The sequence below is a fragment of the Ferruginibacter sp. genome (assembly GCF_028288465.1).
Taxonomy (GTDB): Bacteria; Bacteroidota; Bacteroidia; order Chitinophagales; family Chitinophagaceae; genus Ferruginibacter.
Window position 1 is genome coordinate 115,344 of sequence record NZ_JAQBNR010000011.1, and the last position, 57,671, is coordinate 173,014.

At 41.9% G+C, this 57,671-nt stretch carries 55 protein-coding genes and 1 pseudogene (2 of these 56 cut by a window edge); 29 read left to right on the forward strand and 27 right to left on the reverse strand.

What is annotated here, in order from left to right:
• The 11 genes from JWR61_RS04335 to JWR61_RS04385 form a co-directional block, all read left to right on the forward strand.
• Nucleotides 1-9 carry the final stretch of a hypothetical protein gene (locus tag JWR61_RS04335; protein WP_301926623.1) on the forward strand. 393 nt of this gene lie to the left of the window's left edge, so the window shows 9 of its 402 coding nt (coding positions 394-402); the start codon falls outside the window, past its left edge; its stop codon occupies nt 7-9.
• Between the two features lie 10 nt (nt 10-19).
• Nucleotides 20-949 (forward strand): DUF5777 family beta-barrel protein, encoded by a 930-nt coding sequence (locus JWR61_RS04340; RefSeq protein ID WP_301926624.1) that lies wholly within the window; start codon nt 20-22, stop codon nt 947-949.
• A gap of 297 nt (nt 950-1,246) precedes the next feature.
• Nucleotides 1,247-1,654, forward strand: coding sequence for a cytochrome c (locus JWR61_RS04345; RefSeq protein WP_290340533.1), 408 nt, complete (start codon nt 1,247-1,249; stop codon nt 1,652-1,654).
• Nucleotides 1,655-1,915: 261 nt separating this feature from the next.
• On the forward strand, nt 1,916-2,146 hold the full coding sequence (locus JWR61_RS04350) for a hypothetical protein (protein WP_301926625.1): 231 nt from the start codon (nt 1,916-1,918) through the stop codon (nt 2,144-2,146).
• A 28-nt stretch (nt 2,147-2,174) separates the two neighbouring features.
• Nucleotides 2,175-3,101, forward strand: coding sequence for a 4Fe-4S dicluster domain-containing protein (locus tag JWR61_RS04355; RefSeq protein WP_301926626.1), 927 nt, complete (start codon nt 2,175-2,177; stop codon nt 3,099-3,101).
• 9 nt (nt 3,102-3,110) lie between these two features.
• On the forward strand, nt 3,111-4,427 hold the full coding sequence (gene nrfD / locus JWR61_RS04360) for an NrfD/PsrC family molybdoenzyme membrane anchor subunit (protein ID WP_301926627.1): 1,317 nt from the start codon (nt 3,111-3,113) through the stop codon (nt 4,425-4,427).
• A complete protein-coding gene (locus JWR61_RS04365) occupies nt 4,405-5,322 on the forward strand; it encodes a hypothetical protein (protein ID WP_301926628.1) in 918 nt (305 codons plus the stop codon). Before nrfD ends, JWR61_RS04365 begins: the two co-directional genes overlap by 23 nt.
• Nucleotides 5,323-5,497: 175 nt before the next feature.
• Nucleotides 5,498-6,976, forward strand: a complete 1,479-nt coding sequence (locus JWR61_RS04370) for a cobalamin-dependent protein (RefSeq protein ID WP_301926629.1) — start codon at nt 5,498-5,500, stop codon at nt 6,974-6,976.
• A gap of 96 nt (nt 6,977-7,072) precedes the next feature.
• Nucleotides 7,073-9,061 (forward strand): methylmalonyl-CoA mutase family protein, encoded by a 1,989-nt coding sequence (locus tag JWR61_RS04375; RefSeq protein ID WP_301926630.1) that lies wholly within the window; start codon nt 7,073-7,075, stop codon nt 9,059-9,061.
• Between the two features lie 129 nt (nt 9,062-9,190).
• Nucleotides 9,191-10,057: an aldose 1-epimerase family protein gene (locus JWR61_RS04380; RefSeq protein WP_301926631.1), complete on the forward strand. Its 867-nt coding sequence runs from the start codon at nt 9,191-9,193 to the stop codon at nt 10,055-10,057.
• Nucleotides 10,058-10,269: 212 nt separating this feature from the next.
• On the forward strand, nt 10,270-10,623 hold the full coding sequence (locus tag JWR61_RS04385; protein ID WP_301926632.1) for a DUF2695 domain-containing protein: 354 nt from the start codon (nt 10,270-10,272) through the stop codon (nt 10,621-10,623).
• A 16-nt stretch (nt 10,624-10,639) separates the two neighbouring features.
• On the opposite strand, the gene JWR61_RS04390 is transcribed toward JWR61_RS04385, so the two are convergent.
• The 4 genes from JWR61_RS04390 to JWR61_RS04405 form a co-directional block, all read right to left on the reverse strand.
• The gene (locus JWR61_RS04390; protein WP_301926633.1) at nt 10,640-10,852 is read right to left on the reverse strand and encodes a hypothetical protein; all 213 of its coding nucleotides are present in this window, start codon (nt 10,850-10,852) and stop codon (nt 10,640-10,642) included.
• Nucleotides 10,853-10,944: 92 nt separating this feature from the next.
• Complete coding sequence (locus JWR61_RS04395; RefSeq protein WP_301926634.1) at nt 10,945-11,301, reverse strand: hypothetical protein; 357 nt, start codon at nt 11,299-11,301, stop codon at nt 10,945-10,947.
• A gap of 62 nt (nt 11,302-11,363) precedes the next feature.
• On the reverse strand, nt 11,364-11,915 hold the full coding sequence (locus tag JWR61_RS04400; protein ID WP_301926635.1) for an RNA polymerase sigma factor: 552 nt from the start codon (nt 11,913-11,915) through the stop codon (nt 11,364-11,366).
• Between the two features lie 233 nt (nt 11,916-12,148).
• Nucleotides 12,149-12,886, reverse strand: a complete 738-nt coding sequence (locus JWR61_RS04405) for an endonuclease (RefSeq protein WP_301926636.1) — start codon at nt 12,884-12,886, stop codon at nt 12,149-12,151.
• A gap of 544 nt (nt 12,887-13,430) precedes the next feature.
• Here JWR61_RS04405 and JWR61_RS04410 point away from each other — a divergent pair.
• Both JWR61_RS04410 and JWR61_RS04415 read left to right on the forward strand, forming a co-directional pair.
• Entirely contained in the window at nt 13,431-14,018 is a 588-nt protein-coding gene (locus JWR61_RS04410; RefSeq protein ID WP_301926637.1) for a type 1 glutamine amidotransferase domain-containing protein, read from the forward strand.
• Nucleotides 14,019-14,041: 23 nt separating this feature from the next.
• Nucleotides 14,042-14,257 (forward strand): DUF6496 domain-containing protein, encoded by a 216-nt coding sequence (locus JWR61_RS04415; protein WP_301926638.1) that lies wholly within the window; start codon nt 14,042-14,044, stop codon nt 14,255-14,257.
• A gap of 143 nt (nt 14,258-14,400) precedes the next feature.
• On the opposite strand, the gene JWR61_RS04420 is transcribed toward JWR61_RS04415, so the two are convergent.
• Both JWR61_RS04420 and JWR61_RS04425 read right to left on the reverse strand, forming a co-directional pair.
• The gene (locus JWR61_RS04420) at nt 14,401-14,745 is read right to left on the reverse strand and encodes a hypothetical protein (RefSeq protein ID WP_290340512.1); all 345 of its coding nucleotides are present in this window, start codon (nt 14,743-14,745) and stop codon (nt 14,401-14,403) included.
• A gap of 364 nt (nt 14,746-15,109) precedes the next feature.
• On the reverse strand, nt 15,110-15,418 hold the full coding sequence (locus JWR61_RS04425; protein WP_301926639.1) for a hypothetical protein: 309 nt from the start codon (nt 15,416-15,418) through the stop codon (nt 15,110-15,112).
• A gap of 158 nt (nt 15,419-15,576) precedes the next feature.
• Between JWR61_RS04425 and JWR61_RS04430 the strand changes: the two genes are divergently transcribed.
• Complete coding sequence (locus JWR61_RS04430) at nt 15,577-16,377, forward strand: carbohydrate-binding family 9-like protein (RefSeq protein WP_301926640.1); 801 nt, start codon at nt 15,577-15,579, stop codon at nt 16,375-16,377.
• Between the two features lie 49 nt (nt 16,378-16,426).
• Here JWR61_RS04430 and JWR61_RS04435 read toward each other — a convergent pair whose 3' ends face one another.
• Nucleotides 16,427-16,621 (reverse strand): hypothetical protein, encoded by a 195-nt coding sequence (locus tag JWR61_RS04435; RefSeq protein ID WP_301926641.1) that lies wholly within the window; start codon nt 16,619-16,621, stop codon nt 16,427-16,429.
• A 291-nt stretch (nt 16,622-16,912) separates the two neighbouring features.
• The gene (locus tag JWR61_RS04440) at nt 16,913-18,199 is read right to left on the reverse strand and encodes an amidohydrolase family protein (protein ID WP_301926642.1); all 1,287 of its coding nucleotides are present in this window, start codon (nt 18,197-18,199) and stop codon (nt 16,913-16,915) included.
• 220 nt (nt 18,200-18,419) lie between these two features.
• Here JWR61_RS04440 and JWR61_RS04445 point away from each other — a divergent pair, with 220 nt between their 5' ends.
• From JWR61_RS04445 to map, 3 genes are all read left to right on the forward strand, one after another.
• Nucleotides 18,420-20,828 (forward strand): bifunctional YncE family protein/alkaline phosphatase family protein, encoded by a 2,409-nt coding sequence (locus JWR61_RS04445; RefSeq protein ID WP_301926643.1) that lies wholly within the window; start codon nt 18,420-18,422, stop codon nt 20,826-20,828.
• Between the two features lie 264 nt (nt 20,829-21,092).
• Entirely contained in the window at nt 21,093-23,771 is a 2,679-nt protein-coding gene (locus JWR61_RS04450) for a glucosidase (protein WP_301926644.1), read from the forward strand.
• Between the two features lie 39 nt (nt 23,772-23,810).
• On the forward strand, nt 23,811-24,575 hold the full coding sequence (gene map / locus JWR61_RS04455; protein WP_301926645.1) for a type I methionyl aminopeptidase: 765 nt from the start codon (nt 23,811-23,813) through the stop codon (nt 24,573-24,575).
• Between the two features lie 53 nt (nt 24,576-24,628).
• Here map and JWR61_RS04460 read toward each other — a convergent pair whose 3' ends face one another.
• Nucleotides 24,629-25,696 (reverse strand): NADH:flavin oxidoreductase/NADH oxidase, encoded by a 1,068-nt coding sequence (locus JWR61_RS04460; RefSeq protein WP_301926646.1) that lies wholly within the window; start codon nt 25,694-25,696, stop codon nt 24,629-24,631.
• Between the two features lie 691 nt (nt 25,697-26,387).
• Between JWR61_RS04460 and JWR61_RS04465 the strand changes: the two genes are divergently transcribed.
• The 8 genes from JWR61_RS04465 (at nt 26,388) to JWR61_RS04500 (ending at nt 38,150) form a co-directional block, all read left to right on the forward strand.
• Entirely contained in the window at nt 26,388-29,594 is a 3,207-nt protein-coding gene (locus JWR61_RS04465) for a TonB-dependent receptor (RefSeq protein WP_301926647.1), read from the forward strand.
• A gap of 19 nt (nt 29,595-29,613) precedes the next feature.
• Nucleotides 29,614-31,200: a RagB/SusD family nutrient uptake outer membrane protein gene (locus JWR61_RS04470; protein WP_301926648.1), complete on the forward strand. Its 1,587-nt coding sequence runs from the start codon at nt 29,614-29,616 to the stop codon at nt 31,198-31,200.
• Between the two features lie 134 nt (nt 31,201-31,334).
• On the forward strand, nt 31,335-33,179 hold the full coding sequence (locus tag JWR61_RS04475) for an arylsulfatase (protein ID WP_301926649.1): 1,845 nt from the start codon (nt 31,335-31,337) through the stop codon (nt 33,177-33,179).
• A gap of 24 nt (nt 33,180-33,203) precedes the next feature.
• Nucleotides 33,204-33,326 carry a hypothetical protein gene (locus JWR61_RS04480; RefSeq protein ID WP_301926650.1) on the forward strand — a complete coding sequence of 41 codons (123 nt, stop codon included), beginning with the start codon at nt 33,204-33,206 and terminating at the stop codon, nt 33,324-33,326.
• Nucleotides 33,327-33,337: 11 nt separating this feature from the next.
• Nucleotides 33,338-34,438, forward strand: a complete 1,101-nt coding sequence (locus JWR61_RS04485; RefSeq protein WP_301926651.1) for a sterol desaturase family protein — start codon at nt 33,338-33,340, stop codon at nt 34,436-34,438.
• Between the two features lie 80 nt (nt 34,439-34,518).
• Nucleotides 34,519-35,493, forward strand: a complete 975-nt coding sequence (locus tag JWR61_RS04490; protein WP_301926652.1) for a hypothetical protein — start codon at nt 34,519-34,521, stop codon at nt 35,491-35,493.
• A gap of 84 nt (nt 35,494-35,577) precedes the next feature.
• A complete protein-coding gene (locus tag JWR61_RS04495; protein ID WP_301926653.1) occupies nt 35,578-37,020 on the forward strand; it encodes an arylsulfatase in 1,443 nt (480 codons plus the stop codon).
• Between the two features lie 2 nt (nt 37,021-37,022).
• Nucleotides 37,023-38,150: a formylglycine-generating enzyme family protein gene (locus JWR61_RS04500; protein WP_301926654.1), complete on the forward strand. Its 1,128-nt coding sequence runs from the start codon at nt 37,023-37,025 to the stop codon at nt 38,148-38,150.
• Nucleotides 38,151-38,158: 8 nt separating this feature from the next.
• Here JWR61_RS04500 and mmuM read toward each other — a convergent pair whose 3' ends face one another.
• The 11 genes from mmuM to JWR61_RS04555 all read right to left on the reverse strand — a co-directional run bounded on the left by mmuM (nt 38,159) and on the right by JWR61_RS04555 (nt 49,121).
• Nucleotides 38,159-39,088: a homocysteine S-methyltransferase gene (gene mmuM, locus JWR61_RS04505; protein ID WP_301926655.1), complete on the reverse strand. Its 930-nt coding sequence runs from the start codon at nt 39,086-39,088 to the stop codon at nt 38,159-38,161.
• Between the two features lie 27 nt (nt 39,089-39,115).
• Nucleotides 39,116-39,355 (reverse strand): Fe-Mn family superoxide dismutase, encoded by a 240-nt coding sequence (locus tag JWR61_RS04510; protein WP_301926656.1) that lies wholly within the window; start codon nt 39,353-39,355, stop codon nt 39,116-39,118.
• Nucleotides 39,318-39,839, reverse strand: coding sequence for a superoxide dismutase (locus tag JWR61_RS04515; protein WP_301926657.1), 522 nt, complete (start codon nt 39,837-39,839; stop codon nt 39,318-39,320). Before JWR61_RS04515 ends, JWR61_RS04510 begins: the two co-directional genes overlap by 38 nt.
• Nucleotides 39,836-41,008 (reverse strand): chromate transporter, encoded by a 1,173-nt coding sequence (locus tag JWR61_RS04520; RefSeq protein WP_301926658.1) that lies wholly within the window; start codon nt 41,006-41,008, stop codon nt 39,836-39,838. The genes JWR61_RS04515 and JWR61_RS04520 overlap by 4 nt, the downstream gene beginning before the upstream one ends.
• Nucleotides 41,009-41,151: 143 nt before the next feature.
• Nucleotides 41,152-41,613, reverse strand: coding sequence for a DUF4395 domain-containing protein (locus JWR61_RS04525; RefSeq protein WP_301926659.1), 462 nt, complete (start codon nt 41,611-41,613; stop codon nt 41,152-41,154).
• A gap of 28 nt (nt 41,614-41,641) precedes the next feature.
• On the reverse strand, nt 41,642-42,853 hold the full coding sequence (locus tag JWR61_RS04530; protein ID WP_301926660.1) for a peroxiredoxin: 1,212 nt from the start codon (nt 42,851-42,853) through the stop codon (nt 41,642-41,644).
• 21 nt (nt 42,854-42,874) lie between these two features.
• A complete protein-coding gene (locus JWR61_RS04535) occupies nt 42,875-43,267 on the reverse strand; it encodes a carboxypeptidase-like regulatory domain-containing protein (RefSeq protein WP_301926661.1) in 393 nt (130 codons plus the stop codon).
• Between the two features lie 269 nt (nt 43,268-43,536).
• On the reverse strand, nt 43,537-44,604 hold the full coding sequence (metX, locus tag JWR61_RS04540) for a homoserine O-acetyltransferase (protein WP_301926662.1): 1,068 nt from the start codon (nt 44,602-44,604) through the stop codon (nt 43,537-43,539).
• Nucleotides 44,605-44,662: 58 nt separating this feature from the next.
• Nucleotides 44,663-45,988, reverse strand: a complete 1,326-nt coding sequence (locus JWR61_RS04545; RefSeq protein ID WP_301926663.1) for an O-acetylhomoserine aminocarboxypropyltransferase/cysteine synthase family protein — start codon at nt 45,986-45,988, stop codon at nt 44,663-44,665.
• 374 nt (nt 45,989-46,362) lie between these two features.
• On the reverse strand, nt 46,363-47,379 hold the full coding sequence (locus tag JWR61_RS04550) for a metallophosphoesterase (protein WP_301926664.1): 1,017 nt from the start codon (nt 47,377-47,379) through the stop codon (nt 46,363-46,365).
• Nucleotides 47,380-47,612: 233 nt separating this feature from the next.
• On the reverse strand, nt 47,613-49,121 hold the full coding sequence (locus JWR61_RS04555; RefSeq protein WP_301926665.1) for an oligosaccharide flippase family protein: 1,509 nt from the start codon (nt 49,119-49,121) through the stop codon (nt 47,613-47,615).
• Between the two features lie 188 nt (nt 49,122-49,309).
• Between JWR61_RS04555 and JWR61_RS04560 the strand changes: the two genes are divergently transcribed.
• Together JWR61_RS04560 and JWR61_RS04565 are read left to right on the forward strand one after the other, a co-directional pair.
• Nucleotides 49,310-49,948, forward strand: coding sequence for a hypothetical protein (locus JWR61_RS04560; RefSeq protein ID WP_301926666.1), 639 nt, complete (start codon nt 49,310-49,312; stop codon nt 49,946-49,948).
• A 76-nt stretch (nt 49,949-50,024) separates the two neighbouring features.
• Complete coding sequence (locus JWR61_RS04565) at nt 50,025-50,357, forward strand: hypothetical protein (protein WP_301926667.1); 333 nt, start codon at nt 50,025-50,027, stop codon at nt 50,355-50,357.
• On the opposite strand, the gene JWR61_RS04570 is transcribed toward JWR61_RS04565, so the two are convergent.
• From JWR61_RS04570 to arfB, 3 genes and pseudogenes are all read right to left on the reverse strand, one after another.
• Complete coding sequence (locus JWR61_RS04570) at nt 50,354-51,388, reverse strand: cytochrome-c peroxidase (RefSeq protein WP_301926668.1); 1,035 nt, start codon at nt 51,386-51,388, stop codon at nt 50,354-50,356. The genes JWR61_RS04565 and JWR61_RS04570 overlap by 4 nt on opposite strands.
• 16 nt (nt 51,389-51,404) lie before the next feature.
• Entirely contained in the window at nt 51,405-52,157 is a 753-nt protein-coding gene (locus JWR61_RS04575; protein ID WP_301926669.1) for an MbnP family protein, read from the reverse strand.
• Nucleotides 52,158-52,562: pseudogene (arfB, locus tag JWR61_RS04580) on the reverse strand (alternative ribosome rescue aminoacyl-tRNA hydrolase ArfB); the annotation flags it as partial.
• Nucleotides 52,563-52,583: 21 nt separating this feature from the next.
• Between arfB and JWR61_RS04585 the strand changes: the two are divergent.
• Nucleotides 52,584-53,435 carry a geranylgeranylglyceryl/heptaprenylglyceryl phosphate synthase gene (locus JWR61_RS04585; protein WP_301926670.1) on the forward strand — a complete coding sequence of 284 codons (852 nt, stop codon included), beginning with the start codon at nt 52,584-52,586 and terminating at the stop codon, nt 53,433-53,435.
• Between the two features lie 16 nt (nt 53,436-53,451).
• Here the strand turns inward: JWR61_RS04585 and JWR61_RS04590 are convergent, their stop codons facing one another.
• Both JWR61_RS04590 and JWR61_RS04595 read right to left on the reverse strand, forming a co-directional pair.
• Nucleotides 53,452-54,180: a LytTR family DNA-binding domain-containing protein gene (locus tag JWR61_RS04590; RefSeq protein ID WP_290340471.1), complete on the reverse strand. Its 729-nt coding sequence runs from the start codon at nt 54,178-54,180 to the stop codon at nt 53,452-53,454.
• A gap of 13 nt (nt 54,181-54,193) precedes the next feature.
• Entirely contained in the window at nt 54,194-55,255 is a 1,062-nt protein-coding gene (locus JWR61_RS04595; RefSeq protein WP_290340470.1) for a sensor histidine kinase, read from the reverse strand.
• 180 nt (nt 55,256-55,435) lie between these two features.
• Between JWR61_RS04595 and JWR61_RS04600 the strand changes: the two genes are divergently transcribed.
• Nucleotides 55,436-56,710, forward strand: coding sequence for an OmpA family protein (locus JWR61_RS04600; RefSeq protein WP_301926671.1), 1,275 nt, complete (start codon nt 55,436-55,438; stop codon nt 56,708-56,710).
• Between the two features lie 55 nt (nt 56,711-56,765).
• Here JWR61_RS04600 and JWR61_RS04605 read toward each other — a convergent pair whose 3' ends face one another.
• Entirely contained in the window at nt 56,766-57,413 is a 648-nt protein-coding gene (locus JWR61_RS04605; RefSeq protein WP_301926672.1) for an NADPH-dependent F420 reductase, read from the reverse strand.
• Between the two features lie 80 nt (nt 57,414-57,493).
• Nucleotides 57,494-57,671, reverse strand: the final stretch of a protein-coding gene (locus JWR61_RS04610; protein WP_301926673.1) for an NAD(P)H-binding protein. It continues 713 nt past the right edge of the window; 178 of the gene's 891 nt are visible here — the last part of the coding sequence; its start codon lies beyond the right edge, outside the window; its stop codon occupies nt 57,494-57,496.

The following is a 57,671-nucleotide window of genomic DNA, read 5'->3' on the forward strand; positions in this document are numbered from 1 at the left end:
AACAATTAAAAATTAATTTATGAAAAAGCAAAATAATTATTTTCTGTTGGCAATCAGCAGTATGGCGCTCTGTTTGTTGCTGATTTGTGGCCTTGAGGTTACAGCCCAGGACACAACTTCAGACAGTACTGCGCCGGTTGTAGCCGTTAAAAAGAAATCTTTTGCAAAAAATACATTTGAAGGGAATTATCTGATAGATAACCAATCGGTGATGGTACCGGTAAAAGGTACTTTTGAATTCGATATTCAGCACAGATTTGCCACCTGGGAAAATGGCTTCACAGATTTGTTTGGCCTGTTCAATGGCGCAACCATGCGGCTGGGATTCAGTTATGTTCCAATAAAAAATCTGCAGGTAGGATTTGGTGCCTCCAACGACAAAATGTTGCTTAACGCCAATGTAAAATATGCGTTACTGCGACAAACAAAAGACGGTTCTATGCCAATCAGTGTTACTTATTTTGGCGATGTAATGGCAGATCCACGCAAAAAAGATAACACGACGTTATTTGTAACCACATCAGACAGGTTTAGCTACTTTAACCAAATTATTATCGCAAGAAAAATCACAGAGAAACTATCAGTTCAGGTTAGCCCAAGTTTAACCCATTTTAATAACCTGGAAGGTTATATTGATGCCTCAGGAAAAGTAATGCCCAAAATGAAAAGCGATCATTTTGCTATAGCTTTTTCCGGCAGGTACAAAATAAGGCCTAAAACTTCCCTGCTGGTAAATTATGATCAGCCACTTACGCAGCACCCGATGGATAATCCACATCCCAATATAAGTTTTGGATTGGAGATGGCCACCAGCGGTCACCAGTTCCAGCTGTTTGCTGGCAATTACGGCGCCATATTACCGGAGAACAACAATATGTTTAACCAAAATGATTTTACCAAAAATCAGTTTTTGATTGGTTTTAATATCACCCGGTTATGGAACTTTTAATTGCTTACCCATTATAATTTTAAGGGATAGTGTTTTAGAATCCATCCTTTCATTTACAGCAAATGGCGAAAATGAAAACGGGTGCTGCGACATAACTACGCAAAGCGGCAACGTGTAATTATTACCAATTGCTCACGGTACAAACCGCTGGCATTGTTGAACAACGCATATGATTGATATCATATCGGGATAAAGCCGGTGTCAACAGAAAGTATTTTAATTAAACCTACCTTGAACTCTGATTAAAAAGAGAATTCTTTTTTCTTACAATCTTTCAAAATCTAAAAAAAAATAATTATGAAAAAAAATCTTGTAGCATTGATTGTGTTTTCAGGCTTAGCCGGGCTTAGTTTTACAGCATCTGACAACCAGCAAAAAAAGCCCTGGCCCGTGCCAGATGCAGCTAAAAATGCGAAAAGTGCAGTAGCTTCCAGCGCAGCTTCTATTGCTGAGGGAAAAACATTATATGCAACACATTGCAAATCCTGCCATGGAGCTAAAGGCCTTGGTGATGGATCAAAAGCAGCACAATTAAAAACGGAACCCGGTGATTTTTCTTCTGCCACTTTCCAATCTCAAACTGACGGTGCAATCTTTTACAAAACCTCCGAAGGTCGTGATGACATGCCAAGCTTTAAAAAGAAATTACCGGATGCCGAAGACCGCTGGAACCTGGTGAATTACGTGAGATCTTTAAAAAAATAAATTTGCTATATCTGCATGATTAATAGAAAGACCCGGTATCTGCCGGGTCTTTTTTATGCTGCGGTTTTTAAGCCGCATCATCGTATTTAGTTTACACTACCAGTTCTGCAGGAGTGTGCATCCTTTGCCAGTTGCATTTTTAAATGTGATGTCACTCACATTTCTTACTGACCCACATCACAAATTATAAAGTTTCATCCAGGTACCTTGTGTCAATAAAACTAAAACTTTATTAACATTCATCTTCAATTATTCAATCTCATGGTTACAGAAAATAAAAAGGAAAGCCGCCGCAAATTTTTGGGCTGGGGCCTGGCAACCGCCGCCGTTTTATCGATGGCGAAATTTGTATTGCCTTCCCGGAAAGAAAATAAGAAAACCGTTAAAATGCTTACACAGGATGGTAAATTAGTAGAAGTAGACATAGCTGCGCTTCCGCCACAAAAGAAAAAAATCACCAATCAGGAATTACAGAACTGGATAGGAAAATAATAGATCCTGATACACAAACCAATTTACAATGAGTATAGAAAAATCACGCAGGGAATTTATAGCCGCAGGCTTGCTAACCACCATGGCTGCCGTTGCCTGTAATTCAAAAAAATCACCGTTTGCTCCGGAGGAAGATGTACAGCCTTCCGGGGAAAAAGTAAAACTGCTTTCAGTTGATGGTGAAATCATAGAAGTTGATAAAGCCTATCTAAAGCCGGTGCCGCATATGCCTTCCGTTAGCAACGAAGAAATCCGGAAAGGAATTCCGGGTAAAAAATTTGCGATGGTAATTGATTTGTCCAGGTGTAAAAACCTGAAGAAATGCCAGTCGGCGTGTAATCATATGCATCATGTACACTCCGAACAAAACTGGATAAAAGTTTACCAGATGCAGGATGCTGAAATGACCGCTCCTTACTTTCAACCCACAACTTGTATGCATTGCGATGAACCGCCTTGCGTAAAAGTTTGTCCGGTAGATGCCACTTTTAAACGCCAGGATGGTATTGTATTAATTGACAGTGACCGCTGTATCGGTTGTCGTTTTTGTATGGCCGCCTGTCCTTATTCAACCAGGGTGTTCAATTGGGAAGAGCCTGAATTGGCAGCAGATGTTGCTGCACAAACGTACAGCGCCGAAACAAGTGTTCCACAAAAAAGAGGAACGGTGGGCAAGTGCGATTTTTGTCCCGATATGACACGTATGGGCATGCTGCCACATTGCGTTTCCGCTTGTCCCAATGGTGTGTTTTTCTTTGGTGATATTAACGAAGATTCCGTTACCAATGGTTCAGAAACCTTCCGTTTCAGCGACCTTGTAAAAGATAAATCCGGTTACCGTTTAATGGAAGATTTGGGAACCAAACCAAGCGTATACTATTTGCCTCCTGTAAACCGCAATTTCAAATTTGAAGAGGGCCTCAAAAATGATGAGCCCGCTGCAAAAAAAGCCTAAACTAATAACGTGGAAAATCCTCAAAAATTCTCGCCCGAAAAAATAACCAGTGATTTGCTGCCACAACCATTTGGCCGCAGGGGCAAGCTATGGACAGCAGCATTACTGCTGGTAGCATTGATTGGCGCATTTGCCTACATTCAGCAATTAAGAAAAGGATTGGTGGTAACCAATATGGGAGATTACGTGTCGTGGGGTATTTATATTTCAAATTTTGTGTTTTTTGTTGCTATCAGCCTGGTGGGTTCATTAATCACCGCTATCTTTCGGCTGGCTGATGTTCCCTGGCGAACGCCCCTTACCAGGATATCAGAAATCATTGCAGTATCTGCTATCACGTTTGCTGCCCTGATCATCATTGTAGACATGGGGCGCCCTGAAAGAATGTTGTATTTATTCTTACACGGCCGTTTGCAATCGCCCATTATGTGGGATGTGATTGTGATCAGCACTTATTTCTGCACCAGCCTGTTGTTATTGTATATCACTTTGTTGCCTGATATAAAAATCATGATAGCTGCCCGGGAAAAACTCGGGACACCTTTTGCAAAATTCTATCGCTGGCTTGGATCTTTCTGGAAAGGAACCGAAGCCCAGGAGAAGATGAGAGACAAATCAATTACCCTTATTTGTATTGTCATTATTCCGGTGGCTTTCTGTATCCATACAGTCACTTCCTGGTTGTTTGCAACCACTTACCGGCCGGGTTGGGATAGTACCAACTTCGGTGCCTATTTTGTTTCGGGCGCTTTCCTGGTAGGAGCTGGCGGTGTGGTCGTTGCCATGTATGTTTTCCGCAGGGTGTATAAACTGGAGCACTACATTACTGAAAGACATTTTGATAAAATGGGCAAAATATTGGTTATGCTGGCACTGCTGTATTTATATTTTAACGTGAATGAATATCTGGTGCCCGCCTTTAAAATGAAAAAAGATGAAGAAGCGCACTTACAGGCACTTTTTACCGGCGACTTTGCACCCTTGTTTTGGTTTGCAATAATTGTCGGGATGATCATTCCTATATTCATCCTGGTGTTTCCAAAAGGGCGAAAACCAAATGCCATGTTTGCCGCAGGTGTAATGGTGGTAGTAGGAGCCTGGTTTAAAAGATATTTGATTGTAACACCTACTTTACTCCATCCCTTTTTGCCAAAATTTGATGCACCTGCCAGGTATAGCCATTACTTCCCAAGCTGGCAGGAATGGGCCATCACATCAGGTTCTCTTGCAGGTGTATTGTTGATCATTACTTTTTTTGCAAGGGTTTTTCCCATCATCTCTATTTATAAAACCATAACTGACCATGACAGCGAACTACCATCATAAAATTATTATTCTTGCATCGCTGCTTTTAGCAACGGCAACTACAAAACTTACCGCACAAGATTCTGCAGCCGCTGTAACGACATTGAGCGTACGTTATTTTTTACCAGAAAATAAACTGCCCTACATTGAAGTGAATACCAAAAAGAAAGTGGGCAGAAAATTTGACCCCGTAACATCCGTTCCGGTAAATATTTATTTTAACGAGCCCGCACCCGCCAATTTATTGGGCAAAGTAATTACAGGAAAAGATGGATTGGCGAGGGTTTTTATACCGGCTTCCTTTAAGTCTGCCTGGGATTCACTAAGTGAAATAAAATTTATAGCTGAATCAGATTCAATAAAAGGGGAACCTGCATTGAGTGGTGATGTAACTGTAAGGAAAGCAATCCTGGTAATTGATACCACCAATGCAGACGGCGTAAGAGGTGTTACCGCTCAGCTAAAAGAAAGGAAAGGAGCTGATTGGGTGGCAATAAAAGACATTGAAATGAAATTAGGTGTTAAAAGAATGCTTGGTAACTTATCCGTGGGAGAAGCAGACACCTATACGGCCGATTCGACTGGCCTGGCAAGTGCTGAATTTAAAAGAGATTCCCTGGCCGGAGATTCGAAGGGCAACCTGGTGCTGGTTGCAAGGGTAGAAGATAATGATACCTATGGCAACCTGGTTGTTGAAAAATCTGTACCCTGGGGTAAGGGGGTAATTGCCGACACCCATTTCTGGCATCGCTCGCTTTGGTCAACCGGAAACAGGGTGCCTGTATGGCTGCTGTTCCTGGCAATCTCCATCATAGCAGGTGTTTGGGGTGTAATTATTTATTTAATCAGGCAGGTAATTAAAATGAAAAAAATGGGAAAGGATTTTGACGCGGCTTTACTTTCCAGAACCACCTGAGAATAGATTTTAGAGACAATTGTATAGTCCTCCTGCATATCCCGCTTTAAAATGTTCATCATCCACGTGTTGATGAACATTTTTGTTTGCAGCTGTATCCTCCCGACACACGAAAAAAGAAAGCTGTATTTTTGTTACACGTGATTGCCTTTTACAAAAACAATTTATAGTCCCGATGCCAGCTACAATCCATAATAAAATTCGCATAGTAACCGCCGCAGCATTGTTTGACGGGCATGATGCCGCAATCAATATTATGCGCCGCATATTACAGGCAAAGGGTGCGGAGATTATCCACCTGGGCCATAACAGAAGTGTACATGAAATTGTAGAGTGTGCCATTGAAGAAGATGCGAATGCCATTGCCATTACAAGTTACCAGGGTGGGCACCTGGAGTTTTTTAAATACATGAAAGACCTGTTGGATGAAAGCGGCTGCGGCCATATCAAAATTTTTGGCGGTGGTGGAGGAACAATATTACCTGCTGAAATAGAAGAATTGCAACGGTACGGCATCACAAGAATTTACAGTCCGGATGACGGGAGGATGATGGGTTTGGAGGGTATGATTGAGGATGTTATAAATAAAGCTGATCAAGCCCCCCCAACCATCCAAGGTGGCATCCTGGAGTCTGCTGAAAGGATGCCTTTTCCTTTGGGGGAAGTTTATGATATCAGGTTAATCGCCCGGGCAATTACTTTGGCAGAACAGGGTGAAAATTATTCGCATTTGGTTCACCGGTTAAAAGCAAATGCTTCCAAACAATTGAAGTCTGAGATCCCCCATTCGACGGGTGGGGGTGCCTCTGACGAGGTTGCCATCCTTGGCATCACCGGTACCGGCGGCGCCGGAAAATCATCGGTTACAGATGAAATTGTACGCCGTTTTTTAAACAGCTATTCAGATAAAACCATCGCTGTAATTTCTGTTGATCCATCCAAGAAAAAAACAGGCGGTGCATTGCTTGGGGACAGGATCAGGATGAATGCCATCTCATCTTCAAGGGCTTATATGCGCAGCCTTGCTACCAGGCAGAGTGATTTTGCTTTAAGTAAATATGTACAGGACGCCATTGATATCTGCAAAGCGGCAGGCTATGATTTTATTATTGTAGAAAGTGCAGGCGTAGGGCAAAGTGATGCTTCGATACTGGATTATGTTGACGTTAGCATGTATGTTATGACGCCGGAATATGGAGCACCTTCTCAACTGGAAAAAATAAATATGCTGGATTATGCAGACGTAATCTGCATCAATAAATTTGATAAAGCTGGTGCGTTGGATGCCTTACACGATGTACGCAAACAATACAAACGTAACCATGAATTATGGGATGCGAAAGATGATGAGTTACCAGTTGTAGGAACTATTGCGGCGCAGTTCAATGATGCGGGCATCAATGAATTATTTGAAAGGCTGATGGAAACAGTGGCTAAAAAAACCGGGGTAAATTTTAATGGTGAAATTGAACACCATGCGCATCTAAAAGATACTACAGATAACTCAACTATTATACCGCCCAGGCGTGTAAGATATTTATCAGAAATAGCTGAAACTATTTCAGGGTACAACACGTGGGCAGAGGAACAAGCCGCTATTGCTACCAAATTATATCAACTCGTTGGCGTAATAAAAATGCTGGATGAGAAATAAATAAACCATGTTGTAAACGGCTGTTGATTTGTGTAACAGCTTGTTGCACAAATCAACAAAATGACCATCTGATAAAATAAAATAATTGACTGGTATATGCAAACCGATGAACTGAAAAAAAAATACGATGAATTAAAAATGCAGTTGCATCCGGATGTATGGAAATTAATGGAGCAATGGTCTGGGCTGTTAAAAGAATACGAAAGTGATTTTTTTGAATTTGATGTAAGGGGTAAAAAAATAAAACAAGATTTAGTTTACCGATCGCTCAGCGGTACAAGAATAAGTAAAGTATATCTACCCAAATACAAAGACTGGGGCGATATTTTAAAGTGGCAGTTGCAGGAAAATGTTCCCGGCGAGTTTCCATTTACGGCAGGCGTGTTTCCGTTAAAAAGAGAAGGCGAGGATCCTACAAGAATGTTTGCTGGCGAAGGAAGCCCGGAGCGAACCAACCGGCGTTTTCATTATGTCAGTGTTGGTCAGCCTGCAAAGCGCCTCAGTACTGCGTTTGATAGTGTGACTTTGTACGGAGAAGATCCGGCACCCCGGCCGGATATTTATGGCAAGGTGGGCAACAGCGGGGTAAGCATTGCCACGGTAGATGATGCAAAAAAACTCTACAGTGGTTTTGATTTGTGCGATGCCAAAACATCGGTAAGCATGACGATCAATGGCCCGGCGCCGATGCTGCTTGCATTTTTTATGAATGCGGCTATTGACCAGCAGTGTGAAAAATACATCATTGAAAATGGTTTAAGCGAAGCGGTTAATAAGGCGATAGAAAGTAAATGGGACATTGAATCTTTGCCGAAATACACAGGTGAATATGGTAAAAAAATCAACCCCGTGAAAGGGAATTTCGACGGGCATTTACCTGGGGGAAACAATGGTCTTGGATTACGTTTGCTTGGGCTTAGCGGACGGGATGTTTTACCAGCAGAGGTGTATAAAAAAATAAAGGCTCACGCATTGGCCACCGTCCGGGGGACAGTGCAGGCGGATATTTTGAAAGAAGACCAGGCGCAAAATACCTGCATTTTTTCGACCGAATTTGCGCTGAAATTAATGGGCGATGTGCAGGAATATTTTATCAAAAATAAAGTGCAGAATTTTTACAGTGTAAGCATTAGCGGCTACCACATTGCAGAAGCTGGCGCCAATCCAATTACACAGCTTGCCTTTACTTTGGCAAATGGATTTACTTACGTGGAATACTATTTAAGCCGCGGAATGAACATTGATGATTTTGCTCCCAATCTTTCTTTCTTTTTCAGTAATGGAATGGATCCGGAGTACAGTGTAATCGGAAGAGTGGCCAGGAAGATTTGGGCTAAGGCCATGAAATATAAATACAAAGGCAATGAGCGGTCGCAGAAATTAAAGTACCATATTCAGACTTCAGGCAGGTCACTGCATGCACAGGAAATTGATTTTAATGATATCCGCACAACGCTGCAGGCTTTGTATGCGATTTATGATAATTGTAGTTCACTGCACACGAATGCATACGATGAAGCAATTACCACACCAACAGAAGAAAGTGTACGCAGGGCGATGGCCATTCAACTGATCATCAACCGCGAGCTGGGTACCGCAAAAAATGAGAACCCCAACCAGGGTGCGTTTTTAATAGAAGAGCTGACTGACCTGGTAGAAGCCGCTGTGCTGGCTGAGTTTGAACGGTTATCTGAAAGAGGCGGCGTACTGGGCGCCATGGAACGCATGTACCAGCGCAATAAAATCCAGGAAGAAAGTTTGTATTACGAGACGCTGAAGCATACCGGTGAATACCCCATCATTGGCGTGAATACTTTTTTAAATAAGAAGGGCAGCCCGACCATTTTGCCATCAGAAGTTATACGGAGTACTACAGCGGAAAAAGATAACCAGATTGAAGCGGTTACTTTATTTCAGCAACGGCATAAAGATAGAGCGGCAGACATGTTACAACGTTTACAGCAGGTAGCAGTATCAAACGGCAACCTTTTTGAAGAACTGATGGAAACGGTACAACACTGCACGCTGGGGCAAATTACCAATGCGCTTTACAATGTAGGTGGGAAGTATCGGAGGAATATGTAGTAGTTTAAAATTAAAAATTCAAAAGTAAAAAGTAAAAAACATTTGTTGCATACCGGCATAAGTTATGTGCAACATTCCTTCTCATAACTTACAGCTTATAACCTATAACTTAAACTCATAATTAACTCCATGGTTACCATCGAAAACAGCAAATTGAAAGCGGTTATATCTCCAAAAGGTGCAGAGCTGCAGAGTCTTGTTAATAAAGAAGCCGGTATTGAATATATGTGGGGTGGTGATGCCGCTTACTGGAGCAAACACAGTCCTGTGCTGTTTCCTATTGTAGGCACGTTAAAAAACGATACCTATTTTTATAAAGACGAAGTATACCATCTTCCCCGCCATGGGTTTGCAAGGGAAAGGGTTTTTTTAAAAGACCAGGTAAGCATGGAAGAAGCCGTGTTTACGTTAACGCAGGATGCTGATACGCTGGCTGTATATCCGTTTGCCTTTATCCTGAAGCTCCGCTATCAATTGGCAGATGATAAATTAACCGTAACGTATGAAGTGAGCAACAGCGGCTATGATGAGTTGCTGTTTTCTGTCGGGGCCCATCCTGCATTTGCGGTGCCGATGGTGGAAGGCACTGATTACGCCGATTATTTTCTTCAATTTAATGCAATCGAATCATTGAACAGGTGGAAATTAGAGGATGGTTTGATTGCCAACTATGCAGAACCATTGCCGGCAGAAAATGGCAGGCTTCCTTTACAACATGATTTGTTTTACGAAGACGCTATTGTGTTAAAAAATATGCGGAGTAACCACATTACAATTGGTTGCACAAAGCATGCACATGGTATTCATTTTCATTTTAAAGATTTTCCTTTCTTCGGAATATGGGCTGCTAAGGATGCTGATTTTGTTTGTCTTGAACCCTGGTGCGGTATTGCAGATGGCGTTGACCACAACCAGCAACTGAAAGATAAGGAAGGGATAATTAACCTGCCGGCAAATACTAACTGGCAGCGAAGCTGGACGGTGGAATGTTTTTAATCCAAATGAAAAAATGACTAACACCGAAATTGAAGCCAGCTTATATAGGTTTATCAGGCCGAAGTACCCTGATGTTGAAATTAAGGTGCTGAATAGTGATGAAAACATTCGCCAGGTATTTTTTACTGCAAGCCCCCTTTAAAGACTTATATCCACAACAACGGTATCACTATTTGATTCATTCAATTCCTGGTGATTTCTTCGAAAAAAATTTGACTAATACAGAATGGCTTGAATTGGCGCCGGGAGAAGATCCTGATGAACTTGACTATCATGACGATGAAACGCTTAAAGAAATAACTGAGTCTGTGTTGAGTGTTTTACAGTACAAAGTTGATTTTGTTTCCATACTGGACAGACTATTTATGAAAGAGGATGCAGCATGTTGCGGAGACTTCTCGCATTCAAAAAAAATATTGAAACAGCTGGATTTTCCGGCAGCGGCACAATTTGATATTTTTCATGTTTTGATGAAGAAGGGAGGATATTGTGATTGCGAGATTTTATTCAATGTATTTCGCGAAAGTGAGTATGCTCAAAAGTATTGGAGCAGCAGGTCCTGGTAGTTTTAGCCCCCGATTTTTATTCCAGCTCTTCACAAAAATAGCCTGCTTCAGTCAACAGGTTTTCTACTTCTTTGCCGGGAATATCGTTGGCTACCACCCGTAAAATTTTGTCGCAATCATGCAGGTCTACATTCCATTTATAAATATCGGGGTGTATGTTTAAACTGCTTTCTACGGCGTTGATATGATTAACATCTGTGAGGTTGGTTTTAAATACGAGTATCTGCATACAACACATTTTAGTTACACAATATCTTTACGAATTTTATTTTAAAATGTACAGGCATACACCTTTTGATGTATGCCTGCAGCGGCTTTTGCTTATTGTTTTGTATCCACCTGTTCATGTTCCTGCATTCCCCACCGGCCGCCACAGCGATTTCTCCATTCTGCTTTAAATTTTTCCTTTTCTTCCGGCGTCATGTGCCCCATCTTTTCCTGTAGCCTTGCTTTCCATTGCTGTCTGCCCGAACCACAGGGCCCGCCTTTAAAGCCACCAAACAATATTTTACTCAATAATAGAATACCGAGGGCTTGCACAAACGTAATTGTTTTTACCCCTAAAACTGCCGGCAGTATGGCATTCCACAAGCCCATTACTATAAAGCCTGCCAGCAGTAACACGGCGACGAAGAAGGTGAAAAACATTAATCCTTTTTTTATCCAGTGCTTTTTCATTTTTATATTTTTTGTAAATCGGCAGTCATTGCTATGGCAATTGTTTTAGCTGCTTCTCTGATTTAATAATTTAGTAACTCATCTTTTAAAATCTGCAATCTTTCTCTTAAATGCAATACCGCATAGCGTTTCCGGCTGATGAGTGTGGCCACACTTACACCTGTTGCTGCTTCAATGTCTTTAAAGGAAACGCCATTCATTTCATGTTCTATAAATACGTCCCGCTGTTCGGCAGGCAGTTCGTTGAGTGCCAGTTGCAATTCGTCCCAGAAGATGTTGCGCAGGTATTCTGTTTCGGGATTGGTATCGGTTTGCAGTAAGATTTCTTTCCAGTCAAAACTGTCTTCTTCTGTTGAAGATGAAGTGAAAATATCATCTGCCAGTGGCAATTTCTTTTTGCGGTAGCTGTCGGTTATTTTATTGGTAGCCACCTTAAACAGCCAGCTGCTGGCCTGGTTAATCGGTTCGGTACTTCCGGCAAACTGGTAAAAAACATCCTGCAGGATGTCTTCCGCATCTTCCGGACTTGCCACCCTTTTTTTAATAAAGCCAAGCAAGCGCTTGCTCATACTTTTTATAATATGGGTGATATTTGTATCTCGGTCGGCACTCATTGCAGGTGATATAGTCAGCACATCTTCCATGTATACCTGTCAGACGGATAATGTTGCGCGATATTTTAAAGTTGTTAAATTATTTTTGCAAGTTCCTTGTTTTACGCAAAAAACCGGTTGGTTTTATTGATGGGTGGTTAAAACGCCACTTATTTGGAAGATGCCATAACAGGGAATGTACAAGCGTGCGACGCCAATGCAGTACCAAATAGCTTCTTAGCCCGGCCAAAAAATTATTTGTATAAAACCTGGCAATTGCCACAATAGAAACTGCTGCGGTGTTTTTTGCCGGTGTCTTCTTTTATGATGGGCAGGTTGCAACGGGTGCAGATTTTTTTATGGTAGGCCAGCCAGTGCTTTTTTAATTGATTGGCTTTTTTCCATTCTAAAAAATCGAAGCTGTAATTGCGGGCTTCTTTTACCAGCTGTTTTAAAACCGGTGCCGGTAATTTCCCGGTGATACTTTTTGGATGCAGCTTTATGCGGTACAGTACTTCGTTTTTGATGATATTGCCAACGCCGGAAAATATCTCCTGGTCCAGCAATACATCGCAAACCATTTCATCCGGTAAAGCTTTTAATTTTTTCAGCGCATTGGCAGGTTTCCATTTGTCGTTCAACACATCGCTGCTCCAGTCATAAATGTCATCAGGCTTTTCATCCAGTTGTTTGATGGCGCATGTATAAAAATAAACTGTACCGTTTTTAAAACGAAGACAAAGGCGCAGGCTTTTGTCTGCCTTTGTTTGTTCGTTAAAACTGTAACTGCCAAAAAGCAGGAAATGTATTCTAAGGGTGGTGTGCGGAAAGCAAATTAAAAAGTGTTTACCCCAGCTTTTAAAATCAATTACTTTTTTATTGATGAGGCCGGGTGCATCAATGGAAGCATTGCCAAAAGCATCCAGCACTTTTTTGTTGTTGAATTGCCGGACAAGTTCTTTCAGTAGTACGATGGATGGTCCTTCGGGCATATTATTTTAATTATTGTCCTGCAAAAGCAAATCCATTTATACTGTAGTATTTATTTATTGCAGGCTGAGGTTAATCAGATGAAATATTGTGTTGCTTAGATAAAGCAAGACAGGATTTGTAGTTGGGCAAATAAGTAAATTAATGAGGTAGAATTTCGTCAAAGCCCTCAAATACATGAGTAAGTTTATACACAACAGAATAGTGAAAAAATAAAAGCACTTGCATTTTTTACTTATTATAAAGCAAAGGAAATATTCGCCCAGGGTTTTATCACTTCTTATGCTCTGCAGCAATTCACGTATTAATAGTGATATTGATGCTGAATCAACCTTCCTAAAATTCCCCGTTGATCATTGTAGATGATTTATCTACGCAATTTTCTATGGCGATGAATAAAATGAAATGGTGCCAATACAACAAGATTCCACACACAACTTCAGCCTTCACTAAAGAATGGCTTGCAGGATAAAAGTCAGTGTCAACGGCACGATTTTTTTATAAGCTCATTCAATATATTTTCTTTCATTTTTTAAAATAGCAATTATGACAACTCCAAATTTAAGCGGTAAGAAAGTGGCCATCATTACAGAGCATGGTTTTGAAGAAGTTGAACTTACCAGCCCAAAGAAAGCTTTGGAAGAAGCGGGAGCAACCGTGCATATTATTTCGACACATGACTCGGTGAAGGCCTGGGATACTGATCATTGGTCGATAGAGCTTCCGGTGGATGCGCAAATTGACCAGGTAAGCAGTGATGATTATGATGCTTTGCTGATACCGGGTGGTGTATTGAACCCGGATAAGATGAGGACACAACGGCCATTTATTTCTTTTGCAGAAGAATTTTTAGAAGCAGGTAAACCTGTAGCCGCCATTTGTCACGGGCCGCAACTACTGATTGAAACAGGCCTGATAAAGGGAAAAGAAATGACTTCTTATCCGTCTTTAAAAACAGACCTTACCAATGCTGGTGTGTATTGGGTAGATAAGGAAGTGGTTACCGATAATGGTTTGATAACTAGTAGAAGCCCTGAAGATCTACCTGCATTTAATAAAAAGATAATTGAAGAGTTTGCGGAAGGGGTTCACAAAACCAGGAATGCATTTTCATCGACTGATGTGGCAAATTAATTACTAACAATAAATATTAACCCATGGCAAAATATTCTAAAGCAGCTTCCAAAGAAGTTGAATCCTCCATGAAAAAAATGGAGAACGGTACACTTAAAAGTGGCAAGTCCGGAAAAAAAGTAACCAATCCCAAACAGGCTGTTGCAATAGGGTTGTCTGAAGCAAGAGAGAAGGGGGAAAAGGTTCCATCAAAAAGTGCTTCCTCTTCGGGTAAAAAAACTACTTCATCCAAAAAGTAATTGCACAGATTTTTAACACGTTACTACCCGGTTGATCTTCAACCGGGTAGTTTAATTTTAGCACCTGAAAGATTGCCCTGATTTTTCAGGTGTTTTTTGAAGGAGTTTTCGGGTTGCATATCATAGCAATTCGACTGTTTTATTTACACATTACCGGTTTCGTCTTCATCGTCATTGGCTTCACTGTAAGAATTGTTTTCTTCATCTTCCTCGCCAATCATTTCATCATCGTCATCTAAATCAGCACCGGGTACGTCCAGGTCTTCGCCCGTTAAATCTGTGCCTTCGTTCAATGCTTCACCATCTTCATCCGTATCGTCCAGCTGCGCACGCTGTTCGTTCAAATCTTCCTTATTGTTTTCATCTCCCGCAGCATCCAGTAAATCCAATTCCTGCTTTGTGATGCTGGCATCCTGGTCTTCCTTGTCAATCTGATTGATGGTCTCGTTTTTGCTTCCTGCAGCTGTATTAGTTTGTTCGTTTGTCATAATTAGTTTTTATAAATAAGCAGGCAAAAGCATGCCAATAAAAGTTATCTGTCTACTCTTGCTTCTGATTCAATGTCAATTTCTTAATTGATAAAGGCAGGCAAGACGCACCAACTTTTTAAGCGAACAAATATTAAGCTGCATACAGGTTTTAAAAAGTTGATAATTTAATTTTTCTTTTTTGTTGAATGGTACACATTTTGGTTATCAACAATTATCCCGGTTGAAACTTTTACCTGCGTTGGCATTCAATAACTCCATATATATACAAGCCGGCTTTATTCAAAGAGCCGGCTTTTTATTTTAATCACGCTCGTGTTCAGCATTCATACATAATTGAATGCTGAAAAAAAAGATTCACCTGTTATCTTCTGAACTCTTTCTCTTCATCCTGTTCGTCTTCATCTTCTTCTGCCAGTTCATCAAAATCATCCGGCGAGGTTAAAAAATTATCTTCGTCTGATTCACTGTCCGTTTCGGCCGCAATCAAAGCATAAGCTTCACCATCAATATCTTTTTCTTCCAGGGCATCCAGTTCATCCGCTGTAATTTCTTCCTCTTCATTAACCATATCCAGCTGGTCGTCGCCGTCAGTTGAAGCTGCAAATTCCATGGTATCGTGTTTCAATTCGGGAGCAATTGGTTCCGGTGTAGCATCCTTGTTCTTTTTCATAATTGATTGTTTTAATTACCTGATGTAAAATTATGCCAATAAGGTAATTTTTGCAATGACTATCTTTAATTACCTGCCGGCAAAATACCTTAGCTTGTAATTTTGAAACTTAAATTTTCTGCACCGTTTTCCTTGTTATTTTTATAAAAATTTTACCAATGCACCAGCCTGATTACACTGCAAAAAAAATAGCCACCTCCATTACCATCGATGGCAATGTCGATAAACCGATATGGCAGCAGGCCGGCTGGAGTAAACGCTTTGTGGATATGGTTACCGGGGATGCGGGAATGTACAATACGCAAACAGCCATCCTTTGGAATGAGGAACATTTATACATTGCTTTTAAGGCAGAGGAACCTTTTGTATGCGCACAGCTTACAGAACGGGACAGTATTGTTTTTTTAGAAAATGACCTGGAACTTTTTATTGAGGGGAAAGATTGTTATTACGAACTTGAAATAAATGCGGCCAATACGGTGTACGAGGTATTTTTTATCTGGAAAGATGCTTATGTAAAAGGAGGCAGATTTGATACACCGCAGTTTGACGTGCATCAGCAACAGGCCTATACTTTTGGCGGCGATTACGACCGGAGTGGCCCCAGTTTCTGGAAGGGAACCAACCCCCGTGGCATTCGCTGGGCCTTTACCAATTTTGATATGCCGGGTCTGCAAACTGCAGTGCAGGTGCAGGGAACATTAAATGATAATACAGATGTTGATACAGGATGGACCTTAGAACTGGCCATACCGTGGAGCAGCCTAGCTTTGCTGGATCCTGAAAAGACAGTACCACCTGTTAGCGGCGATGTATGGACCATGTTTTTAGGGAGATTTCAAAAATTGATGAACGGCGGAAAAGAAGTTATACCTCATCCTGCAATGGTGTTAACCAGCCACGGCATTTATGATACGCATATGCCTGAAAAGTGGAGCAGGATAGCTTTTGAAATGTAGTTGATTTTCGGAGACAATGTTCATTTGCAAACGGGCAGAATAATGATCTCTAGTAGCAAAAATCACCCTGGCCCTTGTTGTTCTGCATTAATTTAGAAGAAGCAGCAATGGCTTTTATTTTTTTATTTACTTCTTTTCCTATCCAGTACAGGTGACTTACACCGGCATGCAGCAGACCTTCTCCAAGATCGGCTTCGGTATACACATAAGCATTGCTTTTTTTAGTTGAATTTTTTACAGGCATTGTATTTTATTTTAAGATTGAGGATGATGTTTACTTGCTTTGTCACTTACGTGTTTAAAGCAAGTACTACAAAACCCCAGTGCTTTTTTAATTTCGCTTACACATACAGGGGTATTTATAACGGGCAATTGAGAAATAAATTGCGGCAATTAATTCCACACAATATCAACATTTGTGGAAATGAGTTGGGGTAAAGTCAGTCAGTTTAGGCCCGCGGTGCTTTGGGGATATTTTTTTCTGGTACAGCAAAGTACAATTTGCGTTCAATTTTTAACTTGGGGATAACTGCTGTTATTTTACTGACTTGTATATCACCCCATCCCTCATTACCCAGCGTACATCACTCAATGCCTGGATATCTTTTGTGGGATCATTTTTTACTGCAATGATATCCGCCAGGTTACCGGCTTTCAGTTCACCCAGCAATGGTTGATCCAGCAGGGCGGCAGCGTTGATGGTAGCGGTTTGTATGGCCTGCAGGGGCGTGTAGCCGTATTGCACCAGGAATGAAAAATCTTTTGATTCAGGCATGTTCCAGTCGTAGCCGCCGATGTCCGTGCCATAGGCAATTTTTACACCCGCCTTCATGGCTTTTTTAAACAAGGCAGGTTCAGATTCAGCAAATAGTTGATTGATGGGACTGCCTGCTTTGGCCCTTCCCTCCGCTACAAAATCATTCACATAAATGGTAGGGCACCAGTATACATTTTTTTGCACCATCAGGGCAATGCATTCATCATCCATTCCAAAACCATGTTCAATAGAAGATGCGCCGGCATTGATAGCGGCAAGAATACCATCTCTTGTTACGGCATGTGCAGCCAGTTTTCTGCGGCTGCGAATTGTTTCATCTCCGATGGCCATGATTTCTTCTGATGTAAAATTCGGGCTACTGCGATAACTGCCATCCGCCAATTTATAATAGCCCCTGTCCGCATAAATCTTTATCCAGTCTGCACCATGCGCAATCTGCTGCCGCACAGCTCTGCGTGCTTCATCCGCACCGGTAATTTCCTGCAGGCCTTTGGGCATGGTCAATTCCCAGGCATATTCTTTTTCACTGACCGGGTAATGGCCGGTAGTGTTAATGGCGAGTGTGGAGACAAACATTCTTGGCCCGGGTATTACATTGTTTTTGATTGATTTTTTAAGATCTACATCGGCATAACCTGCACCTTCTGTCCCCAGGTCACGGATGGTGGTAAAGCCCTGCTGTAAAGCAATATTGCAGCTGCGTACAGCCCGGATGGTGCGGTAGGGAATGGATTCTTTTAATATCTGCACATCATAATCTTCAGCCGTAATATCGCCCTGCAGCAATACATGGGTATGGCAGTCTATCAGGCCGGGAAGCACTGTATAAGCTGTTAAGTCAATCACCGTATCAGCTTTTATTTTTGCAAGGGCACCTGGCGGAAGTATACTGCCAATGCTGTTACCGTTTATAACAATCATTACATTTTTACTCATCTCGCCCGTGCGTACATCCAGCACCTGGCCACACTTAAGCACTGTTACTTTTTGCGACTGCGCGGTAAAAAATGAAATACAACAAAGAATAGAAAGTAACGATCTCATAAATTAGTTTTAAGCCTTTAAAGTACAACATTCCTTTTACCGGTGGTAATTGAGGAAAGATAAAATCGGTTAGAAGGCGAGTTTGCTTCCACAGAATCAATTGTAATACGCCAGGCCTGGCATGTGTTAGCCACTGCAAAATTGTTATTTATAACTTAATAAAGCAGGCCATTCAACAGGATGGTATTTTGTATCTTTAATGCTTATTCAACAAGTTTGTATGAAAAAATATTGCATTTCCTTTTTGGCCTTGCTGATGGCCATCAACAGCCACGCACAAAAAACAGTAACACTTCCCAACGGCTGGCAATTATCTCCTGCAGGTAAAAGTTTTTCGCTGGGCGATTTGCCGCTGAACATGGCCGTTAGTAAAAGCAAAAAATGGATGGCCGTTACCAACAACGGGCAAAGCACGCAAAGCCTGCAGCTGATTGATATTGCCGCCGAAAAAGTAGTTGACAATATTGAGATTGCTAAAAGCTGGCTGGGGCTGCAGTTTACAGCCGATGAAAAATATTTATATGCCGCCGGTGGTAATGATAACTGGATATTAAAATATGCAGTAGTAAAAAATAAGCTGGTATTAAAAGACAGCATTTCGCTGGGTGCAAAGTGGCCCAATAAAATTTCCCCGGCGGGTATGGCTATTGATGATGCCAAACATGTATTGTACGTTGTTACAAAAGACGACAATGCCTTGTACCTCATTAACCTGCTTACTAATAAAGTGATACAGCAGGTAAAACTGGAGGCAGAAGCTTATACCTGTTTACTATCGCCCGATAAAAAGCAACTCTATATCAGTTGCTGGGGATGTGATAAAGTAGTGGTGTTTGATACAGATAAAAAAACAATCAGCGGTCAGGTTGCAGTGGGCGATAACCCCAATGATCTTTGCATTACGGCCAATGGCAAATATTTATTTGTTGCCAATGCCAACGATAATTCAGTAAGCTTGATAGATGTTAAAAAGGCAGCTGTTCTGGAAACACTGTCAGCCTCTTTATTTGCCGATGCTCCTCCCGGAAGCACTACCAACGCACTGGCTTTGAGCCCTGATGAAAAGACCTTGTATATCGCTAATGCAGATAATAATTGCCTGGCTGTTTTTGATATCAGCACGCCGGGCTCCAGCCACTCAAAAGGATTTATTCCCGTGGGTTGGTACCCCACTTGTGTAAAGGCAATTGGTAATAAAATATGGGTCACCAACGGAAAGGGATTTTCTTCTTTTGCCAACCCCGCTGGTCCCAACCCAATTAAAAAACACAAAGTGGTTTTCCAGGGCGATGATAAATCGAATCCGATCAAAGAACAATATATTGGCGGATTATTTATCGGTACCATGAGTGTTATTGATATTCCGACACCGGAACAACTGGGAGAGTATGCAAAGCAGGTGTATAAAAATTCGCCGTACACAAAAGAGCGGGAAACAATCAGCCAGGGCGAATCAGGTAATCCCATTCCGCAAAAAATTGGCGATCCTTCCCCGATAAAACATGTCTTCTATATCGTTAAAGAAAACCGTACTTACGACCAGGTGTTGGGAGATATAAAGGAAGGCAACGGCGATACCAGCCTGGTATTGTTTGGCGAAAAAGTTACGCCCAACCAGCACAAACTGGTAAAGGATTTTGTTTTGCTGGATAATTTTTATGTGGATGGAGAGGTAAGTGCCGACGGGCATAACTGGAGCCTGGGTGCGTACGCAACGGACTACCTGGAAAAAAACTGGGTAACAAGTTATGGCGGTCGCGGTGGCGAATATGATGCAGAAGGGACACGGAAAGTTGCCAACAATAAAGGCGATTTTATCTGGGGCGCCTGTAAAAAAGCCGGCATCAGTTACCGTACTTACGGCGAGTTTGCAGATGATTATAAAGCCAATATTCCTGTATTGGAAAACCATTTTTGTCCTTACTACACCAGCTGGGACCAGCATGTGAGAGATACAACAAGAGTAGGCCAGTGGAAACGTGATTTTGATTCACTCGTTGCTATTAACGCATTGCCGCAATTAAATACTTTCCGTTTAATCAACGATCACACAGAAGGTATGAGCAAAGGCAGGCCTACACCGTTTGCGCATGTGGCAGACAATGACCTGGCAGTGGGCATGTTTATAGATTACCTGAGCAAAAGCCCGGTATGGAAAGAGAGTGTGGTTTTTGTGTTGGAAGATGATGCACAGAATGGTCCTGATCACGTAGATGCACACCGTAGCCCGGTGTATGTTGCAGGCCCTTATGTAAAAAGAAACTTTGCAGATCACACACCCTATACAACAAGTGGCGTACTGCGTACCATTGAATTAATTTTAGGCATTCCGCCCATGAGCCAGTATGATGCAGCTGCAACCCCGCTCTGGCGAAGCTTTACAGCCGTTCCGGATTTTACACCTTATAATACACTTCCTGCGCAGGTAGACATCACAGAAAAAAATCTGGTGTGGAATCAGCTCTCTAAAAAGTCAGCTACTTTTGATTTTAGCAAAGAAGACAGGATACCCGATATGGAATTCAGTGAAGTAATTTGGAAAGGCGTTAAAGGAATACATTCAAAAATGCCGGCTCCAAAACGGGCCGCCTTTTTAACAGTAAACCCGAAAGAAAAGGAAGACGACTGACCTGGTAAGTAATACATAATTGTCGCCTTAATTACCATATTTCTTCCTGCACGTTTTCCAATATCCCTCAATTTAGGAGGATACAATTTAACAGGATGCACAATTAATCATTTTGTTTTTGACACAAGCTGCAAACGCTTGCTGTTTCAATTTTTTCATATCAAATTTCCAGCTTCTGCAAATGACGTAATTTTGCCGCATGTTTTACGCAGCAGCTGCCCTGCCGGTTCAATAACGGGCGGGGAGTCTGCATAACTTAACCACATGTCAGCAGAACATCAACGTTTAGCAATTAATTATAAAAAACCTATTCCCCTTGAACAGTGGGGTCCATACCTCAGCGAACGGCAATGGGGTACGGTACGGGAAGATTATGGCTACCATGGTGATGCATGGGGCTACCTGCCTTTTGATCAGTCGCATTACAGAACCTATCGCTGGGGCGAAGATGGTATCGCCGGTATTTCTGATTATTTTCAGAATTTATGTTTTTCCGTAGCACTATGGAATGGTAAAGATAAGATACTCAAGGAGCGGTTATTTGGTCTCGGTAATTACGAAGGCAATCACGGGGAAGATGTAAAGGAATTGTATTATTACCAGGACAATATTCCGACGCATTATTACATGGAATATCTGTACAAATACCCGCAGAAAGAGTTTCCGTACGAAGACCTGAAAGCCACCAACCGCAGCCGTTCCATGCTCGACCCTGAGTATGAAATATTGGATACCGGCGTGTTTGACAACGATGAATATTTTGATGTAAATATTACTTACGCAAAACAAAATTCGCAGGACATTTTTATCAAGATTGATGTTACTAATCGCTACGATAAACCGGCAGCCATCACTGTATTGCCCACACTGTGGTTTTACAACCGCTGGGTCTATACACCTGATGAGCAAAAGCCAACACTGACCCTGCTTAATAAGACAACAGTAAAAGCCTATCACCGCCGTATGGGCCATTATTATTTTTATTTTCAGCAGCCTGAGGATGCGTTGTTTACAGAAAATGAAACCAATCTTGCCAAAGCAACAGGGGCTGCCAATGCAACTCCTTTTGTGAAGGATGCTTTTCATGATGCCATTATTGATGGCGCCATTCGTAAAAAGTTGCGCAATAAAAAAGAAGGCACCAAGTTTTCACCGGTGTATGAACTAAAATTAAAGGGAGGCGAAACCAAAACCATTTATTGTCGCCTTACCAACAAGGTAGAGGATAAACCTTTTAACAACGGGTTTGAAAATATATTCGCTGTGCGCAAAAAGGAGGCGGACGATTTTTACACAACCATCCTGCCTGGTAATATACCTGATGACCTGAAAAATATACAACGTAAGGCATTGGCGGGCATGTTATGGAGCAAGCAATATTATCACTATGATGTGGAGCGATGGCTTACTACAAGTGATGGCATTACGCCGGTAAATGATGGCAAAAAAACGGGCCGCAACAATGACTGGACGCATTTAAAAAACCAGGACATTATCGCCATGCCCGACAAATGGGAGTACCCATGGTATGCCGCCTGGGACCTGGCTTTCCATTGTATTTCGCTGGTGATGGTGGACCCTGTATTTGCCAAGAACCAGTTGCTGCTGATGATGCGGGAATGGTACATGAAACCCGATGGGCAACTACCTGCCTATGAATGGAATTTTAGTGACGTAAATCCGCCGGTACAGGCATGGGCTGCGCTGGAAGTGTACCGCATCGAAAAAGAAACCAGCGGCACAGGCGACGTTGTTTTTCTGAAAAAAATATTTCAAAAGTTGCTTATCAATTTTACCTGGTGGATTAACCGGAAAGACCGTAAAGGCAATAATATTTTTGAAGGCGGATTTTTAGGCCTGGATAATATTGGTGTATTTAACCGCAGCCATAACCTGAGCGATGCAATGCAACTCGAACAGGCCGATGGCACCAGCTGGATGGGCATGTACGCATTGAACATGATGGACATGGCGCTGGAGATTGCCAAACATGATGGCGCTTTCGAAGATATGGCAACCAAGTTTTTTGAACATTTTGTATTGATCTCTGAGGCCCTCAATAGTCACAGCCTGTGGAATGAAGAAGATAAGTTTTATTATGACTCATTGCGCATTGGTGATGATGCGCCGATGCCGTTGCGGATACAAAGTATTGTTGGCTTAACAAGTTTATTTGCTGTAAGCATTATGGACAGGGAAGTATTCGAACGCCTGCCTGATTTTAAAAAGCGGGTGGACTGGTTTGAAAATTATCGTGAGAAAAACAACCTGTTCTGGCCCAACGAAGAACATGGTGATGGTGAAGAAATATTGATTTCACTGGTAAAGAAAGACCGGTTGATTCACCTGCTGCACCGTATGCTGAATGAAGATGAATTTTTATCTCCCGGCGGTATACGTGCCTTGTCGAAGTATCATGCGGCCAATCCATACTCTGTAACGATCGATGGCATTAAATATGAAATTCAATACGATCCGGGTGATTCGACCAGTAATCTTTTTGGCGGCAACAGTAATTGGCGTGGCCCGGTTTGGGTGCCTATCAATTATCTTATCATCCGGTCTGTAAAAAAGTATGGTGAATTTTATGGAGATCATTTAAAAGTAGAATGCCCCGTAGGATCGGGAAAATTTTTGAACCTGGTAGAGGTATCCAAAGTATTAACTGATAGAATTGTAAGTCTGCTGGCCCTGAATGAAGCAGGTGAGCGCAGGTTGTATGGCGATGATAACTGGTTTTATAAAAAGCCGGGCAACGAAAAGCTGGTTTTGTTTTATGAATACTTTCACGGCGATAGCGGCAGGGGGTTAGGGGCCAGTCACCAAACAGGCTGGACCTCGCTGGTAGCAGATTTAATTGGTGGATGTGAGGTGAAGAAAGAGGAATGGAAAGAGGGCACCGGGCATGAAATTTTTATTGATGATGATGAAGATGACGGATAGTAAAAGAAATTGCAGGTATTATTTTAAACAATCAATAGTATGTCTATAACAAAAGAATCCGAATTGGCAGGGATGCAAAAAGTAAGTGAAGCAGTGGCGATCACGCTTAGAGAAATGCGCAGGCATTGTATACCCGGCATGACCGCTAAGCAACTGGATGAGTTTGGTGGACAAATTCTAAATGAGCTGGGAGCGAAGTCCGCACCGTGTTTAACGTATGGCTTTCCCGGATGGACCTGTATCAGCGTTAACAACGAAGTAGCACACGGCATTCCGTCAGAAGCAAAAATATTAAACGAAGGCGACCTGATCAACATTGATGTATCTGCAGAGTTGGATGGCTTCTGGAGCGATAATGGGGGATCATTTATTCTTGGTAAAGATTTAAATCAGCACCAGCATTTGGTGGATACATCCAAACGTATTTTGCAAAAAGCTATCAGTAATATAAAAGGTGGTGTGCGGATTGCGGACATCGGTCAATTGATAGAAACAGAAGCAAAAAAATCCGGTTATAAAGTAATTAAAAATTTAACGGGCCATGGTGTGGGAAGAAGCCTGCACGAAGAGCCACATGAAATTGCCAACTACCGCGACCGGCTTAATTTTACACGGTTTAAAAAGAATTCGGTTGTTGCCGTAGAAACTTTTATCTCCACCAGCTCAACCATTGCCAATACACAGGCTGATGGCTGGACGCTGATGGGAGATAAGGGCGGATATGTAGCACAACATGAACATACGATTATTGTAACCGATAGAATGCCGGTTATTTTAACTGCGTTGAATGAAATATGGAACTAGCCAGTTTTTTATAAGAGTTTACGCCTTTTTCAAAAGGTATAAACTCCATTGTATCAATAACGTTTAGCCCTGTCATACTGTACCGGCCATGCAATGTCTTCGCCCAGTTCTTTTGCCGCATGTAAAGGAAAATACGGATCCCGTAAAAACTGGCGGGCAAGGATAATCAAATCAGCCTGGCCGTTTGCCAATATATTTTCTGCTTCGGTTGCGGTAGTAATTAAACCAACGGCACCGGTTAATAAGGGAGTTTCTTTTTTTATTTTTTCTGCAAACGGTACCTGGTACATAGGTACCAAAGGAATTTTTTGTTCCGGTGAATTTCCTCCGGATGAACAATCAATCAGATCAACGCCCACCTCTTTTAATTTATTTGATAGTAGTACCGAATCTTCTTCCGTCCATCCACCGGTTACCCAGTCCGTTGCGGAGATGCGAACAAACAGTGGCAATTTTTCTCCCATTATTTTACGGGTGTCTGAGGCAATTTCGAGCAACAGCCTTGTCCTGTTTTCAAAACTGCCGCCATATTCATCTATGCGTTTATTGCTGAGTGGTGATAAAAATTCATTGAACAAATACCCATGGGCGGCGTGCAATTCAATTACTTTGAAACCTGCTTTCAGCGCACGTTGGGTGGCAGCAGCAAAATCATTTTTTAGTTTGGCGATGTCTTCACCCGTCATTGCTTTTGGCAGCGGTTCACCGTTGGTATGTGCAATAGCGCTGGGAGCTATGGTCTGCCAGGCTCCTTCTTCAGCAGTTAACGGTTTGTTGCCTTTCCACGGTACATGGTGACTTGCTTTCCGGCCTGCGTGCGCCAGTTGTATACCAGGTACAGAACCCTGAGACTCAATAAAACTGGTGATACGTTTTAAGAAATCAACCTGTTCATCTTTCCAGATACCCAAATCACCAGGCGAAATTCTTCCTTCAGGAGAAACGGCTGTTGCTTCCATAATTATAAGCCCGGCACCGCCTACTGCACGACTGCCCAGGTGTACGAGATGCCAGTCGTTGGCAAAACCATCGGTGGCTGAATATTCGCACATTGGTGAAACGGCGATCCTGTTTTTAAACTGAATATCCCTTATTGTAAGCGGTTGAAAAAGTAATGACATGTTTTTATTTTTTGCAAATGTCTGATGATTTGTTGATTAAAAATTGGTTTGTTTTAGCTTTGGCTAACAACGTGCCAGTTAATTTATTTTGGTTATTGTATTCGCTTCAATTATCTGTAAAACTTTTTTCAGGGTTTTTTAATTTTTTTTTGGTCATAATTAAAAATCGTCGTTTATTTGTCTATCAAAATAGTAGACTAATAGTTTACCGAGAAAAACATTTCAAATTTAAGGCAGCTTTTAACCACCATCAGCTGCCGCAGTTTTAAAAAAACTAACATGAATCTTTCCAACAAAAGTATGCGCTCAGCCGCATCGGTGGTAGTACGTTATTTTCAATCCTGCAGCAAAGTCTGTTGTTGCTGCTGTTGATCTTTCAGCCTTGCAATCTTTCATTTTTAATTACGTGAGCTTGTTATTGCGGTATTTTATTTCGTAATACCTATGCCTGTCGTAACCCTGTACCAGTGGCGTGTTAGCCGGTGGTTGGCTACTGTTATTTGTACAGGTTACGCCAGGTATCAATATCATAGCAATTAATATAAACCCCGCACGTGAGGCGGGTTTCACCAAGGCATTTTTGCTCATCAGAATAGGTAAGCGGGCATTTTATTGCCTCAATTAAATGCACAGATAATAAAACAACCGGTAAATTTTATTGCACCGGAAATTAAACCATATACCAATCAACATGAGTACAATTAAATTATACAATAAGGCAAAGCTGTTTATCATAACGGCATTGCTGGCGCTGAAAATTTTTCCATCCATTGCACAGGATGGAGTGCTGACAAATATTACGGGCCGTATTATAGAGCAGAAAACAAAAAATGGATTAACTGGTGCGACGATACACCTGCAGGGCTCTACCAATACAGTAACCACGGATGAGAAGGGTGCATTCAAACTAACCACTTATAAAAAAGCACCCTTCCTGCTTTCCATCAGTTTTGTTGGCTACCAATCGCAGGATATACAAGTTACGGACAGTGAACCTGTAACGGTTACGCTTGCTGAAACTTCTAACCAGTTATCGGAAGTGGCAGTTGTTGGGTATGGAACACAAAGAAGAAAAGACGTCACGGGTTCAATTGCCACCATACCCAGGGAAAATCTGAACCAGATAACACCTTCTTTTGATAATCTTTTACAAGGCGCTGTTGCCGGACTAAACGTTACACAAAGCTCCGGGCAGCCGGGCGCTACTTCCAGCATCAGGATACGCGGTGGAAACTCGCTGAGTTTTGGTAATGATCCATTGTATGTAATTGATGGATTTATTTATTATAATGATAACGGGTTGACGAATCTCAATCCTGCTTCCGGATCAGCCGTGACAGGGGTTTCCACCAATGGGTTGGCTACCATTAATCCAAGCGATATCGAGTCGATCGATGTATTAAAAGATGCCTCCGCTACAGCCATTTATGGTTCAAGGGGAGCGAACGGTGTGGTAATCATTACGACAAAAAAAGGTTCTAAAGGCTCCAACAATATTTCTTATACCGGTTCTTATGGAACACAGCGGGTGGATAAAAGAAATGATGTGCTCACCGGTCCCCAATGGGCAAAACTGTTTGATGATTTATACAAGGCAACGCCTACTATCCAGGTTGGACTGGCTGGCAACAAAAGGGTCATCGATTCATTGGGTGCGGCCGGAGTAAATGCGGATTGGGCCGGAGAAGCCATCCGCAGAGGCAACTCTCAAAATCACCAGTTAAGTATTTATGGCGGTGATGAAAAATCCCGGTATTCTATCCAGGGAAATTATTTTAACCAGGAGGGCACGCTGATAGCAACCGATTTTAAACGATACTCAGCACGCTTTAATTACGAGAAGAATTTTACATCCAAACTAAAAATTGCTACCAGCATTTTCGGGAGCAATTCAAACGAAAATAAATTAAGAGGCTCCGCATATAATGATATTGGTTTCAGCAGTGCTTATTCGTCTTTGTATTTAACCAATCCTTTGCAGACCATTAAAAACGCAGACGGATCATACAATACGACCCTGCAGCCGGCGCTGGGTGGTACAATCAATACTATCAACGGTCAGCAATATGCAGATAATCCTATCCAGGCAATTAATTCAATTACCAATCAAACAAAGCTTTCCCGGTTGCTAGGCAATTTTTCTGCCGAGTACAAATTACTGGATGGCTTAACAGCAAAGACAACTTTCGGTACGGATATGTTAAATACCAAGCTGTATTATTTTGCACCTTCCTATACAGCTGCCGGTAACTCTAGCGGTACGATTGCAGGCTCGGGTTCAGTTGGTACAATCAATTATATTGGTTGGCTGAATGAAAATACAATCACCTATGATCACTCATTTAAAGCCAAACATTTTATTAACCTGCTGGCGGGTTACACAACACAATACCAAAAATCAGAAAATACTTTTCTTGCTGGAACAACTTTTCCTTCCGATGCTTTAGGATACAATAATTTATACCTGGCTACCGCCAATAAAGTGACCGGCTCAGGCGAGGCAAAACAAACCTGGAATTCATGGCTGGGCAGGGTTTCTTATTCATTTGAACATCGTTACAATTTAACCGTATCAGGCAGGTTCGACGGAGCCTCTACAACAGGCGCCAATAACAAATGGGGCTTCTTTCCATCTGTTGGATTTTCCTGGAATGCATCAGATGAGAAGTTCTTAAAACAGTTTGATAAAATCATCAGCAACGCTAAATTAAGGTTGACAGCCGGCCGTGCAGGCAACGCCAATTTCCCTGCCTACAGTTCAATAGCCACCATCAACTCCAACGGTTATTATTTCGGTAGTCCGCTCTCGGCGGTAAACGGATTGTCGCCGACACAGCCATCCAATCCTGATTTATCATGGGAAACAACCACGCAATACAATGCAGGAATTGACCTCGGTTTTTTTCATAACAGGATAACGTTGACAGGTGATGTATACTATAAAAAAACAACCGATTTGTTTATCAGCGGTGGTGGTTTGATTCCACTGGCAACGGGCTATTCAACTATTTCTGAAAACATCGGCAGCCTTGAAAACAAGGGTCTGGAACTGTCACTTACAACAGAGAATATTAAGACCACGGATTTCTCCTGGAAGTCAACACTGATCTATGCAAGAAACGTAAGTAAAATTTTGAGCCTCGGTCCAAGCAAATCTTTTCAACCTGTGGCACCGACAGGGCAGGTATCTCCTGTGATTGTAAAAGTGGGGCTTCCGGTGGGTACGTTTTGGGGATATAGTACAGACGGTTTGCTTACTATGGCGGATGTATACGGGGAAGCACCAGCACCAAAATTATCAGGTGTATCTCAGCAAACAGGCGACAGGAAATACCTGCATGCAGCCGGTGTTACAGGCAAGTCTATTACTACCACCGACAAGCACAACCTGGGCAGTGCACAGGCAAAATTTACAGCCAGTTTCAGCAATACCCTCAGTTATAAGGATTTTGATCTGAACTTTCTTTTCCAGGGATCTTTTGGCAATAAAATATTTAACCTGTTGCAACAGCAATTAGAAAAAACAACTACTACAAGTAATGTTTCTGCTGTGTTGCTGGACAGGTGGGATTCTGTAGCCAATCCAAAAGGCCGTTTTCCTAAAGTCGTGAATGCGCCTGTGGTACAGGTCCAGGATACCTACATTGAAGATGGCTCTTATGTGCGCTTAAAAAATATTTCCCTGGGTTATAATTTCCCTAAAAAGTTTGCATCAAAAATCGGCGCCAAACAAGTTAAGCTGAATGTATCTGCTCAAAATGTATTAACCATTACATCTTATACAGGTGCTAATCCCGAAGCCAATTTCTACGACCAGAATAACCTGCAGCCGGGTATTGACTTCGGTGTATATCCCAATTATAAAACCTACCAGGTTGGTGTAACGGTTATCTTCTAAATTTTAAAAACAGCAAACAATGAAACAAACAATAATAGCATCTTCTTTAGCAGTTTTATTAGCAAGCTTGTTAACCTCCTGCAATAAGCTGAAAGAAAATCCACTCGGTAATTTAACACCGGGAAGCTTTTACCAAACACAGTCGGATGCGGTGGCAGCAGTTACCGCAGTCTACAGTACGCTAAGTACCGACATCAATAATGATTTCGCAATCTATGGCCGTAACCTGAATTTGGTGGTAGACAACCCGAGCGATAACCAGGTGTACAGTCCGTCCAATACCAACCCTGATGTGAGGGCTTTGGGCACGGCAACTTATGTAAGCACCAACGACAGGGTGCGTAAAATATACGGGCAGTTATACTGGAGTATCAACAAAGCAAATATTGCCATTGATAACATTCCGGCGATACCTGCGGCGCAGTTTTTAGATCCTTCGCATAGTGCACTAAACCTGGTAAGAGAAGCCAGATTTATCAGGGCCCTGGGTTATTTTAACCTGGTGCGTTTGTTTGGTGACGTGCCCGTAGTGTTACACGATTTAACCTCACTTAACGTGAATGATTTGAAAATAAACAGAACACCAAAAGATTCGGTTTACCTGCAGATAAAGGCTGACCTGGATTCTGCAACGCTGTTACCCGATACGTATTTTGGCGCAAACGTGGGGCGTGTTACAAGCGGTGCTGCACATGCTTTGCTGGCAAAAGTGTATACAACGCATTACGAATGGGACAAGGCAAAAACTGAGTTGGAAAAAGTTATTTCCTCAGGAACCGGTTTTACAAATACAACTGGCAATTATGGCTATGATCTTTTTTCAAAATTTGCAGATGTGTTTCAGCCCGCAACAAAAAATGGTAAAGAGCATATTTTCTCAGCACAGTTTAATGGAACCGCCGGCGGTTTTGTAAGCAACCAAAGCCTTAGTTCTTTTACCTGGAGTACGTCTGCATATACAGCAGATATACCTGCCGATGCATCCGTGATAGAAAATTTATTTAATGCAGAAGACCAGCGCCGCTCCACAACTTTTTATGATTCATTGTATAATCAGTCAACACAAAAATGGGCCAGATGGCCGTTCTATAATTTCTTAAAATTTGTTGATCAGAGCCCTGGTTTTACAGCAGCGCTTCCCGGCAGCCAGGGCGGCAGCAGCAAAGTCAATTTTCCTGTGCTGCGCTATGCGGATGTGTTGTTGTTGTATGCAGAAGTGCTGAATGAAATCAACGGCGCACCCACGCCGGATGCGTACCATGCCATTAATATTGTTCGTGGCAGGGCTTTTAACTCCTACAGTGGTAATGGTAATTATTCAAAAGATGCGTATGATTTACCATCGGGCTTAAGCCAGGCAGATTTCAGGGATTCTGTTTTTACAGAAAGAAGAAGAGAGTTTATACAGGAAAGCCAGCGCTGGTTTGATTTGGTAAGAAGAACAGACAAAGGCCCCGGTCAATATTATTTAGATGCTGTAAAAAGCATGCCCGGAAATCCAAAAGCGGCCGCCACATTAAAGGACACCTTGTTCCCCATTCCACAGACAGAAATTGATTTGTATGGGGGCACCAATCCAAATTTTAAACAAAACCCGGGCTGGTAATTTATCTCAATCGACATAAGTAACAATTTTTGGGAGTGGCGGGTGGGGACTGTCCACGACTGACCTCCGGGGGTTGGTGTCCTCATCAACCCCATAACTAACTAATATTTTTAAGAGCATAATAAAAACAACAAATGAAAAAGACAATTGCATACGCAATCATAGTTATTGGCTTGTTGCCATTGCGGGTAAAAGCGCAAAATGATACCGAATTTAAAGGTGTTATCGGCAAAACATTGGGCGAATCAAAAGAGTGGTGGGCTGCACCTGTAAAAGCACCGGCAGGGGCACCCAATGTTGTATGGATTATTTTAGATGATGTAGGCTTTGGTGCTTCCAGTGCATTTGGGGGGTTAATCCGTACCCCTACATTGGACAGTCTTGCCAACAATGGTTTAAGGTACACCAACTTTCATACCTGTGCCATTTGCGCTCCAACAAGATCGGCATTGTTGACCGGGCGCAACAGTCATTTCGTGCACGTGGGCGGCTTCTCTCATATTGCTTTGTCTGCTGGTTTTCCCGGTTATGATGGAAGGCTGCCGGCGAAAGATGGTACCATCGCAGAGATTTTACGGGACAATGGTTACAACACATTTGCTGTAGGCAAATATGGGGTTACGCCAGATGAAGAATCAACCGACGCAGGACCTTTTGATCACTGGCCATCCGGAAAAGGCTTTGAACATTTCTTTGGATTTTTGGGGTCTCAAACCGATCAGTATAAACCAGACCTGGTTGAAGACAATGCGCATGTTACGCCTGATGGACGACACTTAAGTGAGCAAATGACCGATAAGGCAATCAGCTATATTGCCCGCCAGCAGAAGAATGCACCGGGTAAGCCTTTCTTTTTATATTACTCACCGGGTGCAACGCATGCACCGCACCAGGTAGATAAATACTGGAGCGATCAGTACAAAGGAAAATTTGATGAAGGATGGGATGTATTCCGCGAAAAGGTTTTTGCCAATCAAAAAAAGCAGGGTATCATACCAGCCAATGCGCAGCTGCCGCCACGCAACGCAAGGGTACAGGAGTGGAACTCGCTATCCGCAGATCAGAAAAAATTGTTTGCCCGCTTTTTTGAAGTGTATGCAGGCTACCTCACCTACACAGATTTTCAAATAGGCCGTGTGGTGAATTATTTAAGAGAAAACAATTTGCTTGACAACACAATTGTATATGCTATCATCGGAGATAACGGCGCCAGCAAGGAGGGGACGTTGGAAGGTTCTATAACGCCTGCAACAAACTCCGCCCGCAAAAAAACGCAGGCTGATTATTTAAAAACCAATCTTGTGAATATTGATTCAATCGGCACAGCAGCAGGGTTTGCCAATTATCCGTTGGGATGGGCGCAGGCAGCCAATACCCCTTTCAGGGAATGGAAACAGGATGCGGATGCAGAAGGTGGAACACATAACCCGCTCATTATTTTCAATCCAAAAAATATAAAAGAGAAAGGTGGCATCCGCAACCAGTACGGACATGTAATAGATTTGTTGCCCACTACATTAGAGTTTTTAAAAATCAATACACCGGAATATGTGAGAGGCATAAAACAGGACAGCATCCAGGGAACATCGTTATTGTATTCTTTTGCTGATGCCAAAGCGCCATCAAGGCATACCATTCAGCATTACTACATTTTTGGCTCCCGCTCTATTTACTACAACGGCTGGAAGGCTGAAGCAGCGCACCATCCGGACAATGTTGATTTTGATTTTAAGCCGGGCGAAACAGTTGCAGACAAGGGCTTTGATGATGATGTATGGGAACTCTACAATCTGAATGAAGACTTTAATGAACGCAATAACCTGGCAAAAAAATATCCTGAAAAGTTGGCAGAGTTGAAAAAAATATTTGATCAGCAGGCTGAAAAAAATCACCTCTATCCGTTGATCGACTGGCATGATGTGAACAATAAAAAAATCCATCATCCAAATGGAAGCGATACACAGGCACCAATAAAATAATTTATAAAAGATAAATCAATTGTTATGACGCTGACAGATGTAAACATTATTTCAAAGAAGATACTTGTTGGATTTTTAATTTTCGTTGTGCCGCTGATTATCATCGCCGGCGGATTATTACTCGTAAAAATATTATTAAACAAATAAAACAAACCATTATGGCGCTGGATAAAGTTTTAGCAAAAAAAATCGGGAAAGACATTAGCGTAAGCCTTTTCATTTATGCACTTCCCGTGGTTGCCCTCTTTGCCTATTTCGCAATCAAGGGTCAAACCCCATGGGTAAACAATACCCATCAACCGGCCAATGTAGATGTGCCGGCCGTATTTAAGTTTTTAGAACCTGCATTGAAAAATATCAGGTCATGGGGCTTTTTGGTAATTGCATTGGTGCTGGGTGCAATAGAATTTGCACTTGGTTTGTATGATAACAAATGGACAAAGAGTGAGCGCAAGGTGGACATCGTTTGTTTTTTAGCGCCTAAGTTTTTGCTGCCACCGGTAACTGCTTTTTTTAGTCTGAAACTGTTGCCATTGATATTGCCTGGTCTTGCCAATGAATTTTCATGGGTGCCTTTCTGGGCGGGCTTTTTTATCATCGCAGTCGCGGATGATTTAACACAATACTGGTATCATCGCCTGCATCACCAGGTGCCTTTTTTATGGCGTTTTCACCGTACGCATCACTCAGCTCCTTACATGGGTATGGCCATGGCGAGCAGGCAGAATTTTATTTACACAGTTTTCTTTTCGCAGATCTATTTAACGGCAGCCCTTATTTATTTAGGACTTGGTTTTCCGGCATTGGTGGTGACTGTTATCAAATCGTTCATTACGCTTTCGGCACATTCAAGTATCGCCTGGGATAAACCACTTTATAAATACAAGGCGTTGCACCCTATAGCATGGGTATTGGAAAGATTGATATCTACACCTGCTACGCACCAGTCGCATCATGCCGACACCGTTGGTGATGGCGTTGGTAACTACAAGGGTAATTTTGGCAACATGTTTTTTTTGTGGGATGTAATTTTTAAAACGGGCATCATCACCCGCAGGTATCCAACAACCTTTGGTATTAAATTTTACAAACAGGAAGAATGGTATGCACAATTCTTATGGCCCATCTTTAAGTCGAAAGTGGCAGGGAGTGAACTTTCTGCTAACGGGCCCGAGGTTGGCGACGAAGTAGGTCCGGTACTTTTTGATGAATCCGATCTGTATGTTTCGAAGCAATTAAAAAGAGAGGCTGTTGCATAAATCATGGTAGTCGGTTTTGGTTAAATACACACATGCATGATGGTCGTGTTATACGGCCATTGTGCTTTTAAATGAACACAATGAAAAAGACAGTATTTTTTACGTTGCTTGCGCTGATTGTTACAGCAGGTAAAGCGCAAACCGCTTCAACGTTGCGCATTACCGGAACAAGATTTACCTTTCCCATATTTAAAAAATGGGCGGAAGAGTACAGGAAGGTTCATCCTGAAGTTACCATCCAGGTTGCATCCGGTATACCTGCAGATAGTGCAGACATTTTGATTGCGTCGCACATACTACAACCGGGGGATGTAAAGGAGGGACAAACCAGTGTTGCCCTAACCCGGTACGTGCAACTGCCGGTTGTAAATAGTGCAAGGCCTGATTTAAATATACTTACCGGGAAAGGCTTTACAGAAGCAAATTTCAGGCAGATTTATTTTACAGATGCAAGTGCCGCCAATGGTTTCAATAGTTCGTATACAGTGTACAAGCGCCAGAAAGCCGCCTGTTCTTCCGTGGCATTTGCCAATCACTTTGGTGGTGATCATAAGGATATAAAAGGAACGGGCGTAGCCGGCGATGACCAGGATTTGCTGGAAGCTGTAAAGGCTGATGTCAATGCGGTATCTCACAACAGCCTGGGTATTATCTACAATATTCAAACAAGAAAAGTGAATGACAGCATCGCAATCGTTCCGATTGATTTAAACGAAAATGGAAAGATAGATGCAGAGGAAAAAATATATGCAACATTGGATGGGGTAGTGTTATTTGTTGAAAAAACAAATCATCCCAAAATCCCAACAGAAAATGTAAATGTAATTTTCAGTGAAACAAAAAATCACCAGTTAGTGACTGATTTTTTAACGTGGGTAATTGCAAAAGGCCAGCAATTCAACCATCAATTTGGCCTGCTGAATTTAAGTGCTTCCACCGTACAACAGGAGCAGGCGTTGCTTGTTAAAACAGATGTGTTAAAATCGTGTACGCCTTCTTTGACTGGGTTAAAGAGCAATACTGTAAAAGGTGAGATAAAAACTAATAGTCAATAAACTTTGCCCGGTCCGGTTGCGACCGGATAAAATTGTTACCTGATATAAACCACGTGATAGGTTTAATAAGGATATTTGTTTAACATGAAGAGAAAAATTTACCGGCGTTTATTAATGGTTTGCCTGCTTATGCTATGGTTGTTGCGAGCAAATGCACAGACACATAGAGCAAAACCAAACATTGTTTTCATTTTAGCAGATGATCTTGGGTATGGTGACATTGGCATCAACGGACAAAAATTAATCCGCACACCCAACATCAATCAACTGGCAAAAAGCGGGATGGTGTTTAAACAATTTTACGCAGGCGCTACCGTGTGTGCACCATCCAGATCAGCGTTGCTGACGGGCCTGCATACCGGGCATACGTTTATACGTGGCAACGCAGGGGTATCACCTGAAGGTCAGCAACCCATCCCGGATTCTGTTCTCACATTCACAGAAATATTAAAACAGGCAGGCTACAGAACAGGTGCGTTTGGTAAGTGGGGATTGGGTCCTGTAGGTTCTTCCGGCGACCCCAATAAACATGGCTTTGATGTTTTTTACGGCTACAATTGTCAGAGTTTGGCGCACCGGTATTACCCAACACATTTTTGGAGCAACAACCAAAAAATAGAACTCGAAGGCAACGCCGGTTTTCTACAACAAAAACAATATGCACCCGATTTGATTCAACGCCAGGCTATTGATTTTATCAGCGCCGATGATGGCAGTAAACCATTCTTTTTGTTTTTGCCCTATACATTACCGCATGCGGAATTAGCCGTGCCGGATGACAGCATTTTTCAATACTACAAAGGCCGGTTTAAAGAAACACCTTATAAGGGCAAGGATTATGGTGCCGGAGCAGTATCGGATGGCTATGCATCACAGCAATACCCGCACGCAACATTCGCTGCGATGGTCAGCAGGCTGGATATGTATGTGGGACAGGTAGTCAGCAAATTAAAAGAGAAAGGCCTGGAGAAAAATACGCTGATCATTTTTACGAGTGATAATGGTCCGCACATGGAAGGCGGTGCTGATCCCGTTTTTTTTAACAGCGGCGGCGGCTTTCGCGGTACAAAACGCGACCTTACCGAAGGCGGTATCCACATCCCTTTTATCGCCAGCTGGAATGGTGTAATAAAGGCCGGAACAACCACGCAACATGTGGGCGCCTTCTGGGATTTGTTTTCCACTTTTGCTGAACTGGCAAATGCCAAACCGGCAAAGCAAACAGACGGTATTTCATTTCTTGCGACACTTACCGCAAAAAATAAACAACAACATCACGATTACCTTTACTGGGAGTTTCACGAGCAAGGCGGCAAACAGGCCATAAGAAAAGCCAACTGGAAAGCCATTCGCTTACTGGTAGATTCCCTGCCGGACGGACCTGTTGAATTGTATGATTTATCAAAAGATCCGGGTGAAAAAAATAACCTGGCGTTCCGTTATCCTGCTAAAGCAAAAGAATTAAAATTGCTGATGGACAAAGCACATGTCCGGTCAGCATTGTTTCCATTTAAACACGAAGAATAACCATGAAGCAATTAAATTTTAGTAGGGCAATACTGATAATACCAACCATTGCATGCATTACCTTAATCACGGCTTTTACAAAAAAGAAAAGAGGCAACGATGGGGTAGCTGGTTTAGTCGCCCATGAAAAATTAAGCTGTATAGCATGCGTAAGTACATCCGCAAAAATACCTTCCCGTTCATTTGCCTTTAAAATGGTGTCGTTTGAAAATAGTGTTGTTGCGGATAACAACATCAGTGAAGAAATGAAATTAATCCCAGGTGGAACATTTAAAATGGGTACGGATGAATATGAAGATTGCAAGCCCGTTCATAGTGTTACTTTAAAGCCATTCCTGATGGACGAACATGAGGTAACGAATGCACAGTTTGAAAAATTCGTCAAGGCGACAGGTTATAAAACAATTGCTGAACGTCCGCTGAATCCGAAAGATTATCCGGGTGTTGCAAAACAAAAATTGGTGCCGGGTTCTGCCGTATTTACACCAACCGAAAAACCTGTTTCACTGGAAGATCCTTACCAATGGTGGGTGTATCTGCCCGGTGCTAACTGGAGACATCCCCGCGGTCCTTCAAGTTCCATTGCAGGAAAATTAAAAGAACCCGTTGTACAGATATGCTACGCAGATGCATCGGCTTATGCAAAATGGGCAGGTAAAAGATTACCTACTGAAGCGGAATGGGAATTTGCCGCGAGGGCTGGAAGGCCCGCTACCAAATACTATTGGGGTGGTGAGTTGAAGCCCGGCGATAAATGGGTGGCCAATATCTACCAGGGTAATTTCCCGGATCACAATACGAAGGAGGATGGATTCAGTGGTGTAGCGCCGGTGAAATCTTTTCCCGCCAACCCGTATGGTTTGTATGATATGGACGGAAATGTGTGGGAATGGTGCAGTGATTTGTACCGGCCCGATTATTATAAAAGTAGTCCTGCCAATAACCCGAAAGGTCCGGCTGATAGTTTAGACCCCGATGAGCCCGGCCTTGAAAAACATGTGCAAAGAGGAGGGTCATTTATTTGCAGCGATCAGTATTGCATCCGGTATAAAGCCGGCAGCAGGGGTAAGGGCGAAACCTCCAGTGCAGGTAATAATTTAGGGTTCCGTTGTGTGAAGGATGTGAAATAGATTAGTAGCTATGAAGCCCATTCCTGCAACTGCCGGATGTCTTCGGGTGTTGTCCGGCAGCAGCCGCCAATAATTGTTGCACCGGCTGCGAACCAACTTTTCGCATCATTAATAAAATGATTGTGATGTGCTGTATCAGGCAACCAGCATTTGCTGACAGCATCCCAGGTTTCGCCTTTGTTAGGATATACTACAATAGGTTTATCTGTTTGTTGGGCGGCAATTGTTATCAGCGATACGATGTATTGTGGAGCCGTGCAATTAACACCGGCTGCAATAATTTGCGGACTTTGACTGACGAGTTTGATAGCATCGGCAAAATTTTCTCCACTGCTGATATGTGTTTCATTCTTACAACTAAAACTGATCCATGCATACACACGCGGAAATTCTGCAAGCAATTCAACAAGGGCAATCGCTTCCTCAATACAGGGAATTGTTTCGCAAGCCAAAAAATCAGCTCCGGCATCAATCAGTACTTTTAAACGCTCCCGGTGAAATAATTTTAATGCGTCTACGCTAACGCCATAGTTACCGCGGTATTCAGATCCGTCGGCAAGCGATGCACCGTATGGCCCTACAGAGGCGGCAACCAGTGGTTGTGTTTTACGGGATACAGTTTTCATCGCTTCGTTGCGGGCATTAATGGCCAGTGTTACACTCAGCTGCATCAATTCAACTGCCTGCTCTTTTGTGTAGCCATTTTTTTCAAAACCTTCAAAACTTGCCTGGTAACTTGCCGTAGTGATGATGTCTGCGCCAGCTATCAGGTAATCATAATGCACCTGCTGAATTAATTGCGGATCTTCTTTCAGCAATTTGGCCGACCACAAGGCATGATTCAGATTGGCGCCACGTGCTTCCAGTTCGGTAGCCATTGCGCCATCGGAAATTACAATTCCTTTATCGGCTATAAATGGCGCAAACAGATTTTTCATATATGGTGTATTGGTAAAAGGACAGTCTTATTTTGTCAGCTTCACAGCGGTATCCAATCGTTGCGCCACATTATCCCAGTTGATAATATTGAACAGTGTATCAACAAAATCAGTGCGTTTGATTTTGTATTTTAAATAATAGGCATGCTCCCAAACATCAATCACCAGTAATGGAATGGCGCCCCATTGAGTAAGTTTTTCGTGGTTCTCACATTGCAAAACTGTCAGGCTATCGCTGTAAGGTTGATAAGCCACGATGCCATCCATTGCCATCCACATTTTTGAAGGTTTCTGAAATCAATGATTTTAAGCGTTCTTTGCTGCCAAAATTTTTCTCAATGCGTTTTAATAAATCTCCGCTGGGTTCCGTTTTTTTATTAATAAGATTTGTCCAGAAGATAGAATGTAAAATATGCGATGAAAAATGATAGGATAACTTTTTGGTCCAGAAATCTACTGTTTCCAGGTTGTTGTCATCCAGCCCTTTTTTAATCATTTGCAAATCTTTATTGGCTCCTTTAACCGCACCACCATGATGAAAGGTATAATGCAGGTGCATGGTTTCAGCATCCATATAAGGCTCTAAAAAACTTTCGCTGTATGACAATGCCGGCTGGATATAATTGCCATTTGCATCCACCAGTTTATCAATAGAATTGTCGGCCAGGTTTTTTGCAAAGGCAGTGTTGGTTCCCAAAAAAGTGGCGGCTCCGGCTAAACTTCCTGCTTTTAAAAAATGCATTCTGTTCATACAACTATTTTTATGATGATGCCCAATAGTGCAGCGACTAAAATTACGTAGGGTTCCTGAATTTTTTTGTTAACAAGTAAGGCGGTAATTGTTATTGCGGCTATGACGGCCGTTGTAATATCGGTGATACTCCTGGAGGCAATGACAACTACTGAACCCACCAAAGCACCAACCACGGCGGCTGTAATGCCATCTACAAACGCTTTGATGGATTGATTTTTTGCTATCTTTTTAAAATAGGGAGCTGGTATAATGGTAAACAGGTAACAAGGCAAAAAAGTGGCCAGTGCCGCAACTGAGGCACCAGGAAAACCGGCTATCAGATAACCGATAAAACCGACCGTAATTACCACCGGGCCGGGCGTGATCATGGCTACGGCTACCGCATCTACAAATTGTTGTTCATTTAACCAATGATTTTCTGTTACAACACCTGCATGTAAAAATGGAACAATGGCAAGGCCGCTTCCAAAAACAAAGGCCCCCGCTTTGGCAAAGAAGATGGCTATTTTGCCCAGTGTGCCGGCCTCATAGTTCCAGAAACCAATTTGTAAAAGAACAAAAGTATTGGCCGTTTTATTGCTGAACCATTTGGGGGGTGCTTTTACAAACATATAAATAAGCCCTGCACCAACAAACAGCAACAGCTGCTCATGTTGGGTAATAAAAGTAATGATTGCTGCTGCGATATAAAACAGCCATAACAGCCAATGTTGTTTAAAAGAAGCCAGGTTAAACTTGCCGATTGATTTTGTGGTGAGTTTGTAAGAACTATTTGTAATGATACCGATGACAGCTGCTCCTACACCATAAAATACAGCCTGCATCCAAACGAGTCCGTCGTATAATTTATAGGCCATGCCCAACAATACCACCATTATAAAAGAAGGGATTACAAAAGCAATCCCCGCTATTGTTGCACCTGCAACTTTATGATGTACGAAGCCCAGGTAAATAGCCAACTGTGCCGCCAGCGGGCCGGGCGCCAGTTGTGCAAGGGCAAGCCCCTGTTTGTATTCTTCCTCTGTTATCCAGCCCCGTTTTTCTACCAGGTCTTTATGCATGTATCCCACCAATGCGACAGGACCACCAAAACCGGTGGTACCCAATCTTAAAAAATAGATTGCCAGTTGGTGGATACTATAGGTTGCTTCTTTTTTGTCCGTCATATTGTTTTTCTTCTCAGGTTAAAGCCAATTAACGCAGCAGTCGTTTAACCATGGGAGACGGATAATATGTTATCAAAGGACAGAATAAGATGAAGTAGTTGACAGGTTTAAATCCGGAGACATCTGCATCTAATACAAACATACTATGGCAGCAACGTTGTTTTCTTTTTTAAAAACCGGGTGTAAAAACTGTATACATGACAGCCTGCGCAAAAGCCGACAGCAGCTTCCAGCAGGGCAAAAGTAGCCAGTACTATTGCCAATACCAATGCGCTGTTTTTTAAATCAGCAGCAATGCAAACCAGGATGGCCGCTGAAAAAAGAAACCCAATTTTTGCAGCAAACCTTTTGGGTGCCCGGTCGGTGGGTTTATTTTTTATTGAAAATGCAGCCACTAGTTTATCGCACACTACGCCCAGTAAACTGTAATTGGCAAAATTAAATCCGCGTACAAAAAAGTCTATCAGCAAAAATGCAGGGATAACCCAAAGGCTGGTAAAAAGGTAGACAAGCGTAAGAATGAATACCAGTCCTGCGGTTAATCTTGCTTTGTTTTCATTGATGGTGACAAAATCTACCGGGCATTCAATGTTGTTATTGGCCATGATGTTTTTTAATTTGATGGTAATAAGTTTAGTTTTCTTTCAGCAATCCGTTGATCGTTTGCTCAAATTCTTTTTTATATTCAGTATAATGAATACCGGTTGCAGGCCCGTTAAACTCTGTATCCAGCTTGCGTATTTTTCCCTTTTTATCAAGAATGATAGAGGAAGGAAAAGATTGAATAGCGGTTACCTGCGGCAATGTTTTTTCTGTTTTCAAACTATCTCCTACAGTAACTTCGGTGTTTAAAATAGGGTATTGTACGTTAAAGCGGTGCTGAAATTTTTTAAGACTGTTAAGCGATCTTTGCCAGTCCGTTGTGTACTCGTAAGCCAACGCGATAACTTCCACACCACGTTGTTTATTCCTGTTATAGTAGTCACTTAAAAAAGCGGTTTCGTCCATGCAATTAGGACACCAGCTACCCATTATCTGGATGATCACCACTTTGTTTTTAAAACGGTCATCATTAATTGATACCGGCTTTCCCTCCAGGTTTTTAAAAGTAAAATCCAGTTTTTCCTGGCCAGCTTTTACAAACATGGCAACTGATTCTGTAGCCAGTTTGGCTGCGCTGTTTTTTACAGCCACCCAATTTTGTTTGCCTCCGCTACCTGAGAAAAATTGCCCGTTGGTGATAGTATGAGCATTTGATATCAGCGCCCTAAACAGATATGCATGACCGCCATCGAAACCTGAAAGTAACAGACTGTCTTTTGTTACAATGCCTTCCAGGTAACGGTAATCACCGGAGGCATTTAGAAATGTACCCGTTAGCAGGTTACCTTTTTGTACAAATTCACCCACCGATGATTCTGCTCCGGCGCCTTCTCCAAATGTTACAGCCCACCTGCCCGAAATGTTTTGTGTTGGCTTACCACCGGGGGTAAACCTGTTATTACCAGGCGTTGCAGTAAAGGGCAATACCTGTGTTTTTACAGCTCCTCTTTTTATCCATACACCACTGATGATATTGTTATTAGCCATTATCCTGAACTGTGATTCAAAAACCGGCATTTGTACAATCAACGAGTCACCAGATACGGTAATATTTTGAACTTTTATTTTTTCAGCTGCATTTTTTATATACCAAACCGGTTTACCATTCTCTGTTTTCCACTCGAATGTAAACACGATTTTGTTGCCATCGGGGCGCTGTATTTGTGCCGTCCAGTTGCCCTGTTGTGCAGTAGCAGTAACCGTCAAAAGAACACATGTCAATAAAAGAAAAAGCCGCATCATTGTATTATTTATTTACCGGTATTACCTGCCATCAACCCGGGCAGTTTTGTTTAATTTGATTGAAGATAGCAAACTATTTTTTACGCCTGCCGGCGAATTGACTTTGCGTTGCAGCACAATCTCATAGCTAATTTTATTGGGAACAATGGCTATCTCAATTGTTTGATATTCGTTACTACTTATCACCAGCGTTTTGTCTGCCTGTGTAATGGCAAGGCTAAACTTTCCATCTGCTTGCGTGACCGTACGGTTGCTGGTTCCTTTAATCGCAATGGTGATGCCTTCCAGCGGAAAAGATTCTTCAAAAGAAATCACTTTTCCGTTAATGGTGGTTCTTTTATCTTGTGCAAACGTGTAAGAAAAAGTGGTGAATAGCAATGTTGTAACTGCTATAAAAATGGATAATGATTTCATGATGCTGATATTTTCGTTGCGAATAGAAATTGCTTAAAACGTATTGTTCATATCAACAACAACCATAAGGTTTGGCGGGTGCTGAAATTTTGCAATCAATGCCAGAAAATAAATTGCTGTACAGGTGCAGTGAAGTGGAAGAATGTAGTAAATGTGCCATATAAATAAAGTCTACTAAAATAGTGGACAAATGTAACACAAATTTTTGTAGCAGAAAGTTAATAGTTTTAAAATTATGGAATTGCTAAGCGAAGAAATGCTATAAGTAGTTAAAAAGTGTTCAACACATTTTTTTCGGCTGCAAGATTTTCTTCTATATTATTTTTATCACCAAAAAATTCGTTGATCACGTATTGAATTTGGTCAAACTCCAATAAAAAACCATCATGTCCAAAGGTGGAATCAATTGCCTTGTAGACAGCACCTTCAATGTGTGTTGCAATTAATTCCTGTTCAACAGGCGGAAATAAAATGTCTGAACTAATACTGATGACAAGTGTTTTTGCCTGCACTTTTTTTAATGCTTCCTGTACGGAGCCTCTTTGTCTTCCAACGTTGTGCGCATCCATGCTGCGGCTTAAAAAATAGTAGCTAAAGGCATTGAAGCGCCGGGCTAGCTTTACGCCCTGGTATTGTTGATAAGATTCGCTTTTAAAATGCGCTGTTTTTTCATTGGAGTCTTCTGTTTGCCCCAGGTTGTACGTATTGTAATTGCGGTAACTGATCAATGCAATTTCCCTTGCCACCATCATGCCTTTAAGGCCGGCCGTTTCATTACTTTCCATCCAGCTTGGGTCTGTTTCAATGGCATGTCGTTGCGTGGCATTAAAGGCAATGCCCCAGGGGGAATGAAAAGCATTGGTGGCTAATAAAATCACGTGCTTAAACAGAAGCGGTTCTTCGATGGCCCACTCCAATAATTGTTGGCCACCCATTGAACCGCCAATACCAGCATGAATAGTTTGTATACCTAGAAAATCTTTTAATGGCTGGTAAGCCCGGATCATATCCCTTGTAGTAAAAAAGGGAAAATCATGATACCAGGGTTGCCGGGTGGCAACATTTATTTCAAGCGGACCAATACTGCCGTAGCAACTACCCGGGATGTTTACACAAACAATAAAATGGTTGGCCGGGTCAAATAATTTACCTTCTCCTGTTAAGCCCGGCCACCATTCTGTTACTTCGCTGTTGGCAGTAAGAGCATGAAATATCCAAACTACATTGTCTTTGTTTTTATTCAGCCTGCCATAGGTTGTATAGGCAAGATGATATTGCATTAAAGTAATGCCCGACTCTAAAGTAAAAGGTGTTGTGTGTTTGAATATTTCTGCCATGCTATTGCGTTAAATGCCTTAGTGTTTTATTAGTTGTTGTTAAGCTGATTCTGAAAATTTAAGCAACCAACTCACTTGCAAATACTGCCGCGAATGCCTGTTCAAAATCTGCTTTAATATCTTCAATGTGTTCTATGCCTACACTGATGCGTACCTGGTTTGGCTGTACGCCGGAAATAATTTGTTCTTCAGCGCTCAACTGCTCGTGTGTTGTTGAGGCTGGATGAATGGCCAGTGATTTTGCGTCGCCCACATTGGCAAGGTGACTTACCAGTTTTAATGAATTGATGAATTTACCCGCATTTTCTTTACCACCTTTTACGCCAAAATTTAAGATGCCTCCAAAACCATTGCGCAGGTATTTTTTTGCCAGTGCATGGTAAGGGCTGCTTTGCAGGCCCGGGTACTCAACAAACTCTACTGAAGGGTGTTGCTCCAGCCATGTTGCCAGGGTCAGCGCATTGTCTACATGGCGTTGTACCCGCAGGCTTAACGTTTCAATACCCTGCAATAAAAGAAATGAATTAAACGGACTTTGTGAAGGACCGAAGTCACGCAGACCTTCAACTCTTGCACGAATGGCAAAAGCAATATTGGGTAAACCGAGCGGATTGCCTTCACCAAAAACGTCCCAGAATTTTAATCCGTGATAGCCTTCACTCGGTTCTGTAAATTGTGGAAATTTGCCATTGCCCCAGTTGTAATTTCCGCCGTCAACAATAACGCCACCAATGCTGGTGCCATGGCCGCCAATCCACTTGGTAGCAGATTCAACAACAATGTTGGCGCCATGTTCCAGCGGGCGGAAAAGATAGCCTGCTGTGCCGAATGTATTGTCAACAATCAGCGGCAGATCGTATTCTTTTGCAAGTGCAGCAAACTTTTCAAAATCAGGAACGTTCAATCTTGGGTTGCCGATTGTTTCCAGGTAAATGGCCTTGGTATTTTTATCGATGTGCTTTACAAAACTTTCCACGTCATCGCCATCAGCAAATCTTACTTCAATGCCAAGGCGTTTAAATGCAACCTTAAACTGGTTGTGGGTACCACCGTATAAAAAAGTAGTAGAGATAAAATTATCACCAGCCTGCAAAATGTTGTTTAATGCCAAAAACTGTGCAGCCTGGCCGGAGGATGTTGCCAGTGCAGCCACACCGCCTTCCAGCGCTGCAATGCGTTGTTCAAATACATCCGTGGTTGGATTCATTATACGGGTGTAGATGTTACCAAATTCCTTAAGGCCGAAAAGATTGGCTGCATGTTCATTGCTGTTAAAAGCATAGGAAGTGGTTTGGTAGATAGGTACCGCCCTTGAATTGGTAGTGGGATCTATCTGTTGTCCTGCATGTAATTGCAACGTGTCAAAATGAAGTGTTTGGCTCATAACTGTTTTTTTTAGTATGATTATAGATGGATGATTTGTTTAACAAAATGCTTTGCTGGTAACAGGGGATATTGGCGCATTAAAAGAGGGATTATTTTTAACATCGCGGCAGCCACTGGCAACAATGGACCGGCAGGTGTTTAACGCACATTCGAAGATTGTATGACAATGATAAATTCATTAGTCTATCAGGTTGATAGACAAAGATAGAAGGTTAGTTGATTTTTCCAAATTTTATTATTTCTATTTTCACAAAATTAACGCGGCCTGTTAAATGCGACTTATGTACGGGAAGTGAAATGCCGGATAGGAGGCGCTCTAAATTTTCGTTGAAGGGGCCTGGCTTTCGGCATGCTATGGTAGGCTGGTGGCAGTTATAGTTCCCGCTCAATTTCATCCAGCTTTTTTTCTTCCAACACCGTTCTTGCCGGAATATTATTGTCGCTGTGCCACTTGATTAACCTGATAAAACCATTGGCTATTTCTATGCCCGTGATATCGCCATCGTTGAAGCAGCAGCAACCAGTGTTAAAGTAGCTGGGCCTTAAAGTTGCTTTGGTTTCCGGAACATTTATCTGGTGTTCTTCGGCAACGGAATATTTTCCGGAAGCGAATACAGGCTTGTGTGTATGGCCGGTTATCAAAACGAGGTTTCTTTTATGGCTGCTCCATTCGTACATTAACTTATTGTGTTTGTCACGCAGGTAAATGTCGTTGGCGGGCGTATTGATATTGATTTCCAAAAAACGCTGAATGGGCGACCAAACATGTGCCACCAGCCAGGTGCTGAAACTATTGTTGTCACTCATTTTATCGCCCTGGTGGCCATGAGTTAAAAAGAGGCTGAGCTTTTTCTGACTTTCAGTAACTGTTCTTAACACAATGCCTTCGTAAACAGGCAAGGGCATTTGGAAAATATTTTTCAGGTGCAGCTGCACATCCAGGTTGCTTTTCCATAACAGGTCGTGGTTACCAAAAGTGCGATAATATTTATTGTCTGATTGAAAACTGGCTTCTGCTTTTAATGCCTCTCCGTTTTCCGGAATCACCTGGTCTGGCGTGTACTTCCATAACTCTTCCGCATCGCCTAAATTGATAAAATTAAAACATTGCTGGTGATAGTATTGCAGTGCCGTAATGTAATTGTGTTCGTTGGTTTTAAAATCATCCGCCCAGTCTTTGTTGCCTTTGTGCTGATCGCTGAAAATGATAAAATTATCTGTGGCCAGGTTGATATCCAGCACAATGCCACAGCGCTTTTTTTGTGTAGTGATGTTATTGTATAATTTGCCGAGAGATTTGAAAACATCTTCCTTTTTAGGATCGGAAGCAAACTTACCGGCAAGCCAGATAAAGAAAGGCCTGAATATTTTTTGAAGTATTTTTTGCATTAACCGCCGGGTGTTGATTTTATTACTCTGATTTTTGAACACGAATTTTTAAGGCACGAATTACACGAATTTAATGCAGTTGTATGAAATATTGTTTATAAACGGTTGGCAGGTATTTTGAAACGGACGTGGGGATATCCGCTGCCGGAACCGCTTTGATAAAAGTTCAATAAAGATAAAATGAACAAGCGTGCGACGCCCATGCGGCTGCACATAGCTTCTTTGCCGGACAATTATTTTTTAAAATATTTTCCTACAACGGGTAGCTGCGGCAACTCCTTTTTTTCTACCGTGCCGATAAACCACATGTAGCACCCGGTTAAAATGGTGGCAATGGTTAAGCTAAAAAATTTATTGTTCCATACTGCCGTGATGCCTTTGTGGGCGAAGAAAAGCAGCACTACAATTACGATATAGGCAACCAGTTTTTTCCAGGCATAAGGTATGCGGTATTCTTTCTGGCCCCAGATAAACGAGGCCACCATCATACTGCCATAACAAAAAAAGGTGGCCCAGGCGCAGGCCATGTAGCCATACTTCGGTATAAATAAATAGTTGATGATGGTGGTAAGTACAGCCCCGCCTACTGTGATCCAGGCACCGGCTGAAGTTTTGTTACCCAGTTTATACCATACGCTTAAATTGTAATAGATACCAATGAACATGTTGGCGAGTAAAAGGATGGGCACTACTGATAATCCGTCCCAGTATTTTGGACCGATAAAATTTTTCCAGATGGGCATAAACAAGCTCACTGCTAAAAACATCAGTGAAATGATGATGACAAAAAATTTCATTACCCTTGCAAAAACACGTTGCGGATTTTGTCCTTCCGCCTGTTTAAAAAAGAAAGGCTCGGCTCCCATGCGGAATGCCTGGATGAACAAGGTGATGAGGATGGATAATTTATAACAGGCGCTATAGATACCCACCTGTGTATCGTTGGCGATCGCATCGCCGGGCAGCCACCATTTAAGCATCAGACGGTCAAAGGTTTCATTTACCATGCCACCCATACCCACAATGATCAGGGGCAAAGAATAAACCGTCATTTCTTTCCATAATCTAGTATCGAACTTGAAACGGATGGCGGCAATTTCGGTTGATAAGAAAAGTAAGGTAACAACGGATTGAATTAAGTTGGCCAATACTACATACACAATGGGGTTAATGCTGGTATCGTAAATAATGCTGATCCAGCTATTGGGATCCTGCTTTACGGTGTGCGAACAGTAACTGATAAAAAACCAGGTAAAAAAGATATTGATCAGGATGCCGGTAATTTTTACAAAGGCAAATTTCATGGGGCGGCCCTGCTGACGCAACCTTGCAAAGGGTATGGTACTCAAGGTATCAAATGCAATAATTAAGATGCCCAGCTGAACAATTTGCGGATAATTACCCAGCCCGATAATGCTGCCGAAACTTGCCTGGTTGAACCAGAGCAGCGCTGTAAAGACAATGGTTGAACATAACAGTGATAAGAAAGCAGTGTTATAAATGGTATCCTTATTTTCTTCTTTGGAAGAGAAACGGAAATAGGCTGTTTCAAAACCATAGGTGAACAGTATATTGAGAATTGGAAGCGCTGCATAGATCAACGCCATTTTACCAAAATCAGAAGTCTTGATGTTTTCAGAGTACGTGAGATAGGGCGTAAGCAGGTAGTTGATTAACCGTGCGGCTATTGAACTAAGCCCATACCACATGGTTTGAGATGCTAATTTTTTTATATTGCTCAATTAAAAAACGTTTAGGGACAAATTTACTTGTATATATTTTATTTTTTGCGCTTATAAAGTATCAACGGTGTTTTTGGCATTTAATTTCATTTTCCAGTCGGGTTGCTGACCTTAACTAACAACATATTTTAATTTTATTGTTGTGTTATTTTGTTCAAGTGTTACCTTTACGAAAATTAAAACTGTTTATGAAACAACTTTACTTCGCTGTAATGGCTACAGCAATTTGTCTGACTTCCTTTGCGCAATCACGTGTTGCAACAGCCGATTATCAAAAAACAAAACAACCTGGTATTGAAACGGATGTTCCTTTTTCTGAAAAAACAATCACCAGTTCTCTTGAAGATTATTTTCAAAAGTTAGGATATAAGGGAAAGGATACCAAGGGGTACATGACCTACCGCGGGGTACATCTGCCACAACTTGGACCAGGTAGTTACGACCTGTACTTTAAGGCAGACCGGAAGAGCAGGAAAGAAAAAGATGCGTGCACGGTGACCATGCTAATATCCGGCGGCTTTGATAAATTTATTGGAGATACCACCAATGCTGCATTGATTGACAGCGCAAAAAATTACCTGAACGGTCTTACTGTACGGGTAGCTGCCTATGATCTGGAGCAACAAATCGTCGACCAGGAAGATGCTGTTAAGAAAGCTGCCAAAAGTTTAAGCAGTCTGACAGAAACGGCGGATGATTTGCAAAAGAAGAAATCAAAACTCGAAAATGATATCGCTGAAAATATAAAAAAGCAGGCTTCCCAGAAGACTGAAATGGAAAAGCAGCAACAGATATTGCAGACGTTGAAAGAGAAACGCAGGCAATAATCTTTTATATAAATCGTTTATATATACGTGCAGCAAAAAGTTGCACGTTTTTTATGCCCGATATTCTATAAAAACCATGAAACTCTGGAAATTTTCTTTGTTGCTAAGTCTAATTTCCTGCATCTTACTGGGTGTGGTTTTTCTTATGCCTTCTCAATACAGGGTTTTTATCTGGCGTGAACACGGCGTAGTGGATGCCGGCGTTCTTTTTCCTCTTTTATTATTAAGCTGGACAACCGCTTTAATAGGATTTGCACTCAATAACATATTTATAGACCGCAACATCAGCAATGCAAAAATTAAGATGACAGACTTTGTAAAAGCGATTCCATCGTTGCTGGGTCTGCCTGCATTTATTTCTTTTGTATGGTTTATTTTCCGCTGGTATAAAGGTGATCCGCACCGTTAATTGGGCTGCTTAAATCTTGGATCATGCGTTAATACATCATCTTTTAAAGTCAATAAAAAAGAAATGAGATCCACCTTTTCCTGGTCGGAAATAGCAATTCTTTTTTTAAGTAATATATCCAGTGTTGGTTGTGCAGTATCAATACCGTTCCGGTAGTGATCAATCACTTTGCCCACGCGTACCAGTCTTCCATCATGCATATAAGGGAATGTAAGAGAAATATTCCGCAGGCTGGGTACTTTAAATTTTAAGGAATCGGCCAGGTTGCCGGTGATTGTCATCCTGCCTTTATCCATCCATTTTCTATTCAGCGGCAGTCCGTTATTGCGGAAAGAATTATCCGTAAACAAAGGTTCCCTGTGACAGCTGTTACAGCTGGCCATAAAAGTTTTATAGCCCAATGCTTCACTCACCGTAAAACTATCTTCTCCACGTTTTACTTTATCGTATTTGCTGTTGTATGATTGTATGCTGCCGGTAAATTGCGCCAGGGCTTTCAGCATGTGCTGACTGTTGATCATACCATCGGCAAACGCATTTTTAAAAAGCCTTGCGTAGGCTGTATCTGCTTTTAGCTTTTTTAATATCTCGGGCAGGGTAGTGGCCATTTCATTAACCGCCGTAAATGGCGACAATGGCTGAACTTCTATATGATTTACGCCACCATCCCAATGCAATTCTTTTTGCCAGGCGATGTTGAACAGGCCCGGTGCATTGCGGGTGGTAAAACTATTATTAAAGCCATGGCTGAAGTCGTGATCGTAAGTAGCAAATGCCGCAAACTGCTGGTGGCAGCCGGCACAGGAAAAATTGCTGTCCCTGCTCAGCCTGGCATCATAAAATAATTTACGGCCCAGCTGAAAGCCTTCTTCCGTTAATGGATTGGTGGCAAAAATATTGGTTGGCGGCTGGGGCCAGCCTTTTGGAATAACCAGTTTTAAGTAAGTTAGTTTATGTGGCGGCTGATGATGTATAAAAGCAGATGCCATCAACACAATCAACAAAAGCGATATAGTAATTTTTATCTTCAAGAGTGAGCAAGTTAATTTATCGCTGAACAATTTTTAGTACATCAAACATGGTTGAAAAATTGGCCGCTATGCTACCTGCCAGTGGCCCGGGTATTGTGCAGACAGGGGTTTCAGTTATTTTAAGTACTGTGGCTGCATTCCATAGTTTGTCAATATTAGCACGGATAATAATTTCTGTGATGGATTTATTATTAACGGCAACCGGTGTGCCGGCAAGCTGCAACCTTATTTTTTTTACGGCATTATCAACACCTGAAAATCCACCAATATGGTATTCTATTTTATTATTCACAGCAGCAGATTGCGGTGAGGTGCCTTCCATTTTAAACATAATATAACCACTGTTCCAGGTCCAGAACATGCTGTTTAATGGATCCAGTGCACCTGTTTGTGCGCCGCTTACATTTTTCAGGCTGTCTACTCCAATTAAAAAAGAAAGCGTTGTATAATTACCCGGAGGAAGATAAAAAGAAAAATTCTTTGAAAGGCTGTCTGGTTCATCGACAAGGTGATAACTGTTTTGTTCAGCGTTCCATTTTTGATTGCTTGTTTGTAAAGCAATATTGCTGATATAATATTTTAGCCGGCTTACAGAATAATTTTCCTTCCAGCAATTGGCATAAAGTGAGTCTGGCACCAATGGTTGATTACCGGCATAATTGATAAAACTGATTTTAATATTGGGTTGCTGCTGGGCATTTACGGTTGCCGGCGGTAAAAGAAAAATCACGCAGAAAAAAATCAACAAACACAAAGCTGGCTTCATCATTTACAATTTAACTTTCATCCGGGTTTGTTTTATTTCGCCCGATTTCTTTTTGGTGTTGATCCTTTTTTCTTTGGCAGCTTTATTTGGTTTGGTAGGTTTTCTTTTTTTGGGGATGATGAGTGCTTTGGTAACAAGGGCATTCATTTTTTCAATAACCAGTTGTTTATTGCCAAGCTGGCTGCGTTCTTCCTGGCTTTTAACCAGCAGGTTGCCGTCTGCATTTATCCTGTTGATTAATTTGGATATCACCAGCTGTTTTTGACCTTCGCTGAGCAGGGCAGAAGCTGCAATGTTCCAGTAGCCTTCCACCATCGTTTCTACCTTGTTTACATTCTGGCCGCCCTTGCCGCCGCTGCGGGCTGTTTTAAATTTTATTTCTGCGGTAATATCCATTTTCAAATTTACCCTATTTATACAAAAGGTGGTATGTTAAAAGATTCATTTCGCGATCTTTATCTTAATAAGAAATTTAATAAGGCTAAAAATTTTTACATTTGCAGGGTAACGAATAAAGAGTTGATGCTAAAAGGTATATATCATTCACTGACGGAACGCAAGCGGCTTGGCAAAAAATCATTTGCTGTTTTAATTGACCCTGATAAAGTCAATGATCAGAATTTGGAGCATTTAATTGCGTTGGCTGTTAATGCAAAGGTTGATTATTTTTTGGTAGGTGGCAGTTTGGTGATTTCCAATTACCTGGATGAATGTCTTCAGCTCATTAAAAAAAATTGTTCTATTCCTACCGTATTATTTCCCGGCAGTACGGCACAGGTTAGCCGCTTTGCAGATGCTTTATTATACCTTTCTTTAATCAGTGGCCGCAATCCTGAATTGCTGATTGGCCAGCATGTTGTATCAGCGCCCAATGTAAAAAAGAGCGGGCTCGAAATCATGTCTACCGGGTATATGGTAGTAGATGGTGGCGCTCCAACAACCGTGTCTTATATTTCCAATGCCAGCCCATTGCCTGCTGATAAAAACGAAATCGCCATGTGTACTGCCATGGCCGGAGAAATGCTGGGAATGAAATTAATTTATATGGATGCCGGTAGTGGCGCCATGCGCCCCATAAGCGAAAGCATGATTGAAAAAGTGGCACAATCCATTGAAGTGCCTTTGATTATTGGAGGCGGCATTATCGATCCCGAAAAAGTGTATTTAAACTGCAAAGCTGGTGCTGACGTAATTGTTGTCGGCAACGCCATCGAAAAAGATGCATCCCTTATCAAAGAAATGGCAGCTGCCGTACATAGTGCAGGTGTGGGCGTGCTATAAAATCTCCGCCCGGTTATTATAAACTCATCATCTCTTTAAATTTAACGGCCTGTCGTCTGCTTACTTCCACTTTTTCACCACCCCTTAGTTCCAGCAATAAGCCACCGTTAAAATAGGGTTCAATTTTTTCTATCATCCGCATGTTTACAATGTGCTTGCGGTTGGCCCTGAAAAATACTTTTTCATCCAGCCGCTCTTCCAGTGCATTCAGCGATTTTAAAATCAGCGGTTTGTTCCCTGCAAAAAAAACTTTCGCATAATTGCCCACACTTTCAAACAGCCTTACTTCAGATAGTTTTACGAACCAGCAACGTTCCCCGTCTTTTACAAAAACCTGGTCATTTTCAGTGAGCATGCCGCGGTTAAAGGCCTGGTTGGCTGCCAGTTCTTTTTCTTCCGCCTGTTGTAATTTCTGGATGGCATCGGCCAATCTTTTTGGCTCAATGGGTTTCATTAAATAATCCAGCGCATTTACTTCAAAAGCCTTCAGTGCATATTCGTCATAGGCAGTTGTAAAAATTACATGCGGCGCCTTGTCGAGTTCCGTCAGCATATCAAAGCCTGTCTTGCCGGGCATTTGTATGTCCAGAAAAATCAAGTCCGGGCTAAGCGAATCAATTTTTTCAATGCCTTCGGCTGCGTTGGCAGCTTCATCAATTACTTCCACATCCGGAAATTCAAGCAATAATTTTTTCAGTTCATTTCTTGCTAAACGTTCGTCGTCTATTATAATAGCTCTGTGCATATTTACAATTTGTTTACTGGTTTACATTTACAAATGATACAGGCATGGTGATCCTCGATTCCACCATATCAGACTCAGTGTTTTTAATTTCAAAAGTTGCCTTGCCCTGGTATAATAAATTCAGCCGGTATTGAGTACTTTTAACACCAAATCCATCATCATTTACATAGCCGTTCAGCTGTCCTGAGTTTTGCACAACCAGCTCATGATGATCATTTACAAAATCAGAAATGACCCTGATTGTACCCCCGTTAATTCTTTTGCTGATGCCGTGTTTGATGGCATTTTCCACCAGCGTCTGCAACATCATGGGCGGTACAGGTTGCCCCAAAGTGTCTTCATCAATATCCATTTCCACTATTAATCTTTCTTCAAAACGCATTTTTTCCAGCGCCAGGTAATCTTTTACAATGTTTAATTCCCTTTCCAGTGGCACGGTCTCCAGTTTTTCTGCCTGCATACTGCTGCGTAAAATATTACTGAGCTCTGTAATGGCGGTTCTTGCACGGGTTGGATTTTCATCTACCAGCGCCCTGATACTATTTAAGGCATTAAAAATAAAATGGGGATTGATATGCGATTTAATGGTTTTAAGTTCCAGCTCTTTTACAACCGATTGTAATTTTAAAGTATCCACTTCCTGCCGCCTGTTACGCTCAACATAATGATAAGTGTAGTAGATGAGGTTCCAAATTAAAAGTATAAAAAAGTTATTGATCACTGTGCGGGCTACTTCATTGGCAAGTGATATTTTAGGGCCACCGGTATCTCTTAAATTAAAGATATTTTCTATCGCAACATCAGCGCAGGCATAAACAACAGAAAATACAATGGTTAAAGTAATAAAAGCAATAATCTGCGTTTGAATGGGTTTTTCCAATACTTTATATTCCCGTATCACCATACGCATAAGGTGGGTAATCAAAATGCCCAGCAATACGCTGATTAATATCAACAGTACAAAATTATCTACTTTTCGTACCGACAAGGTTAAATAAAAGAAAGTAGATATGGCCATGCTTGCGCCCCAGCCTGCAAGTTGACAAACCCAATATTTTGATATCTTTTTTAACATGAGAATACAAATTTACAAATTACATTCCTGCGGCCCTCCCGGCGATTTTATTAATGGTAATATGCCGTTGTAAGAGGTTACATCAGCCAATATTAATAAATTATGTTGATTACTTGCTTTTTGTAAAAAAGTTTATAACCTTGTAATCAACAATTAATCTTTTAAATAACAACATACACTATGTCATTCAATTTAGTTGAAGCAGCAAACAAGCTCATCTCCACCGAATTGGCAGATAAGGCAGGCTCTTTTTTAGGCGAAAGCGAAACAGGTGTGCGCAAAGCCTTAACGGGCATTGTGCCGGCGGTATTAGGCGGCTTGGCAGAGCAATCTTCCACTGTTGCAGGGGCAGATGCAGTATTCCGCATGGTGAACGAACAAAGCCAGACTCAACCAGAACCTGCCGGATTTTTTGGAAACGATAACACCAGCCTCCTAAATAAAGGGGCGGCGTTATTAATCGATATTTTTGGCGATAAAGCAAACGGACTTACCGGATCATTGTCTGGCTTTTCTGGCTTACGGCCGGCATCGGCCAGTTCTTTACTTAGTATTGTTGCGCCTATCATAGTGGGGTTTTTAGGAAAACAAGTCAACAGCAATCAGCTGAATGCCACCGGTTTAAGTAATTTGCTAAGCAGCCAAAAAGAAAATATAAATAATGCTATCCCGGCAGGTTTAAATTTAAGTGCCATCACCGGTGCAACGACATCAGCAAGTCATCATATTACCACTGCCGCCAGCCAGTATACAGAAGCAGCAGCAGAGCCTGCGGGTACCGGCATTAAATGGTTACTACCCCTATTATTACTGGTATTGCTGGCCGCAGCAGCCTGGTATTTATTTGGAGGTAACACCAGCAAATCTGAAACTGAGACAGTCGCAACCACAGTCGATTCAACTGTTAAAGAGAAACCTTTAGCAGTTACGGAACTTGCCGTTACAGGCAAGGTTGATACAAGCGGAAATTATGTGTACGACCTTGGAAAAATGATCACCATTGATTTACCAAATGGAGCAGGTTCTTTAACCGTCGGAGAAAATTCTACCGAAAACAGGTTATACAAATTTTTGTCGGATGCTTCTGCAAAGATTGATACGGTAAAAGGCAACTGGTTTGAATTTACCAATGTGCGCTTTGTAACCGGTGGTGCTAAAATTGATTCGGCCAGTTCAAATCAATTAAAAAATATAGTGGCTATCAGTAAAGCTTTCCCGGCGGCCAGTTTTAAACTGGGCGGTTATACTGATAACGTGGGCGACTCTGCTTTCAATACAGGCCTTTCACAAAAACGTGCAGACGCAGTGGTTGCCGAATTGAAAAAATTGGGTGCAGGAGCAAAATCAATCACAGGGGCTAAAGGCTACGGTCCGCAATTTCCAATCGGCGATAATGCTACAACCGAAGGTAAAGCCATGAACCGGAGGGTAGCGATCAATGTAAAATCGAAATAGTTTTTATATAAAAATCCCTCCGCATATTAAGGCGGAGGGATTTTTTTTCAGGAAGTTATTGCTTCAATAATTTAAAAGCGTGTGTCCATTGTTTGTTCAGCATGCCCGGTATGCACCATAACATGGCAAGCGGTTCAATTGCCCTGGCAGCTTCAATTTTTCCAAGGTCTTCCGTTTCCCAGCCAAATGTTGTCAAGATGGAAGTGACCATTTTTTTTGCTGCTTCGTTGTTTCCGCAAATGAACATGGTAGGAACAATTTCTTTATAATCGGGCTTATACATTTTGTTAGCGCCAACACTGTTAAATGCCTTTACTAAATGAGCCTCCGGAAGTAACTCCTGCAATGATTCCATCAAGGATTGGTTGGGAGATGTAAAGTACTGCAATACGCCATTCACCGGAGGAGCTTCCGCAATGGGGTTGGTAGTATCAATGACTGTTTTACCTGTGAAATTAGCAGGACCAGCCAGCCGTACGGCATCTGCGGCAATGGCTCCCTTGGTCGCTAAAATAATCAGTTCGCCAAAAGCCGCTGCTTCTTCAAAGGTACCGACGTTACCGCCCGTGTTTTCTGATTTCCATTTTACAACTTCTTCTTTTGCCGGGTTCCTCGTGCCGAGGATTACCTCATTTCCTTCTTTTAAAAGTGCGGAAGCCAGCACCCTGCCAACAATGCCGCTTCCTATTATACCTGCTTTCATACAAATTGTTTAATGATAAGATGTTAGCTTCACCGCCAATTTGATACCAGTTTAATAGTTCAAAAAATGCATTGTAAAAATTACTGTTGTGCGTAAGCCGCAGCAAACTCTTTTGCAAAATCTTCCAGCTTGGTACTACTCAATGCCGGGTGATTCTTCCAATAATCTTCCTGCATTTTTCCTTCTCTTAACGCCTTGCCCATGGCAGTATAGCTTGCTGCAAATTCTTCGGTGAGACCGGCTTGTTTCATACCTTGT

Bases quoted from the DNA above. Each gene is read 5' to 3' on its own strand.
- JWR61_RS04340 (WP_301926624.1), top strand. From the start codon at position 20: ATGAAAAAGCAAAATAATTATTTTCTGTTGGCAATCAGCAGTATGGCG.
- JWR61_RS04345 (WP_290340533.1), top strand. From the start codon at position 1,247: ATGAAAAAAAATCTTGTAGCATTGATTGTGTTTTCAGGCTTAGCCGGG.
- JWR61_RS04350 (WP_301926625.1), top strand. From the start codon at position 1,916: ATGGTTACAGAAAATAAAAAGGAAAGCCGCCGCAAATTTTTGGGCTGG.
- JWR61_RS04355 (WP_301926626.1), top strand. From the start codon at position 2,175: ATGAGTATAGAAAAATCACGCAGGGAATTTATAGCCGCAGGCTTGCTA.
- JWR61_RS04365 (WP_301926628.1), top strand. From the start codon at position 4,405: ATGACAGCGAACTACCATCATAAAATTATTATTCTTGCATCGCTGCTT.
- JWR61_RS04370 (WP_301926629.1), top strand. From the start codon at position 5,498: ATGCCAGCTACAATCCATAATAAAATTCGCATAGTAACCGCCGCAGCA.
- JWR61_RS04375 (WP_301926630.1), top strand. From the start codon at position 7,073: ATGCAAACCGATGAACTGAAAAAAAAATACGATGAATTAAAAATGCAG.
- JWR61_RS04380 (WP_301926631.1), top strand. From the start codon at position 9,191: ATGGTTACCATCGAAAACAGCAAATTGAAAGCGGTTATATCTCCAAAA.
- JWR61_RS04390 (WP_301926633.1), bottom strand. From the start codon at position 10,852: ATGCAGATACTCGTATTTAAAACCAACCTCACAGATGTTAATCATATC.
- JWR61_RS04395 (WP_301926634.1), bottom strand. From the start codon at position 11,301: ATGAAAAAGCACTGGATAAAAAAAGGATTAATGTTTTTCACCTTCTTC.
- JWR61_RS04400 (WP_301926635.1), bottom strand. From the start codon at position 11,915: ATGAGTGCCGACCGAGATACAAATATCACCCATATTATAAAAAGTATG.
- JWR61_RS04405 (WP_301926636.1), bottom strand. From the start codon at position 12,886: ATGCCCGAAGGACCATCCATCGTACTACTGAAAGAACTTGTCCGGCAA.
- JWR61_RS04410 (WP_301926637.1), top strand. From the start codon at position 13,431: ATGACAACTCCAAATTTAAGCGGTAAGAAAGTGGCCATCATTACAGAG.
- JWR61_RS04415 (WP_301926638.1), top strand. From the start codon at position 14,042: ATGGCAAAATATTCTAAAGCAGCTTCCAAAGAAGTTGAATCCTCCATG.
- JWR61_RS04420 (WP_290340512.1), bottom strand. From the start codon at position 14,745: ATGACAAACGAACAAACTAATACAGCTGCAGGAAGCAAAAACGAGACC.
- JWR61_RS04425 (WP_301926639.1), bottom strand. From the start codon at position 15,418: ATGAAAAAGAACAAGGATGCTACACCGGAACCAATTGCTCCCGAATTG.
- JWR61_RS04430 (WP_301926640.1), top strand. From the start codon at position 15,577: ATGCACCAGCCTGATTACACTGCAAAAAAAATAGCCACCTCCATTACC.
- JWR61_RS04435 (WP_301926641.1), bottom strand. From the start codon at position 16,621: ATGCCTGTAAAAAATTCAACTAAAAAAAGCAATGCTTATGTGTATACC.
- JWR61_RS04440 (WP_301926642.1), bottom strand. From the start codon at position 18,199: ATGAGATCGTTACTTTCTATTCTTTGTTGTATTTCATTTTTTACCGCG.
- JWR61_RS04445 (WP_301926643.1), top strand. From the start codon at position 18,420: ATGAAAAAATATTGCATTTCCTTTTTGGCCTTGCTGATGGCCATCAAC.
- JWR61_RS04450 (WP_301926644.1), top strand. From the start codon at position 21,093: ATGTCAGCAGAACATCAACGTTTAGCAATTAATTATAAAAAACCTATT.
- map (WP_301926645.1), top strand. From the start codon at position 23,811: ATGTCTATAACAAAAGAATCCGAATTGGCAGGGATGCAAAAAGTAAGT.
- JWR61_RS04460 (WP_301926646.1), bottom strand. From the start codon at position 25,696: ATGTCATTACTTTTTCAACCGCTTACAATAAGGGATATTCAGTTTAAA.
- JWR61_RS04465 (WP_301926647.1), top strand. From the start codon at position 26,388: ATGAGTACAATTAAATTATACAATAAGGCAAAGCTGTTTATCATAACG.
- JWR61_RS04470 (WP_301926648.1), top strand. From the start codon at position 29,614: ATGAAACAAACAATAATAGCATCTTCTTTAGCAGTTTTATTAGCAAGC.
- JWR61_RS04475 (WP_301926649.1), top strand. From the start codon at position 31,335: ATGAAAAAGACAATTGCATACGCAATCATAGTTATTGGCTTGTTGCCA.
- JWR61_RS04480 (WP_301926650.1), top strand. From the start codon at position 33,204: ATGACGCTGACAGATGTAAACATTATTTCAAAGAAGATACTTGTTGGA.
- JWR61_RS04485 (WP_301926651.1), top strand. From the start codon at position 33,338: ATGGCGCTGGATAAAGTTTTAGCAAAAAAAATCGGGAAAGACATTAGC.
- JWR61_RS04490 (WP_301926652.1), top strand. From the start codon at position 34,519: ATGAAAAAGACAGTATTTTTTACGTTGCTTGCGCTGATTGTTACAGCA.
- JWR61_RS04495 (WP_301926653.1), top strand. From the start codon at position 35,578: ATGAAGAGAAAAATTTACCGGCGTTTATTAATGGTTTGCCTGCTTATG.
- JWR61_RS04500 (WP_301926654.1), top strand. From the start codon at position 37,023: ATGAAGCAATTAAATTTTAGTAGGGCAATACTGATAATACCAACCATT.
- mmuM (WP_301926655.1), bottom strand. From the start codon at position 39,088: ATGAAAAATCTGTTTGCGCCATTTATAGCCGATAAAGGAATTGTAATT.
- JWR61_RS04510 (WP_301926656.1), bottom strand. From the start codon at position 39,355: ATGGATGGCATCGTGGCTTATCAACCTTACAGCGATAGCCTGACAGTT.
- JWR61_RS04515 (WP_301926657.1), bottom strand. From the start codon at position 39,839: ATGAACAGAATGCATTTTTTAAAAGCAGGAAGTTTAGCCGGAGCCGCC.
- JWR61_RS04520 (WP_301926658.1), bottom strand. From the start codon at position 41,008: ATGACGGACAAAAAAGAAGCAACCTATAGTATCCACCAACTGGCAATC.
- JWR61_RS04525 (WP_301926659.1), bottom strand. From the start codon at position 41,613: ATGGCCAATAACAACATTGAATGCCCGGTAGATTTTGTCACCATCAAT.
- JWR61_RS04530 (WP_301926660.1), bottom strand. From the start codon at position 42,853: ATGATGCGGCTTTTTCTTTTATTGACATGTGTTCTTTTGACGGTTACT.
- JWR61_RS04535 (WP_301926661.1), bottom strand. From the start codon at position 43,267: ATGAAATCATTATCCATTTTTATAGCAGTTACAACATTGCTATTCACC.
- metX (WP_301926662.1), bottom strand. From the start codon at position 44,604: ATGGCAGAAATATTCAAACACACAACACCTTTTACTTTAGAGTCGGGC.
- JWR61_RS04545 (WP_301926663.1), bottom strand. From the start codon at position 45,988: ATGAGCCAAACACTTCATTTTGACACGTTGCAATTACATGCAGGACAA.
- JWR61_RS04550 (WP_301926664.1), bottom strand. From the start codon at position 47,379: ATGCAAAAAATACTTCAAAAAATATTCAGGCCTTTCTTTATCTGGCTT.
- JWR61_RS04560 (WP_301926666.1), top strand. From the start codon at position 49,310: ATGAAACAACTTTACTTCGCTGTAATGGCTACAGCAATTTGTCTGACT.
- JWR61_RS04565 (WP_301926667.1), top strand. From the start codon at position 50,025: ATGAAACTCTGGAAATTTTCTTTGTTGCTAAGTCTAATTTCCTGCATC.
- JWR61_RS04575 (WP_301926669.1), bottom strand. From the start codon at position 52,157: ATGATGAAGCCAGCTTTGTGTTTGTTGATTTTTTTCTGCGTGATTTTT.
- JWR61_RS04585 (WP_301926670.1), top strand. From the start codon at position 52,584: ATGTTAAAAGATTCATTTCGCGATCTTTATCTTAATAAGAAATTTAAT.
- JWR61_RS04590 (WP_290340471.1), bottom strand. From the start codon at position 54,180: ATGCACAGAGCTATTATAATAGACGACGAACGTTTAGCAAGAAATGAA.
- JWR61_RS04595 (WP_290340470.1), bottom strand. From the start codon at position 55,255: ATGTTAAAAAAGATATCAAAATATTGGGTTTGTCAACTTGCAGGCTGG.
- JWR61_RS04600 (WP_301926671.1), top strand. From the start codon at position 55,436: ATGTCATTCAATTTAGTTGAAGCAGCAAACAAGCTCATCTCCACCGAA.
- JWR61_RS04605 (WP_301926672.1), bottom strand. From the start codon at position 57,413: ATGAAAGCAGGTATAATAGGAAGCGGCATTGTTGGCAGGGTGCTGGCT.